We start from the raw sequence: 56957 nt of genomic DNA, 5'->3' as shown, positions 1-56957 counted from the left end.
CTATGCCAGTGCCGGTGCGGTCCTTTGCCTGTTAGTCGGCATCGCGAGCGTGCCTCATCGCCAAACAGCGAGACGAACATCGATGCATCAGCAGATCGCCGAAGGCATCGCTTATCTTTGGCATAACAAGGTGCTGCGCCTAATGGCACTGACACTACCGATCATGTCGGCGAGCTGGGCCGCCTGGTTCGCCCTGATGCCTCTTTATGCAAGCCAAGTCATGGAGATCGATGCCGGCACCTATGGCTTCATGGTCAGCGCCCTGGGCGTGGGCGGCATCATGGGCGCCATACTGGCACGGCCGCTGAATCGATTGCTGGGCCGAAAGCCGGTCATGGTGCTCGATATCGTTGGCACCATTCTTCTCGTCGGGGTTCCAGCGCTCACCTCCGAGCTTTGGCTGATTTCCCTGGGCGCGTTCCTTGGCGGCCTTGGCGGCACTTTATGGGCCGTTAACTCTCGGACGATCAGCCAGCAACTGGTCCCGTCCCACCTCCTGGGCCGTTACAGCTCGGCGGCACGAATGCTTCAGTGGGGCGCCATGCCGCTGGGCTCTCTACTCGCCGGCGGGCTGGCCGAATATTTCTCTATCGAGTTTGCCCTGGGCGTGTTCTCGGTCGCGTCATTCTTGCTGATTCTTCCCTTCTGGACACTCTTTAGCTACCGGGAATAGTTTAAAGTCACTTCCTACCCACCCCGGGTTCGACCCTGCCAGCGCTCTCGCTCTACCAGCCAAGCGTAAGGATGTATGAAGTGCTGGACAAAGTGCCAGCAGGGAGTCGCACCCCAAGCGCCGTGGAGCTCACAGGGGAGCCTGCAGGACGTTCGAATGTGGGGGGAAGTCGTCCAAACAAAAAAGCCCGCTGATCGAAATCAGCGGGCTTTTTAAATTCTTTGGCGGAGGGGGAGGGATTCGAACCCTCGAAGCCTTGCGGCTTACACACTTTCCAGGCGTGCTCCTTCGACCACTCGGACACCCCTCCGCATTTTCGCTCTTGGGTAAGGCGTTGCCTTTCCCTATAGAACGGCGCGTATTCTATGCGGTAAGACGTTAAATGGCAAGTCTTTTCCGCAATCAAGCCAGAACCGCGTAGGTGCCGGTGGCTTGAAAGCAGAGAACGTCGTGGCAATAAAGCTCTTGCGCCAGCGCGATGCGGCCCTTGCCGCGGGTACTAAGGCGCTCGGCAAGCTCCTCTGCCCCTTCCGGTTTGGCGGGTTTGCAAATGAGGCGATAGTCGTCGGTCACCGGGGCTAAAAACTTCTGGCTGGCATCGGCCACCACGACGTCGCGAGATAGGCCCTGCTGGCGAAGCCAGAGTGTGGCCCAGCACCATCCCTGCAGCGTGGCCTGCGCGGTTAATGCCCCGCCAAAGCCGGTGCCCTTATCGTTGAGCGAAGGCGTTAGCGCAAGCTCCCAAAGCAGATGGCCGTTACTTTGGCTCATCTGCTTGAGGCCGAGGGATTCGACCATGGGAATCGCCTCGGTCAGCCACTGCTGAAAGGCGCCAAGGTCTTCTCTGCCCTGCTCGGGAAGCGCTAACCGAGGGTAAGGTAGCCCGGGCTTACGTGATTTGCTCATGCGCCCGGCTCCCTAGCTCCAGCGCTCGACGAAGTTAGCGGTGTCGTGCTGCGCCAGCGGCTTGTGACGGCCACCGAGGGTGCCCAGGTAGATAAATGCCACGACCTCGTCGTCTTCCGCTAGGCTCAACCCTTTACGCACGACCGGATCAAACGCGTACTTACCGCTACGCCACATCGCCCCCAACCCCAGGGCATGAGCGGCCAGCAAGATGCCGTGGGCGGCGCAGCCCGCGGAAATCACCTGCTCCATTTTGGGCACTTTGGCAATATCCGGCGTGACGCTTGCGATGACCGCGATGATCATCGGTGCGCGCAGCGGCTTTTGGCGGGCGGCGCTCAGGGTGTCGTCCGTAGCGCTGGGGTCTTCCTGGAACTCCGCCTCGGCAAATAGCTCGCCCAAACGCTCGCGCCCTTCTCCACTGAACTCGATGAATCGCCAGGGGCGAAGCTCCTGATGGTCAGGCGCGCGCAGCGCCGCCTGATAAAGTGCCTCGAGCTGCTCAAAGCTTGGCGCGGGCTCGGTGAGCTTACCCATAGAGCTTCGCTCGTGAAGAAGCGTCAATGCATCCATACTACGGTCCTTGGGTTGGGCCTTGAGGGGGCGTTAGCGCTCTACTCTAGCGCAATGCCTTACTGCCTTGCCAGACGCAGCGACCCGGGCGGCGCCATTCCCGGCGTTGCCCGCCAGGGGCTGATATCCAGCCCGCCGCGGCGTACGTAGCGTGCCAGTACCAAAAGCTCGGAAGGCCCTGTACGCTGCTTAAGGTCGGTGAAGATATGCTCTACGCAGTGCTCGTGGAAATCCTGATGCTGACGAAAGCCGATCAAGTAGCGCAAAAGCCCTTCGCGATCGATTTTGGGGCCCTTGTAGCGAATCATGACGCTACCCCAGTCCGGCTGGCCGGTAACCGGGCAGTTGGATTTTAGAAGATGCGAGTAAAGCGTTTCTTCGACCACCTCGGTGCCCGCGCTTAAATGCTCGGCGCTCGGCGTGTAATTATCGACGGCGATATCCAGGTCGTCGAGGCACTCGCCGGGCAAGCGTGAAGGCGTGAGTGCCTGATCATCTACCTCGAAAAGCTCAACGCCAACGGCTGCCCCGGCCACGCGGGAAAGATCGCTGGTCAGCACCTCGATGACCGCCTCGCGGCTCTCGAAACGGGTCTGGTTGAAGCTATTGAGGTAAAGCTTCCAGGACTTGGATTCGATCAGGTTGGGCGAGCTTGCAGGCAGCGTAAACCTGGCCACGGCGACCACGGGCTTGCCCCGCGCATTGAGCCAGGAGACCTCGAAGGCGTACCACTCGTCTGCCCCAGTAAAAGGCAGCGCGGCGTCATCGATGCCTAGCGGCGCGCGATTGGCGGCGCGGGCAATGGCAAAGAGCAGACCCGCATCGTACTGCTGCGGGTAGGCAGAATCGCGCCCCAGGGGCGCGTGTTCCAACGTATCCGGGCGATGTGCCATGAAATACTCCTTCGATTAGCTGCGAATACCATGACCGCGCTCGAGCATGGTCAGCGCAACGCCAAACAGCACGACGATGAACGCAAAAATCGCCGCCAGCGCCCAAACGACCGGGATGTCCGACACGCCCAGAAAGCCATAGCGGAAGACGTTCACCATGTAGAGAATCGGATTCAGCATGGAGATACTTTGCCAGATATCCGGCAGCATCGAGATGGAGTAGAACACCCCGCCAAGATAGGTCAGCGGCGTGAGAATGAAGGTCGGCACGATCGAGATATCATCGAACTTGTTGGCCAGTAGCGCGTTGATGAACCCGCCAATGGAAAATAGCGCCGAGGTCAGCACGACGACCAGCACAGTCAAAAGAGGATGCTCGACGCTCAGCCGGGTAAAGAACAGCGAGACCACGGTGACGATCAGCCCCACGCCCAGGCCCCGGGCCATGCCGCCCAAAATGAAGCCGGAGAGAATCACCCAATTGGGCATCGGTGAGACCATCATCTCCTCGATCGAGCGCTGAAACTTGTTGGAGAAGAAGCTCGAGGCAACGTTGGAGTAGCTGTTGGTGATCACCGACATCATGATCAGCCCAGGGACGATGAAATCCATGTAGCTAAAGCCGTCCATCGCGCCAATACGCGAGCCGATCAGGTTACCGAAGATGATGAAGTACATCGCCATGGTAATGGACGGCGGCAAGAGCGTTTGTGGCCAGATGCGTGTAAAGCGCTTGATCTCCTTGACCACCAGCGTCCAAAGCGCGATCAGGGTTTGGGTCGCATTCATGATGTCGCCTCCGGGCTGCGCTTTTCATCGATCGGGTTTTGGCTGCCTTCCACCATCGACACGAACATCTCCTCCAGGCGGTTGGCGCGGTTACGCATCGAAATCACGCTGATGCCCTGGGCGCTTAGCGCATCGAATACCGTATTGAGCGACTGGCCGCGCTGAATGGCCAACGAAAGCTGAGAAGGCTCTACTTGCTGGATCTCGAAGCCGTCTATTTCGGGTATGTACTCGATAGGCGCGGCCAAATCGAGCAGGAAGGTTTCGGTATCGAGCTCGCCCAGCAGCTCACGGACGCTGGTGTCGCGCACTATTGCACCGTCATTGATGATGGCGATGTTACGACAAAGGCTCTCCGCCTCTTCCAGGTAGTGCGTGGTGAGAATGATCGTGGTGCCCTCGTCGCGATTGAGGCGACGCATGTATTCCCACATGCTGCGGCGAAGCTCGATATCAACGCCGGCGGTCGGCTCATCGAGAATCAATAGTTTGGGCCGGTGCATCAAGGCGCGGGCGATCATCAGGCGCCGCTTCATGCCGCCGGAGAGCATCCGCGCGCTGCCGTTGCGCTTGTCCCAAAGCCCCAGATCGGTCAGAAGCTGCTCGGCGCGGGGCAGCGCTTTGCTGCGCTTCATGCCGTAGTAGCCCGCCTGGGCCATCACGATATCCAGCACCTTCTCGAACTGGCTAAAGTTGAACTCCTGGGGCACGACGCCAAGCTGATATTTCGCCTTGGCAAAGTCCTTATCGATGTCGATACCAAAAATGGACACCTTGCCTTCGGACTTTTGCACCAGCGAGCACACCACGCCCAGCGTGGTCGACTTGCCGGCGCCGTTCGGCCCCAGAAGCGCAAAAAAATCGCCCTGTTGGACGTCAAGATCGATGCCTTTGAGGGCGTGGAAGCCGTTGCCATACACCTTGGTAAGGCCACGGATAGACAATGCCGGTTCGGCCATGGAATGTCCTGTCAGCAAAAGAGGGGGCACAAAAAACGCTAGAGGCAACCATATCGGGGCACGAGGTGCTTTTTTCAAGCCACTGTTTCAACCACTGTGCTCTGCGCGGCGCTATTAAGCGACAGGCGGGCAGAAACGTAATTTTTTGTGATAACCCACAAACTTATAAGCAAGTCGAACTAATACTTTAGTATTATGCCTATACCCAAGCGTTATAAAGATTAGCGCGCAAGGGAATAAGCAACCATAAACGAGAAAGCCACATAATGAGCACCATGACTGCCCAGCCTCCTGTTACCACCCAAGACTCAACGACCCACCGGAGCCCTCACGATACCCAACGCGGCCTGGCCGCCATTTCGCTGCGTCGGCAGCGGTTGATCGGCATAGGCGTACTATGGCTGATACTCGCCATCATGATTACGGTCAACGCCTTACAAAGCCGAGCGCTGCTTTATCACGAGCGTGAAGAGCGCATGGTCACCGCAGTGGATATCGCCATGTCGACCCTGGAACACTTCGACGAAATGGCCCAGCAGGGGTTGATGACCCAGGAAGAGGCTAAAACCCTGGCCTTTGAAAACATCCGCGATGTGCGCTTTGGTGATGATGACAACTATCTGTTCGTGCTGTCCGGGGATTTGCACATGATGGCGCATCCCAAGCGCCCAAGGGGCCAGGACCTTTCTCAGGTCACCGATGCGCAAGGCACGCTGCTTTTTCAAGCGATTCTGGACAATACCCGCGGCACCGGCAGCGGCTTTACCGACTACTACTCCAACTTCGCCCGCGGCAGTGATACCACGCCCCTGGTGCACACCTACGCCGAAGCCTACACCCCCTGGGACGTTTACGTAGCCAGCGGCGTTTTCATGGGTGACATTAGCCAGACCATCATGGCGCAGCTGCTCAAGACCATTCTGGTCGGTCTGGTGGCCGGCGCGCTGGTCACGATTGCTTTCTGGGCCATGATCTCACTGATTCTACGCCGCCTGGGCGGCGAGCCGGACTACGCGGCCAACGTGGTCTCGCGTATCGCCCAGGGCGATTTGACCGCCCGGGTCGAGCTGAACGCCAATGACACCAGCAGCCTGCTGCACGATATTCAGCAAATGCGCGACAAGCTTCACACCACCATGCAAGAAATCCATGCCACCAGCGCCGCGGTGGATAGCAATTCCGGTAATATCGCGGACAGCAATCAGGAACTCTCCTCGCGCACCGACCAGCAGGCCGCGGCCATTCAGCAAACCTCCGCCAGCATGGAAGAAGTCACTGCCACCGTGCGTTTGAATGCCGATAACGTAGAGCAGGCCAAGGAGCTGGTACGAAGCGCTGGCGAAACCTCCCAGGCCGGACAAGAAGCCGTGGGTGACGCCGAGACCTCCATGCAGGCCATCATTAGCGAGGCGGCCAAAATTTCTGATATCGTCACGCTGATCGATAGCATCGCGTTCCAGACCAACATTTTGGCGCTTAACGCCTCGGTAGAAGCAGCGCGGGCCGGCGAGCATGGCCGCGGTTTTGCGGTCGTCGCCAGCGAAGTGCGCCAGCTAGCCAACCGCTCAGCCGATGCAGCCAGCGAGATCAAGACATTGATCACTACGTCCAACGCTCAGGTCGACCACGGCGCCTCGAAGGTGACGACCGCCCGGGAGCGCATGGAGCATATCGACCAGCAGATTCAGCGCATCAACGGCCTGTTTGCAGATATTACCGCGGCCACTCACGAACAGACCCAAGGCATCGAGCAGATCAACGTGGCCATCGCCCAGCTTGACCAGTCCACCCAGGACAATGCCTACATGGTTCAGCAAACGGCAACCTCCGCACAGGATCTAAAACAGCGCTCCCAGTCGCTCAACGGCGTCGTCAACTTCTTCCATCTGGGCTAATTCAGCCCCCGCCAAGCGTTAGCGAAGCTACCCGCGTCCGGGCCGGTCAACGGCCCGGACGCGGCGCACAGGGTAAAGAGGTAGCCGGGTACGATTGTATAAACCGCGCGCACAGCAAAACGCCGCCGATGGGCGGTAGATAAAATCTTTGGATTAAAACGACGTAGAAGGGATCGAAGGATCTAAATTGGAGCGGGAAAAGAGATTCGAACTCTCGACCCTCGCCTTGGCAAGGCGATGCTCTACCACTGAGCTATTCCCGCTTAATACTGGCAAGTTGCAGCGAAATGGCGTCCCATAGGGGGTTCGAACCCCTGTTACCGCCGTGAAAGGGCGGTGTCCTGGACCACTAGACGAATGGGACACATCAACGTCGTGAGACGTTTGGAGCGGGAAAAGAGATTCGAACTCTCGACCCTCGCCTTGGCAAGGCGATGCTCTACCACTGAGCTATTCCCGCTTCACATATTTTCGCAATCGAAGTGGCGTCCCATAGGGGGTTCGAACCCCTGTTACCGCCGTGAAAGGGCGGTGTCCTGGACCACTAGACGAATGGGACACGTCTTGGAGCGGGAAAAGAGATTCGACCGGGCTGGCGTTCCAGCTCTCGACCGGCACTTGCTTGACCACACTACCAAATTGGAGCGGGAAAAGAGATTCGAACTCTCGACCCTCGCCTTGGCAAGGCGATGCTCTACCACTGAGCTATTCCCGCACTCCGATACCTGACGATGAAGTGGCGTCCCATAGGGGGTTCGAACCCCTGTTACCGCCGTGAAAGGGCGGTGTCCTGGACCACTAGACGAATGGGACGTTTCATTGCCTCGTCGAGGTGGCGCGTATATTACTCAGAGGAGGTTTTCATGTCAAGCCACTCATCCTCAATTTGACCTTTTCCTTTTCAGCACAGCGCTTTGGGCTCCGAACAGTCGTGCAACCAGTCGGGGAAAAGTCGGTATCGAGCGCACTTGGCAAGAAGCAACCTCCGCCTTTACTTCTTACTCTACTCTTGCGCTTTCTCTACACGCTTCTTTACCCAACACAAATCGGCTACTTCAAACAACGACGCGTGCTGTGCTCGCCCCCTCTGTTTGGGTAAGCGCCGCTTATAGCCTAAACTGAACCTCATACCGCCGTTGGTGGTCTGATATAAGCCGTCGATCCATTCCTATTGGTCGACGGGCAAGAATTTTTCACAGCTGTACGTCATACATAAAGGGAGGCGCCCATGGCCAAAATCGATAAATCGCCGGAGCAGTGGCGCAGCGAGCTAAGCGCCGAGCAGTACCGGGTGGCGCGGGAGAAAGGCACAGAGCGCCCGTTCACCGGTGACTACCAGGTCAGCGACGAACAAGGCATCTATCACTGCACCTGCTGCCATGCGCCGCTTTTCGAAAACGAGCACAAGTTCGATGCGGGTTGCGGCTGGCCAAGCTTCGACCGCCCGCTGGGTAGTCACAGCGTAGAAGAGCACAGCGACACGAGTCACGGCATGACCCGCACCGAGGTCGTCTGCTCCCACTGTGACGCCCACCTGGGTCACGTCTTTCCGGATGGCCCGCCGGAGTCCACGGGGCTTCGTTACTGCATCAACTCGGTATCGCTTGAGTTTCATCCCAACGAGTAAGCGCGCCTGAGCTTCCCGGCACGCCCCGACGGGCTGGCATTCTGATAGAATGGCAGCCCGTTTTTTTGCCTCACGTTTGAGCTCGTAGGAGATACCCATGCTCGGCTGGTTTCCCGGACACATGAACAAGGCCCGCCGCCAGATAAAGGAAGCGCTGCCGGAAATTGACGTGGTCATCGAGGTTCTCGATGCGCGTCTGCCCTACTCCAGCGCCAACCCGATGCTGGCCGAGCTAACACGCCACAAGCCGGTGCTGAAGATTCTCACCCGAGCGGACCTGGCCGACCCCGCGCGCACCCAGGAGTGGGTCGACTACTTCGATGCCCAGGCAGATACCCGGGCGCTGGCGGTGACCACCACGCAAGGCCGCGAGCTCAAGCAGATCCCCGCGCTTTGCCATACCCTGGCCGGCGCCGTACGCGCCGACCGCGACGTGCGCGTGATGGTGATGGGCATTCCCAACGTCGGGAAATCCACGTTGATCAACGGCCTGGCCGGGCGCAAGATCGCCAAGACCGGCAACGAGCCCGCGGTGACCAAGCGCCAGCAGAAGGTGCGTATCGACGGACGCGTAGCGCTGATCGACACCCCCGGGGTGCTGTGGCCCAAGATCGAAGACCAGGCAAGCGCCTACCGCTTGGCCGCCAGCGGCGCGATCCGCGATACCGCCATCGAGTATACCGATGTCGGTATCGTCGCCAGCGCCGAGCTTGCCAAGCGCTACCCCGAGGCGCTCACCGCACGCTACAAGCTCAAGGACCTGCCCGTTTTCGAGGCGCCGGAAAAACCCCAGGACGTGGACGCCGACGGCCCGGCGCGGCCGGACTTTCTCGCCCTGGCAGGCTTTGACGGCCACGCGATTTTAAAAGAAATTGCCGCCAAACGCGGCGGGCTGCGCGCCGGTGGTGTGGTCGATCTGCACCGCGGTGCCGAGGTGCTGCTACACGAGCTGCGCGACGGCAAGCTTGGCCGTATTACGCTGGAAACGCCAGACGACATTCCCGCCACGCCTTTGCACGATGACGCCGAGATTGACGCAGACAGCGAAAGCCCCTCAGCGCATAATGGCGAACGACCTATTGACCGCTAACCCTACTGATCAAGGTAGTTTGGGACACTTCATGGATACGCCGCAGCCTGTAGAATCGCAGCCCTCAGAGCCCCAGCCGCTCAAGAAATCCCACAAATTGTATAATGTCTGCTACGACATCCGCGGGCCCGTTCTCGACCACGCCAAGCGCCTGGAAGACGAAGGGCAACGGATTTTGAAGCTCAATATCGGCAACCCCGCCCCCTTTGGGTTCGAAGCGCCGGAAGAGATTTTGCAAGACGTGATGCGCAACCTGCCCACGGCGCAAGGCTACTGCGATTCCAAGGGGCTCTATTCGGCGCGCAAGGCGATCATGCAGGAGTGTCAGCGCAAAAACATTCCGGGCGTGGGGATCGAGGACATCTACATCGGCAACGGCGTTTCCGAGCTGATCGTGATGTGCATGCAAGCGCTTTTAAACGATGGCGACGAAGTCCTGATCCCCGCGCCGGACTACCCGCTTTGGACCGCCTCGGCCCACCTTTCCGGCGGCCACGGCGTTCATTACCGCTGCGATGAGCAGGCCGACTGGACGCCGGACATCGCCGATATTCGCGCCAAGGTCACCAGCCGTACCCGGGCGATCGTACTGATCAACCCCAACAACCCGACCGGCGCGGTCTATCCTCCGGAAGTCGTCAAGGAAGTCTTGAAAGTCGCCCAGGAGCATCACCTGGTGGTTTTCTCGGATGAAATCTACGACAAGATTCTGTATGACGGCGTCGAGCATACGGCGACCGGGGCGTTGGCCGACGACGACCAGCTCGTGATCACCATGAACGGGCTTTCCAAAAGCTACCGCTGCGCCGGGTTTCGCTCGGGCTGGATGACCATTTCCGGAACGCTTGCCAAGCAGCGCGCCCGGGATTTCATTCAGGGGCTGACCATGCTCGCCTCGATGCGTCTGTGCGCCAACGTACCGGCCCAGCACGCCATTCAAACCGCGCTGGGCGGCTACCAGTCGATCAACGACCTGGTACTGCCCGGCGGGCGGCTGCTGGCCCAGCGCGATATTACCGTCGAGAAGCTCAGCGCGATCCCAGGCGTCTCCTGCGTGACGCCCAAGGGCGCGCTCTATGCCTTTCCCCGCCTCGACCCGGCGATTTTCAACATCAAGGATGACCAGCAGCTGGTCCTGGATTTGCTACTTCAGGAGAAAATTTTGCTGGTCCAGGGCAGCGCCTTCAATGCGCCGGATACCGATCACGTGCGTATCGTCACCCTGCCCTGGGCGGACCAGCTCGGCGACGCTCTGGACCGTTTCGCCAACTTTTTATCCCGCTACCGCCAGTAAGGCCATGAAACTGCCGGGCAGCAAACGACTCTAACAGCACGGTTTTAGGCATCGCCTGAAACCGTATCGAAAAACCGTTTTAAAGACTTGATTCGACAAGCCTAAAGGGAGAGAACGACGATGATGCGTATCATGCTGTTTCTGGCCACCAACCTGGCGGTGGTGCTGGTTGCAAGCTTTACGCTGCGCCTGTTTGGCGTGGAAGGCTACTTACGTGGCCAGGGGATCAACTTTACAAGCCTCTTGCTGTTTTGTTTCATCATCGGCATGGCGGGTTCGCTGATCTCGCTTTTGATGTCGAAGTGGCTAGCCAAACGCTCGACCGGCACCGTATTGATCGAATCGCCTTCTAATTCGACCGAGCAGTGGCTGGTGGACACCGTCGCCGAGCTTTCCCGCGAAGCGGGCATCAAAACCCCGGAAGTGGGCATTTTTCCCGCCCAGCAGTCCAACGCCTTCGCCACCGGCTGGAAAAAAGACGATGCGCTGGTCGCCGTTTCGGCGGGGCTTTTGAACCGTATGCGTCCGGACGAGGTACGTGCGGTACTAGCCCACGAAATCGGCCACGTGGCTAACGGTGACATGGTGACGCTTGCGCTGATTCAGGGCGTGGTCAACACCTTCGTGATGTTCTTTGCTCGCGCCGTGGCGCACCTGCTCGATGGCTTTTTGAAAAGCCGCGGTAGCGAAGGCGGCCTCGGCTTTATTGGCTACTTCGCGGTGGTCATGGTGGCAGAAGTCGTATTTGGTCTGATCGCCTCGGCGATCGTTGCCTGGTTTTCGCGCTTTCGCGAATACCGTGCCGATGAAGCCGGGGCGCGACTGGCCGGCGCCAGCGCGATGGTCAACGCGCTAACGCGCCTGAAAGCCGAAACCGAAATGCCCGACCAGATGCCGGACACCATGCGCGCCATGGCCATTACCAAGGGCCAGACCCGTTCGATGATGGAGAAACTCTTCGCCAGCCACCCGCCTCTGGACGAACGCATTCGCGCGCTCAAAGAAGCCGCCTACCGTCAGTAGCGCGGTCAAACGAAGGGGGTGTAAAGCGCTGAGCGTGCACATCCCCGGCCGGCGGCCTTGGCATCGTAAAGCAGTTGGTCGGCGGCTCTTATCAGTAAAGACGCTTCGCCTCCCTCCATGTGCCGCGCAGTGGCCACGCCCAGGCTGATGGTCACGATCGGCGCTACCTCCGAGCCTATATGAGGAAGGGCCATCGCTCGAATGGCCTTCTCGAGTTCTATTGCCTTGCGCGTAGCATCGGCCAGGTCGGTGGCCGGCAAAAGACAGGTAAACTCCTCGCCCCCGTAGCGCGAGACCAAATCTCTGGGGCGATTCAAATGCGCTTTTATGGTCGAAGCGATGGTTTTGAGACACTCGTCGCCGGAGGGATGACCGTAAATGTCGTTATAGCGCTTGAAGAAATCGATATCGATAAAGAATACCGACAACGGCAGTTCATCCTTTTGACAACGCTGCCACTCGATATTGAGCAGTTCATCGAAATAGCGCCGGTTGGCAACGAGCGTCAACCCGTCCTGAAGCGCAAGCTCCAGCAGCCGGTGGTTCTCCTGTTCACGCCGCTTGAGTACGGCGGCGGAAATCTGCAATACCGTCGACCTCAAAAGCTCCGTGCTTTCGTCTTCCATGGCCGGGTGTAGCGGTGGCGTGATCCGATTGCATTGGGCGATACGAAAAACGTGGCCGTTAGCCCCCGGGTGCTGGGTGACCCGTATCGATCGGCGGCTATTGATATATTCAAACGCCGGGGGCGCCTCCCCGTCCAGACTCCAGGACAGGTCCAGCGCCCGCTCGGGAAGCAGGCAGGCGGCACTAATGGCGCGCGCGTTGACCCCGTGGTCAAGCAGAGTAGCGGCATCGGCAAACTCTTCCGTAAATCCCGAGTTCCAATCGACCAGCCCGCCCCGGTCATCGAAAACCGCGACGCTTTGATTAAAAGCCCCGGGTTTACTCATGCAGTTCGCCGCGCTGCAGTCCTAGCCGCCTGGCTGCCAGCGCCGTTCCCTCCACGCGCGCGCGAATCTTGGCAAAGGCGGTTTCCCGCGGTGTCGAGACATCGTCGCAAAACGGGGAAAAACCGCAGTCGTCGGTGGTACCCAGCTGCGCCAGGGGGATGAAACGGGCCGCTTGCAGCACGCGCTCGCACACCTCTTCAGCGGTTTCGATGCGCGGGTCGTTGACATCGATCACCCCGATAAAGGCGCGCTGCCAGGGCTTCAAATAGCGCGCGATGATTTTCAAGCCGCGTTCCGGGTCTTTTTCCGAGGCCATCGCGATATAGAAGTTACCGACCTTGAGTTCGAAAAGGCTCGGCAAAAGCTCGGCGTAATCCACGTCAGCGCTGTGGGTGGCGTCGTGATCGGCCCCGGGGCAGGTATGCACGCCAAGGCACTGGCGCTCTTCATCGCTAAGGCGCGCCAGCACCCGGTTATTGAGCTCGATAAAACTATTGAGCACGCTGCCGCTGGGATCGAGCTTGAGCGACAACCGCCCTTCGGTAAAATCGATCTGTACCTTTTGGGCACCCGCGGCGAAGCAGCCGCGTATCTCCTTTTCCTGCTCATCGATCAGGTCGTCGAGGAATGCTTCGCGGCTGTAGCCCTCGATCCCATCGGCAGGATAGAAAAGACTCAACGCCGATACCGAAATAATCGCCTGCTTCATGGGCAGCTCGGTATGGGGCCTGGCCATCGCCAGGGAATCGGCGGCGGAGAAGGTGTAGCGAAACGGGCCACGGGTCAAACGCGGCAAGCGGCGGACATGGCCATCGCTAAAGGGAATCTCGAGGCCATCGGAGGCAAAATTATCGCCCCCTTCCACGGAATAAGTCGCAAAGCTATGGGTCTTGCGCTGCTCGCCGTCGGTAATCATGGGCGAGCCCGTGGCCTCGAGCTCGCGCATCGTTTGTTGAACGGCTTCGTCGTATAGGGCATCCATGTCCGCTGCGCCGATTTCGCCGGCATCGAAGCGGTGCTGGGCCTGAATCAACTTATCCAAACGCGGTATGCTGCCAATGGGTTCTGTCGGTAACGTCGTCATTGATTGTCCACCACCTGGTTGTACTCAGTTTAATTTTTAGTCGATTTCAAGTACGTTGCCCAGTCGGTTGGCAGGCTTTTGCCCGTTTGATGTTTTAACGTTACAGCGCATCATACCGGGAGTACGTTGAAACCTGCCCCGCGCAGCATGCCCTCGAGCGCTAACGCCTCGCCGGATAGCCTCACTTGCAGCGTGGCAAATTCGCGGCGTAGCGGATAGTTCGCCCGGCAGGCGTCGAACCCTTTTGCCACACCCTCCTTTCGTATCGCGTAGGCCAGCGCCTCATGATCGCGGCGAACATCGTATACGGCCCGTATACACAACCGTAGCGCATCTTCTGCGGATAGCGCACCTTGCAGCGTTATCGCCGCCAAAGCCGGTGGCGGGCAGATCTCACTGAACGCCGGGCCCTCGGCGCTCTTGAGATACTGCGAAAGCGCCCGCTCGATCATCCAGGTGCCGCGCAGCTTCCCATCCAGACTATGCCCGGCAATGTGCGGCGTTGCCAGCGACACCTGCGCGCAAAGGTCCGTGTCGATGGCGGGTTCGTTCTCCCAGACGTCGAGCACCGCGGTCATATCGCCACGCTCGACAAGCCGTTTGGCGAGCGCTTTACCGTCCAGGCAGTCGCCCCGGCCGGCGTTGATCAGCACCGTACCCGGGTTGAGCGCGCCGAGTCGTTCGCCACCCAGCAGGTGATGGGTGGCGTGCTCGCCCTGGCGGACAAGCGGCGTGTGCAGGCAGATCACATCGCTTTGCTCGATCAGCGTATCGAGATCCACGAAACCACCGCCGCCCTCCTGCTTTGCCCGCGGTGGGTCGCACACTAGCGGCGCAAGCCCCAGCGCTTTCAGGCGCTCGACCAGTCGCCCGCCTACGTTGCCCGCCCCCACTACGCCTACGCGGCGCTCTAAAAACGGCCAGCCTTCGCGCTCGGCCAGGGTCACCAGGCTGCTCAATACGTAGTCCACTACCGCCTCGGCGTTGCAGCCCGGGGCGCTCGAAAAGCCGATGCTGCGCTTGCGCAAATAATCGAGATCGATATGGTCCACGCCGATGGTGCAACTGCCCACAAAGCAAAGCGGGCTATCCTGGAGGAGCGCTGCGTCGACCCGGGTGATCGAGCGCACGATCAGCGCATCCGCATCGGCCAGGTCCTGGGATGTAATATCGCGACCGGGCCGGCGTGTAATCGTGCCCAAATGGCCAAAGCAGGCCTCGGCAGCGGGAATGTTGGCGTCAATGACAAGTTTCATAGGCGTTTGCGCGTCCGGCCTTTACAATATGCGGGAAAAAAGCGTTGTGGTTCAAAGGAGAGTGTTGTGATCGTACGCTGGGAAACCGACCATGACTATGTCCTGGTGCATATTCATCAGGACATGTTCGGCGACTGGATTTTTAGCCGCGCCTGGGGGCAGATCGGCACCCAGTTTGGCGGGTTGAAGCATCAGTTGGCCGACACCCGCGAACAGGCGCAGATGTGGCTCGATGACGAGGCCACCATTCAGGCCTCGCGGGGGTTCGATAAAGTGCTGGAGGCCGCCGACGATACGCCGGAGGCCCAGGATGCCATGCGCCAGCTTTCGCTACTGGATGCGCTTTAAGCCTTGTGGCTAAGCGTGAACACGTGGTGAAGGTTCGTACGCCGGGCAAAATCCGGGTCGAAGGTTTTGCTGGTGATCTCTTCCACCTGGTAGCGCTCGCTGACCGCCTCATCGAGCTTGAAGCGGCGCTGATTGTTGGAAAATACTAATGTGCCGCCGGGCGCCAGCCGCGCCATGGCAAGCTCGATCAACCGCGGATGGTCGCGCTGAATATCCAAAGTGTCGCGCATCTTCTTCGAGTTGGAGAAGGTCGGCGGATCCATAAAAATCAGATCGAAGCGGGTATCCGCGCTTTCCAGCCAACGAAAACAGTCTTCGCGCACCACCTTGTGGCGGCGCAGGTCGAGATCGTTCAATACGAAGTTGTCTTTCGCCCACTCGAGATAGGTGTTGGACATATCCACGCTAACGCTGTCGCTGGCGCCGCCGAGCGCAGCCTGCACCGTCGCCGTAGCGGTATAGCAGAACAGATTCAAAAAGCGTTTACCCGAGGCCATTTCACCGAGCATCCGCCTTACCGGGCGGTGGTCGAGGAAAAGCCCGGTATCCAGGTAGTCGCGCAGGTTCACCCATAGCCGGGCACTGCCCTCTCGAACCTCGAAACGCTCGTTGCTGGCATCGCGCTTTTGGTACTGAGCGCTGCCGCTTTGGCGCTCGCGGCGCTTGATATAGATATCGGACGGGCGAACACCCAGCGCTTCGGGCAGCACCTCCAGCGCATCGAAAAGCCGCTTCTGGGCCTGGGCGGCGTTGACCGTTTTCGGTGCGGCGTACTCCTGCACGTGCACTTTGCCAGCGTAGCGGTCCACCGCTAGCGCGAACTCCGGCATATCGGCGTCGTACACGCGATAGCAGGTTTCACCGCTTTGCTTGAGCCACTTCTTCAAACGCTTTTGGTTCTTGGCCAGCCGGTTGGCAAACATCCGGGCGTTTTCGGAAACGTGCCTTTCGGTTGCGGCTTCAGTGGCCTTGTTGGACGCGTCCTCAGGAGCACGGCCCTCGCTCGCCCTGCTCTCTTCGCTACCCTGCGGGCCGGGCTCGCTCTCGCTTCCCGATTGAGCGCTGCGCGGGGGTGCTTTGCCTTCGCCAATGGCCATCAGCAGCAGCTTGGCATCCAGCGCGCCGTTTTTCAGCGCGTACTGCTTGTGGGCGCGAAGCCCCAGCCGGTGACCAAGATCCGGATTACCGGTAAACAGCGCAAGCGTCCAGCCCGGGAACAGCGCCTTGGCTTTATCGCCAAGCGTGGCGTAAAGGCCTACCAGCTCGGGTAGCTCGCCAAGCCGCTCGCCGTAAGGCGGGTTGGTGATGAGTAGCCCGCTTTGACCCGTTAACGCTTCGGGGCGGCTCAATTTATTCAAACTCTGCCCGTCGAGCTCGATCAGTGCGGGCACGCCGGCGCGCATGGCGTTGGCCCGGGCCGCGGAGAGCGCCGCCGGGCTCTGGTCGAAGCCGTAAAGCGTCGTTTTGCAGCGCTTACGCCCAATCGAGGCACGCGCCTCGGCTTCGCGCTTGAGCTCCTGCCAAATAGCCGCGTCGTGGCCCGCCCAGCCCTGAAACCCGAAGCGCTGACGGTGAAGGTTCGGCGCCTGGTCGGCCGCCATTAGCGCAGCCTCGATCAAAAGTGTCCCCGAGCCACAAAGCGGGTCGACCAGTGCTTCGCCCTGTTTGGCGCGCTCGGGCCAGCCTGCGCGCACCAAAAGCGCGGCGGCCAGGTTTTCCTTGAGCGGCGCGTGGCCGACCTCCTTGCGGTAGCCCCGGCGGTGCAGGCTGTCGCCGGAAAGATCGATACCCAGCGTCAAATTCGCCCGGTGCAGGTGGGCGTAAAGACGCAAATCCGGCGCTTTGGTGTCCACGTTGGGGCGCGCAAGCCCGGCCAGCGCCAGCGAATCCACCACCGCGTCCTTGACCGTTTGCGCCCCAAACCGGGTGTGGCGAATCTGCTCGCTGCGCCCGTGAAAATCGACCGCCAGGGTTTTACCCGACGCGATATGCGACGGCCAGCTCACGGCAAGCGCCCCGTCGTACAGCTCGGCGGCGCTTTCCACCAGCGGTGTGCGGCCAAGGATCAAAACGATCCGATTGGCAAGCCGGGACCAGAGGCAGGCGCGGTAGGCGCAGGCCAGGTCGGCGCTGAAATAGACGCCAGCGACCGTGGCCTTGCAGGCACCCCCTCCCAGGGCTGCGAGCTCCTCCATGAGCAGGCTTTCGATGCCCTTGGGGCAGGTCGCTAAAAAATCCAACGGGGCGTTTTGGCTGGGCTCGGTCATAAGTCTGGCCGCGCGTAACCGCGCGAAATTCCTATATATGGCAAATGTATTTACATTAAATGACAATTTTGGGTCGACAGCGGCCCCAATCATGGGCTAACAATAAGACAGTAGCTACTGAAAACGCATGCGTAATCTGTCAGGGTTTATAGCCGGGCAAATTATTGCCTCAAAGGTTTCACTTTAAACCCATGGCTTGTCGGGATTGAATGGCCGCCGTTTCGCACGTGAGTGCCAAGCGCTTGGCAGCTGATCAAACTCGCTCTTGAAGTAAGCTCCGAAACGGCAGCCGGCCACTTTTCTCACTCCGGCATACCGTTTCATACCCAAGGCTTTCATAAAAGAGGTCAGCCAATGAAACGACAAAAACGTGATCGCTTCCAGCGGGCGTATGTTCATGGTTACAAAGCGGGGGTTTCGGGTCGCTCCCGGGACGATTGCCCCAGTCAAGAGGTCAATTTACGCGAGTACTGGATGAGCGGTTGGCGTGAAGGTCGCGGCGACCAGTGGGACGGCATGACCGGCGTTTCCGGTATCCACAAAAACCCCATGGTCACCACCTGACGATTCCCCCTTCAAAAGCTAATTGAACCGATCGAGCCCGCTCATTTTTAAGCGGGCTTTTTCATGCCTTGCGCTTACTCACAAGCGCCGCTCTCCCCTTCGGCGATTGCCTTGGCACAGCGGCGTACCAGGCCCGGGCCTTCGTAGATGAGCCCGGAATAGAGCTGTACCAGGTCCGCCCCGGCGGCAAGCTTTTCTCTGGCCTTTTTCGGGCTATCGATACCGCCGACCCCGATGATCGGCAGCGACGGCAGATGCTCCCGGAATGTGCGAATGACGGCGTTGGAGGGCTCGAACACCGGACGGCCGGATAGCCCGCCGGCCTCTGCGGCGTGGGCGTGGCCTTCGACCGCCGCGCGCTCCACGGTGGTGTTGGTGGCAATCACGCCGTCAAAACCATTGTCCGTGATACTTTGCGCCACCAGGGCGATTTCATCGCTGCTCATATCCGGGGCGATCTTGATCAAAAGCGGCACCTTGCGCCCGGCCTCCAAATCCAGCACGTTGCAGCGTTCGCGAATGGGTCCGAGCAGCGCATCGAGCTGGGCACCGAACTGTAGCGTACGAAGCCCCGGCGTATTGGGCGATGAAACGTTCACGGTGACGTAGTCCGCCACGCCGTGCACCGCGTCCAAGCAGACGAGATAGTCCTCCAGCGCCCCATCCACCGAGGTGGTGAGATTCTTGCCGATGTTGACCCCCACCAGCCCCGCATAGCGGCGCTTTTTGACCTGCTCGACCAGGTGAACCACCCCTTTGTTGTTGAAACCGAAGCGATTGATGAGCGCGCCGTGCTTGGGCAGGCGAAAAAGCCGCGGCTTGTCGTTGCCCGGCTGGGGCCTGGGGGTGACCGTGCCGACTTCGACAAAACCAAACCCAAGTGCGCCCAGCGCATCCAGATGGTCGGCGTTTTTATCGAGCCCGGCGGCCAGCCCTACCCGGTTGGCAAAGCGCAGGCCCATCAGCTCGACCGGGTCACTTACCGTGCTGCCGTACAATTTTTCCACTCCGCCGGCCTTGTGGAGCGCATCCAATGCGCGAAGCGTGAGGCCGTGGGCCTTTTCAGGGTCCAGGCGGAACAGCAGCGAACGGGTAAGCTGATACATCAAGGGCTCCAGGCGGGTGTGGGCGGTAAGCATCAAGGGCGGGCGGCGATTATAACGTAAAGCGCCAGCGGGCGCAGGGTCGTGCCCCGGCGCTTTTACAAGAGCTCACACAGCACAAAAAAACGCGCCCCGCTGAGCGGGGCGCGTTCGAGCTTGAAAGCCTTTTCTAGCCTTCGCTGCCGCTTTCGGCCAGATCCACCAACTCGCGAACGGCGACGGCGAAGAGCGCAAAGCCGCCCTCGGTGCCGCCGTGCACCTCCTCGACCAGGCTGCGCCAACGGCTGTGCAGGTCCTTGTGCTGCTCGAGCCACTGGTCGACCAGCTCCTGGGTATCGCGACTACCGGCGTCCATTTTCAGCACGCTGATGGTCAGCGCCAGCTGCTGACGGTCGATGTCGTCGCGGAAGGTTTCCCGCGCCTGGGCCTGCCAGGCATCGCGCACCTCGAGCTGGGTGACCTGACGCGTCATCCAGGGAAGCTCCAGGCGGCTGCCGATCTCATAGAAGACCTCGGCCACGCGCTGGGGTTTTTCGTTGGTGGTACGCGCGGCATAGATGATGCCGAGCCCGGCGTAGAGGCTCGGCGCGCCGGCAACGGTGGAGGCCAGCGTTTCGGGTACGCCCTCTTCCTGCAGCTGATCGCGGCGCTGTTGCCACTCCTCTTGCTCATCGCCGCTTAAAAGCTCGCCAATCCCTTCCTGAAGCTGGGTCAAGCGCGGGGCGAAGTACTCGATGGTGTCCTGGGTGGAAAGGCCCAAGTGCAGGCGCACGAACCAGCGGGTGGCACGGCGGATCAGACGCATCAAATCGAGCATCATGGCGTACTGCACGCGGTTGGGCACCTGGTTGTCCAGCGCCTCGATCTGCTCCCAAAGCGCCTTGAAGTTGAACGCGTCGCGAGCGATGACGTAGGCGCGGGCGATGTCCGCCCGGCCGGCGCCGGTGGAGTCGATCAGCCGGCGCATGAAGACGATGCCCATGTGATCGACCAGGTCGTTGGCCACCTGAGTGGCGACGATCTCACGCTTCAAGCGGTGCTCGTACATCTCGTCCTGGTAGCGCTCGACCAGTATGGAGGGGAACAGGTGCTCCAGGTAGCGGTGGACATAGGGGTCATCGGGGACGCTGGACTGCACCAGATCGCCCTTCAGCGTGCTTTTCGCGTAGGAGATCAGCACGGAGAGCTCGGGCAGGGTCATGCCTTCGTTGTTGCTTGCGCGCTCTTTGAGAATCTCGTCCGAGGGCAAGAACTCGAGTTCACGGTCGATCTGACCGGCGCTTTCGAGCTCGCTGATAAAGCGCCGATACGGGCCGGACCCCTGACGCGACAGCCGCTCGGACAGATCGATCGCCTGGGTTTGCCGGTAGTTATCCAGAATGACCAGCTCGCCCACTTCGTCGGTCATTTCCGCGAGCAGTTCGTTGCGCTGCTTGTCGGTCATGTCACCACGCTTGACGATCTCGTCGATCAATATCTTGATATTGACCTCGTGATCCGAGCAGTTCACGCCGCCGGCGTTATCGATGAAGTCGGTATAGACACGCACGCCTTTACGCGCGGCTTCCATCCGTCCGCGCTGGGTCAGGCCGAGGTTACCGCCCTCGCCGACCACGCGGCAGTTGAGCTCGTTGCCATTGATGCGCAGGCCATCGTTGGCCTTGTCACCGACATCGGCGTCCGTTTCGCTGGAGCCCTTCACGTAGGTGCCGATACCGCCGTTCCAGACCAGATCCACTTTCGCCTTGAGCATCGCGTTGATCAGATCCACAGGCGAGAGCTTCTCGGCCTCGATGCCGAAGACCTGGGCCATCTCCTCGGTAATCGTGATCGACTTCGCGCTGCGGCTGAAGACACCGCCCCCTTTGGAGATCAGTTCCTGGCTATAGTCTTCCCAGCTCGAGCGCGCCATGTCGAACATCCGCTTACGCTCGGCGAAGGCCGCCTCGGCGTCCGGGTTGGGGTCGACGAAGATATGCAGGTGATTGAACGCGCCGACCAGCTGGATCTTGTCGGAGAGCAGCATGCCGTTACCGAACACGTCGCCGGCCATATCGCCGATGCCGACCACGGTAAAGAGGTCTTTTTGGGTATCCAGATCCAGGTTCTTGAAGTGGCGTTTGACCGACTCCCAGGCGCCCTTGGCGGTAATCGCCATCTTCTTGTGGTCGTAGCCGTTCTCACCGCCGGAGGCGAAGGCATCGCCCAGCCAGTGGCCGTACTCCAGCGAAATAGCGTTGGCGATATCGGAAAACGACGCCGTGCCCTTGTCTGCCGCGACCACCATGTAGGTGTCGTCATCGTCGTGGCGCACCACGTTTTGCGGCGGCACGACGGTGGTGCCGTCGAGATTGTCGGTCACGTCCAAAAGCGCACGGATGAACGTCTGGTAACAGGCGATCCCCTCTTTTTGCTGGGTTTCGCGGTCAGCGTCTTCCGGCATGCGTTTGCACACGAAACCGCCCTTGGCGCCGACCGGTACGATGACCGAGTTCTTGACCTGCTGCGCCTTGACCAGGCCCAGTATTTCGGTGCGGTAATCCTCGAGACGCTCGGACCAGCGCAGCCCGCCCCGGGCGACCTTGCCGTTGCGCAGGTGCACGCCCTCGACCCGCGGCGAGCACATGAAAATCTCGTAGACCGGGCGCGGCTTGGGCATCCCGGTGACTTTAGTGGGCTCGAGCTTGTAGGCGATATAGTCCTTGAAGCCGCCCTCCGGGGTTTTCTGGTAGTAGTTGGTGCGCAGGGTCGCGTTGATCAGCTCCATCATGCGGCGCAGCAACTGGTCATCGCTGAGACTCGCCACGCCTTCGAGGTGCTCGATCAGCCGCGCTTCGCAATCCGCTGTATCGTGAGACTCGGCCTCGGGGTCGAAGCGCTGCTTGAAAAGCGCGACCAGGGTCTGGGTAATCTCGGGATAGCTTGCCAGGGTCGTCGCGATATAGGCCTGAGACATGCCGAAGCGAATCTGCTTGAGATAGCGGGCGTAGCCGCGCAGCATCGCCACTTCGCGCCAGTCCAGCCCCGCGCCGAGCACCAGTCGGTTAAAGGTGTCGTTGTCCGCTTCGCCCGCCCAGATACGCTGAAACGCTTCGCTGAAGACATCGCGCATTTGGCTCATGTCGACGCCGCTGCGGGTGTGCTCGAGCTCGAAGTCGTGAATCCAGTAGCGCTGTTTGGGGCCGTTGATGTCGTAGGGGCGCTCGCCCAGCACGCGAAGGCCGAGGTTTTCCATCATCGGCAGCACGTCGGACAGCGGTATCTGATCATCCCGATGGTAGAGCTTGAGGTTCATGCCGCCGGCCTGCTCTTCCATCGGCCGGTAAAGCGACAGCGAGAGCTTCCTGTCGCCTTCGAGCGCTAGCAGGTGCTGGATGTCGAACACCGCCGTGCGCGCGTTGAAATCCTCCCGGTAGCTTGCCGAGAAAGCCTGTTGGAACTCCCCCATCAAGCTATTGGTGCGCTCTTCGCCAAAGCCTTCGGTCATGGCTTCGAAGAGCTCGTCGCGCCAGCTGCGCGCCAAGCGGGCGACCTTTTTCTCCAGCCGCTTCAGGTCGTACTCGCTGGGCGCGTCGCCCTTGAAGCGCAGGATCAGCTGGATACGCGCCAGTACCGACTCCGAAAGGTAGGTATTGAAGTCGCCAAAGCGCGCGTCGAGCTCGTCGCAGAGCATGGTTTGAATGCGCTGGCGCAGGTCGGTGGAGAACACGTCCCGCGGTACGAACACCAAACACGAGTAAAACTTGCCACTCACGTCGGTGCGAATGAACAAACGCACCTGGCGACGCTCGCGAATATTCAGGATACCCAGCGCGGTTTCGGCCAGCGCCTCGGTACTGATCTGGAACAAATCATCCCGCGGGAAGACTTCCAGCACCTGCAAAAGCTGTTTGCCGTTGTGGCCCTGGGGATTGAAGCCCGCAATGTCCATCACCGCCTTGAGCTTACGGCGCAAAAGCGGAATGTTGCGTGGCGATTCGTTGTACACCGTAGCGGTGAACAAACCGAAAAAGCGCCGTTCGCCGATCACGTTACCGTCATCGTCGTAGCGGTCGACGGTAATGTAGTCCGGGTAGGTCGGCCGGTGAACGCGGCTGTGGTGCGCGCTCTTGGCAAACGACAGAAGCTGCGGCACCAACACAAAGCTGTGGCCGTCTTCGTCCACGCCCTCTTCGGTGCGAATGCGCTCGCGATAGCGCGCCTGGTTGAGGCGGAAAACCCCCAGCACGCTCTCGGGGTCGCGTTGGAGCTCGCCGTCGCGCAGGTGGTACTCGTCGTAGCCCAGGAAGGTGAAGTTGTCCTTCAACAGCCACTCCAGAAACGCGATTGCCTCTTCGTGGTCGTCCGGGTCGACCTGGGGCGGGCAGTTCTTCTCGAGCTCCTGGATCGCCGAGGTGATCTGGTTACACATGGGATCGAAATCATCAACGGCGGTGCGCACGTCGCGCAGCACGTTGTTGAGCTTCTCTTCCATGCTCGAAAGCGCCTGGCGGTCGGTGTGGCGGTCCACCTCGATGACGATCAGCGACTCCTTCGCTTCCGGCGCGTCGACCTCGCGGGGCGAGGTGAGCGTCTCGAGTTGATCGCTCGTGTCGCGGGCGACGGCGAACACCGCGTTTTGAATCGCGTGGACGGTCAAGCCCCGGCGGTTGAGCTCGATACGCACCGAATCGACGAGAAACGGCATGTCCTCGTGCAGCACCGCCACGAAGGTGTGGTTGGACTGCCAGCCGTGCTCTTCGAAATCCGGGTTGAAGATACGCACTTTCGGGCTATCCGGGTCGTGGTACTGCAAAAACTGCCAAATCGAAAGCGTGGCGCCGTAGAGGTCGTCCAGTCGGCGGTTAACGAAATCTTCCACCGGCACGGTCGCGTAAAAGTGCCGCGCGAAGGTTTCTACCTGGGCCGCCCGGTCGGGTTCCAAGCGCGCCTCCAGGCGCTCTTGCAACTGCTTTAAAAGATCTTGCCGACTCTCTTCACTCGCAACGTAGTGCATCCATCACCTCGATTGCTGGGCCCTTGGGCCGAAAAACGAACAGTTACAGGCCGTAAGGCCACGATACCGGTTAGCTTACGCGAATAGGCCGCGCCGCCCTACTGCTGTATCAATTTGCTTATAGAGTATGTCGCTTTCGCATTACGTACGCCTAACGGCGCTTCAAGATCACCCCACACTCGCAGTGGTGGGTGAACGGAAACTGATCGAACAGGGCAAAGCGCTCGATCGCGTGCGTTTTGGTAAGCGTTGTCAGATTATCGGCAAGCGTTGCCGGGTTGCATGAAATATAGACGATCTGATCGTACTCGCTGATCTGCTCGCAGCTTTGCTGATCGAGCCCCGCGCGCGGCGGGTCGACCAGCACGGTCGAGAAGTCGTAGGCATCCAGATCCATCTCGGCCACCCGCCGCCCGGTCTTCTCGCCTTTCAGCGCCAGCGAAAACTCCTCCGCCGACATGCGCGCAACGAACGCATTGTCGATGCGATTAGCCTCGATATTAACGTTAGCACTTGCCACCGACGTGCGAGAGATTTCCGTGGCCAGCACGCGGCGGAAATTCTGCGCCAGCGCGATGGTGAAATTGCCGTTACCACAGTAAAGCTCGACCAGGTCGCGCTCGTTCTGCCCGGTGGTGGCCTCCATCGCCCAGCCAAGCATCGTTTGGCAAATATGCGCATTGGGCTGGGTGAAGCTGTTTTCCACCTGCTGGTAGTCGAACGTGCGCCCGTTGACGTTCAGGCGCTCCCAAACGTGGTCGCGGGTCAACACCAGACGCTGCTTGCGCGAGCGCCCAATGATCATGATGCCAAGCGCGGCCTCGAGTGCCCGGGCCTCGGCCTCCCAGGCCTCGTCCAGCGGGCGGTGGTAAATCAGCGTGACCAGCGCCTCGCCGCTTAGTGTGGTGAGAAACTCCACCTGAAAAAGGCGTTTTCGCAGCGTGTCGCTTTGCAAAAACGCCTCTCTGAGCCTGGGCATCAGCTCATTGATGCGCTCGCTTGCCACCAAAAACTGATCCAGGCGCACGACCTTCTTGTCCTTGGGGTCCTCGGGATTGACCTCGAACATAGCGTAGTAAAGGTCGTCGCCCTCGTGCCAGATACGAAACTCGCAGCGCTGGCGGTAGTGGCTGGGCGGCGACGGGTACACCTCCAGCGCGGGCGGTGAAAACGGTGCGAAAAGCGCCTCGACGGCGACACGTTTGTCTTTGAGCTGCTCGTCATAGCGTTGGGGGTCAACAGCGGGAATAGCCAAAACGGCTCCTTATACATTAATCAGAAACGCCCCGGGCACTCAGGGCAGCCGTAAACGTTGAGGGGGCTTGAAGCCAAACTCGGCAAAACCGGCGGTCAGGTGGCCGGCCGTGGCGGTGGTGAAGCAGCGCCCATCGAGCGGGCCGGTCGAGCGCGGGGCAACGTCGAAGACGCGACGGGCGATCGCGTCGCCGGAATCGACCCAGGTAAGCGCGGTGGGCGCCAGCTCTTCGAGCAGCGGCTTTAAAAGCGGAAAGTGGGTACAGCCGAGCACCACGGTATCCAGCGGTGGAGACGCTTCGAGCGCCTGCCACAAAGGCGCCAGCGCACGCTGGATGCGCGCTCGGTCGACGGGGGTTCCGGCAAGCCAGGCCTCGGCTTCGACCACCAGCGCGTCCGCGGCCACCCTGGTCACCAGGCAGTCGCTGGCAAAGCGCTCGATCAAATCCTGGGTATAGGGGCGATTGACCGTTGCGCTGGTGGCCAACAGGCCAATATGGCGGGTTTGGCTCAAGCGCGCGGCGGGCTTGATCGCCGGCACGGTGCCGATCACCGGAATATTCAGCGCCTCGCGCAGCCCGGCGAGCGCCAGGGTGCTGGCGGTGTTACAAGCGACCACCAGGGTACTCGCCTCACAGGCGCTTACCGCCGCCTGGCAAACATGCAAAATACGCCGGGCCAGGGTGACATCGTCGCGTACCCCGTAAGGCAGCCAGGCGTTGTCGCAGGCGTAGCACATGGCCGTATCGGGTTGGCGTCTGTAGAGCGAGCGAGCCACGGAAAGCCCGCCCACGCCGGAATCAAAAATCAGGATAGGCCCGCTCATTGCGCCCCGCCCGGCCTGAGAGATGGGTTAGCCACAGCGCCCTCGAGTGTTTAAAAAGACGCCAGTTTAACACGCCCGCAAGGCCTGGGCGCGAACGCCGCTATACGTTGGGCACGTCGGCGCCGCGAAGCTCGGCGTAGAGTTCCGGATAGGCATTTTGCAGGCGCTCGAGTTCCTGCTGCGCCGTGCCGGGAAGCGCCTGGCTTAGCTCCTCCAGGTCCTCTTGAGTGAAGTACTTGTCGATCAGCGGAAAAAGCTTTTCGCGCTCGTGGCGAAGGTAGCTGCGGTGGGCGTCCAGGTAGGTATTCAGGTCGTCGCTAAAGCGGTCCATCGGCAGCACGTTATCCATCAAAATCATGTCGATGTCGTCGGAAAGCTGCGCAAGGCTTGGCTTCAACTCGCGGTAGTCGCTGGCCATTTTCTCCATGAAGGGCATCTCTTCCGACGCTTTCTCTTCCAGGCGCTCCACACAGATTTGCTCCAGGGGCGTGGCGAAATCATTCATGTAGGACAAAATGTAGTCGACGACTTCGCGCATCAGGTTGAAGTTGGGCCGTTCGCCCAGCGCCAGCGTTTTCTGCTTGAGCTGAAGCACGTGAAGCATTCGTGCCATATTGGCATGATCCAGACGCAACTGATTTAACATGACGATCTCCTTGAGGTGTGGTCGAGCCTTTTGCTTCAACGCCCTGTAAAAGTCCTAAAAACGCGCTGGGGAGGCAGTTTCTACTACGCTAATGAACACGATAAGATTGAACATGCGCCCGGCCGGGCGGCTTTGCAAATGCGGTGATCAAAGGCATTGCGTTACCAGATTACGTCCTAAAATAGCCTGCCGCAACGCGCTTTGCCATAGCCCCAAGCCTGGGCTCGACTGACACCGGAAGACGGAAGTAGACATGGACCTTTTTGAAAGCGCCTTTGAACCACCTGCCGAGGGCGCTCCGCTCGCCTTTCGTATGCGCCCACGTCACCTGGACGACTACGCGGGTCAACAAGCGCTGGTCGGCCCCGGAAAACCGCTGCGCCAGATGGCCGAATCGCAAACGGTACGCTCGATGATTCTCTGGGGCCCGCCCGGCGTCGGCAAAACGACCCTCGCCGAGCTTCTGGCGCGGGCCTCCAGCGCCGAGCTCGAGCAGCTAAGCGCGGTGATGGCCGGCGTCAAGGAGATTCGCGGCGTCGTCGAGCGCGCCCGACAAACCCGGGCGCAGACGCTGCTCTTTTTGGACGAGATTCACCGGCTCAATAAAAGCCAGCAGGATGCGCTGCTGCCCCACGTCGAATCCGGGCTTTTGACGCTGATCGGCGCGACCACCGAAAACCCCTCCTTCGAGGTGAACTCGGCGCTTTTATCGCGTACCCGGGTATACGTGCTCAAACCGCTCAGCCAGGAGGAGCTGATCGGCGTGATGCGCCAGGCCCTCGAGGATACCGAACGCGGCCTGGGCCGGCGTGCAATCGACCTGGAAGAGGGTGTGCTGGAAGCCCTGGCCCACGCCGCGGCGGGCGACGCGCGCCGGGCGCTGGGGCTTTTGGAAACCGCCTGCGACTTTACCCGGCAAGAGGGCGAGCGCGAAGTGCTGCACAAGCAAGCCCTGGCGGATGTGATCGGCCACCAGTCCAGCGCCTTCGATAAACAGGGCGACGGCTACTATGACTTGCTCTCGGCGATTCATAAATCGATCCGCTCGTCGCGCCCGGACGCCGCGCTTTTATACATGGCGCGCTTTATTCAGGGCGGCGGCGACCCGCTGGACGTGGTGAGACGACTTAGCGCCATCGCCTCGGAAGATGTAGGCAACGCCGACCCAAGGGCGCTTCCGCTGGTAATCGCCGCCTGGGATGCCTATTTGCGGCTGGGCGATTATGAGGGCCAGCGGGCGATTGCTCACGCGGCGATCCACCTGGCGGTAGCGCCCAAGAGCAACCGGATCGACCGCGCCTGGAACGCCGCGCGGCAGTTCGTCAACAACCAGCCCCAAGTGGATGTGCCGAGCTATTTGCGTAACGCTCCGACCAAACTGATGGAGGAACTCGGCCACGGCGAAGGTTACCGCTACGCCCACAGCGAACCAGGCGGCTACCCGGCGGGCAGCGCCCAAGACTGCTGGCCGGACGCGCTACCCAAAACGCGCTTTTTCGAGCCCAGTGATTATGGCCAGGAAAAGCGCTTTGCCGAGATCATGGCCTGGCGCGAAGCCCAGGACGCAGAAGCCGATCAGGCGCCCTGAGGCGCCTGATCGGTGGTTGCTGATATCAAAACAATGAGAGGCGCTGGACGCGTTTCGGGTCAGTAGCTTTCGCGAATCACATCGGTGCCTTCGGGGATCTCGAAATCGAACAAACTGGTGTCGATACGCCCGTTTTGAACCACGTTGTTGAACGCAATCGCGGTACGCTGGCCGGTGCTGTCAGTCATTAGAAGCTCGGTCAGGGTCTCGCCCTCGAACACCATGCTCAGTTCTTCGAACAGCGTATCGTTGGAGGTCGGGATCAGCGTGAAGATATCCTCGCCCCCTTCCTGCTCATAAAATACGTCGTAGCTTTCGGTCAGATCGACGGTACTGCCCGAGAGCAACAGCGCCGGCGTATGCGAGACGCGGTTGTCCATCGCCTGCACGGTCACCTGCTCCAGGTCCGGGTCGTACAGATAAACCTCATCGCCATCGGACACCACGACCTGGGCGTAGGGTGCTTCGACTTCCCAGCGCAACATGCCCGGGCGGGAAAGCCACATCTCACCGCGCGCCTGCTGCAGGCGCTCACCGCCGCTGCCGCTGATTTGTTGCTCGAAAGACGCCTGATAGCTCTCCAGCGGCTCGAGACGCTCGGTGAGGCGCTCGGCGGCGTCGTCGGCAAGCGCCACAGGCGATGCAAAGCCAAGGCCCAGCGCACTGGCGGCCAGCATCAGCGAAGAAGAACGTCGAGTATCTGTGTCGCTCATAACCTTACTCCCTAGGCAGTGTTGCCAAATAGCGGTCATCCTCGAGTGAGTCGATACTCAAACGGGTCAGTACTTAAATTGGTCAGTACTTAAATTGATAAGCACTCAAATCGATAAGTACGCAGTGCCGCGTTAATGCTTGATTGGTAGGACTTTTAACGTCCTTGTCCACACTCAGACGCGTCTTACGCCCCGGGGTTTCATCCGGGGCGCGACTTTCACGCTTGTTGCACGATTGCCCGCGCCGTTACTGGCCAACCGGCGGTGGCGCCAGCACTTCCCGGGCGCCGTTGGAGCCCATCGACGACACCACACCGGCGCCTTCCATCGCCTCGACCAGCCGCGCGGCGCGGTTGTAGCCAATCTTGAAACGGCGCTGCACGGCAGAGATCGAGGCCTTGCGGGTCTCGGTGACGAACTGCACGGCTTCGTCGTAGAGCGCATCCTGTTCGGCGTCGTCGTCGCTGCCCCCCTCGGCCTCGAGCCCGGCCAGGGCGTCCGCCGAGACACCGCCGGAGAGAATCTCGTCGATATACTCGGGCTCGCCGCGACGCTTCCAGTCTTCCACCACCCGGTGTACCTCGTCGTCGTCCACGAAGGCGCCGTGCACGCGGTTGGGCGGCCCGGAGCCCGCGGGCAGGTAGAGCATGTCACCGTGGCCCAGCAGGCTCTCGGCGCCGCCCTGGTCGAGGATGGTGCGCGAATCGATGCGTGACGAGACCTGAAACGCCATGCGGGACGGAATGTTGGCCTTGATCAGACCCGTGACCACGTCCACCGACGGGCGCTGAGTGGCCAGAATCAGGTGGATACCGGCGGCCCGGGCCTTCTGCGCCAGGCGCGCGATCAGCTCTTCCACCTTCTTACCGACGATCATGAACATATCGGCAAATTCGTCGATCACCACCACGATATAGGGCAGCTTCGCGAGAATCGGCGGGGTCTGATGCATCTCCCAGGGCTGGGGTTCCCAAAGCGGGTCCGCGACCTGGGCGCCGGCGCGCTCGGCCTCATCGAGACGGGCGTTGAAGCCGGCGATATTACGCACGCCCATCGCCGCCATCAGCTTATAGCGCCGCTCCATTTCGGCTACGCACCAGCGCAGGCTGTTGGCGGCCTCTTTCATATCGGTGACCACCGGCGCCAGCAAGTGTGGAATGCCGTCGTACACCGAAAGCTCGAGCATTTTTGGGTCGACCATGATCAGCTTGAGCTCATCCGGCGTGGCCTTCATCAGCATCGAAATCAGCATGGCGTTGACGCCCACCGATTTACCCGAGCCCGTAGTACCCGCTACCAACAGGTGGGGCATCTTGCCCAGATTCGCCACGACCGGGCCACCGCCGATATCCTGACCCAGCGCCATGGTGAGCGGCGAGCTCTCCTGCTGGTAGCGCTCGGAGTCGATCACTTCGCGCAGGCGAATCATCGCCCGGTGCGGGTTGGGGATCTCGATACCCACGGTCGGACGGCCTGGAATCACCTCGACCACGCGCACGCTCTTGACCATCAGCGAACGCGCCAGGTCCTTGGCCAGATTGCTGATCTTGGAAACCTTCACCCCCGGTGCGGGTTTGATCTCGAACCGGGTGATGACCGGGCCCGGCCAGGTATCGACGACCTCCGCCTTCACGCCGTAGTCGCGCAGGCGCACTTCCAAAAGCTCCGCCATGTCCGAGAGCTCCTGGTCGGAGTAGTTGGGCTGGTGCGGCTCCGGCGGGGTCAGAAGCTGATAGCTCGGCACATCGCCTTCGGGCTCGTCCTCGGTCTCGAACGCCGGGCGCTGGTTTTGCAGGTGCTCGACGGTCCAGAGCGCTGGCCCGGTATCCGGCTCCTGGGCTACCCGCTCCGAGGCGAAGGTGGGTTCCTGGCGCGCGGGCCGCGGCGCTACCGGCGGCTCCGGGGCGGGCTCAGGCTCTTCGTCATCCTCCCACACGGGTTCCGGGACTACTTCGGGCACTCGTTGAGCGCCGCTGGCCGGTGCGGGCTGTGTTTCGCGCGCGGGCGTGGCATCCGGCGTCTCATCGAACGCTTCATCGTCATACGGCGCGTCGACGTACTCGTCATCGATATAAAACCGTGAATCGCTGGCCGGCGCCGCCTCGAATTTAGAGGCGCGCAGCGGTAGTGGCTCGTCTTCGGTCTCGTCGGCGCTGGGTGGAGCAGCTACTTCGCGCTCGGGCATGGGCGGCTCGAACGGCGGTGCTTGCTCAGCGGATTCGGCGTCGTAAAACGGCGCGGCTTCACTGAACGGTTCAGCGCGGTCCGGTGAGGTGTCATCGGCTGGCGCAGCGTCGGCTGCCGACACTTCGTCGCGGGCGGAGATCGCGAAAGCATTCGAGGGCCGCGGGCTTTCAAACGCCGATACCGGCTCAGAAGCAGCCGGTTCAGAAACGGCCGGCTCGCTCTCTTCTTCATCGAACGCCGCTTCCGGCGGCGGTACAAAGGCGGCCGGGCGTTCGGGCTCGGGCACCTGTGGCGTGGGCGCTTTTTCGGCGACCTCCTCCGGTGCTACGTCGGGCTCTGGCGCCGCGGCGTGCGCCGGTGCGTTCTGCTGCGCCTCGTCGGGGGCCCAGGCGGCGGGGCGCGGCGACTCCTCGAGGGCAGGCTCGGCTTTGGCAGGTGGCGCAGGGGCCGGCTCGGGATCCGCTGGCGCCACGGGGCTTGCTTGCTCACTCGGCGCCGGGGTAGTGCCGGCCGCGACCTCCCAGGGAATCGAGGTGTCGGTGGTCTCTTCGGCCTCAGGTTCCTGGTCGAAGGCCATCATGCTGGGCTCGCGGCGGCTGCCCGCACGTGCGGGTTTGGGCGTTGGCGCCTCGCTGCGCGCCGCCACGGGCGCCTCTTCTTCTTCCTCGTATGCCGGCGCCTGGTCGTCGCGCTCCTTGCGGGTGCGCTCCTTGAACTTGCGCTTGGCTTCTTTGGAGGCGGCCTTGACCGCGGCGCGGTCTTCGCGTTTTTGCTTACCTCGAGCGCGGCGCTCGCGCAGCGAGCCGCCCAAACGACAAAGCCGCTTGCCCAGCTCATCGGCAACGTTGAGCCAGGACATGCCGGTAAACAGCGGGAAGCCGATCAGAATCAGCGCGGCGGCGATGAGCCCTACCCCGCCGCTACCCACGAGCGGGCGGAGCGTGCCGACCAGGCCCTCGCCCAGAATACCGCCAGAGGCGTAGGGCAGAATGCTTTCCGGGTGATAAAAGTGCAGCGCCCCCAGCATGGTGGTGCCGAACATCAAAAGCACCAGCCCCCCGGCGTGCACCGCAATGGCGACCGGGTCGAGCTCGAAGCGCACCTGGCGCGAGCGCATCAGCCACCAGGCGGCAAACCCGAACATGCCGGGCCACCAAAGGGCACTGGCACCCAACAACGAGTAGAGTACGTCGGCAAGCCAGCCACCGACCGGGCCCATCCAGTTGCGCACGTCGGTTTCCGGCCCCTGGTAGGACCAGCCCGGGTCTTCCGGCTGGTAGCTAAATAGCGCAAGCAATAAAAATACGCAGAGCGCGAGCAGGACCACCACCACGCCTTCGCGCATGGACCCTTGCAGGCGTAAGCCAAAACGCCGCGCCTTGTCCTTGGCCGCTTTGACCCGGGCCGATTGAGCCGGCTGGGCCGACGATGAAGGTCGACGCGAACCGCCCTGCGTTCGCTTGTCTACCGTCTTGTTTACTTTCAAGCGATTCTCCCTTTACACCTGGTGGCGTCGTTAATCCACTTGCGAGTTTGCATCATACCGAGCATCCTTTCGCCATCACAGCGCTTGTCGTCAGGCGTTGGTCTCTTTAAAGACGCTACCCGGGCCTTGTTGATTCAAAGGCTCTTTATTTAAAGGCCACTTTTTACAAAGCCATAAGGAGCCCTTTCGATGCTGCCCTGGCTCTCCTCGCCAACGCCTGCCTTCCCGGATACGGCCAAAGCACTCGACGTGCCCGACGGCCTGCTTGCCGCCGGTGGCGAGCTTTCTCCTCTCTGGCTGGTCGAAGCCTACCGCCGGGGTATCTTCCCCTGGTACAGCGATGACGACCCGGTGCTTTGGTGGAGCCCCGACCCGCGCATGGTACTCGAGCCGGCGGCTTTCAAGCTGCGGCGAAGCCTGGCCAAGCGGTTACGCAATGGTGGCTTTAGCGTGACGCTGAATCAACACTTCGAACAGGTAATTAACGCCTGCGCTGCTCCCCGTCAAGGCGAGCCGGGTACCTGGATCAACCCCGATATGCGCCTGGCCTACCAGCGCCTTCACGCCCTCGGCATTGCCCATAGCATCGAAGTTCACCGCGACGGCGAGCTTGCCGGGGGGCTTTATGGGCTGGCCATGGGGCCGGTGTTTTTTGGCGAGTCGATGTTCTCCCGCGCCCCGGACGCCTCCAAGGTGGCGCTCGCCCACCTGGCCCGTGCCATGGTGGAAAACGGCGGCGCGCTGATCGACTGTCAGATGCACACCCCTCACCTGGAACGTTTGGGCGCCGCCCCCATCGCTCGACAGACCTTCGTAGGCTATCTTGAACAGTGGCTGCCGAAAAACGCGTTCAGCCTATCGCCAGGCAGCCACGCAGTACCGAGCGTGCCGGCCTCGCCCTGGCTTGCCGCCGTGGCCACCGCTGAAAGCCGTTAGCCCCTTACAAGGAGACCGCCGTGAGTAGCAGCACTCCCCGCGGCCCGGCCCGCGATCTACGCTTTTTTTTGACCGTGCCCCACGGCTGTAGCTACCTGCCTGATCAAAAGGCGACCACCCTGTTTCTCGACCCCCAGCAAGCCCCGACCGGGAGCGTTTACCAGGCACTATCGCTGCTGGGCTTTCGTCGCAGCGGGCGCCATTTATACCGCCCCCACTGCGAGGATTGCCAGGCGTGCCGGTCGGTGCGCATACCCGTGGCCCATTTCGAGGCCAATCGCACCCAACGCAAGATCCTACGGCGAAACGTCGATATTACCACGCGCGTGGTCCCTGCCCGCTTCGATAACGCCCACTACGCGCTCTACGCCCGCTACATTCGCGAGCGCCACAGCGACGGCGACATGTACCCGCCGAGCCAGGAGCAGTATCGCACCTTTTTAACCCTCGACGAGCCCTACGCGCAGCTTTTAGAGATGTACCTGGACGACACCCTGGTCGGCGTAGCCGCCTTCGATGAACTCGAACACGGCCTTTCGGCCATCTATACCTTCTTTGAAGCCAATGAGGCCCTGGACCGACGCTCTTTGGGAACGCTTGCGATCTTACGTTTGATCGAGCTTTGCCATGAAAAAGGGCTGACCCACCTTTACCTTGGCTACTGGATCGAAGAGTGTCGAAAGATGCGCTACAAGCAGGCTTTTTCACCGCTCGAGGTGCTCGATGGGCGCCAATGGCGCTCGCTCATTCGTTAAAATGGCGTGCTTTTTTGCCTTGACGCCAGGCTTGCGGCACAATATAGCGCTGCTCGCACAGCCCTTGTACACTACGAGCGCTGCTTACCTGCGATTAATGACGTTAAATAAGTGAGGATTTGCCTATATGGCACGCGAAGACCATATTGAAATGGAAGGCGTTATTGTTGATACCCTTCCCAACACCATGTTTCGGGTCGAGCTCGAAAACGGCCACGTGGTGACGGCCCATATCTCGGGCAAGATGCGTAAGAACTACATCCGCATCCTGACCGGCGATAAAGTCAAGGTAGAGCTAACGCCCTACGACCTGTCCAAGGGCCGCATCGTTTACCGTTCGCGCTAAACACCGGCGCTACCTGCTTTGCAACAACGTAAAGCTACCTGCGTAATTCTTAATACGGCGCCTTAACATGACAACGCCCCGTCAATGACAGGGCGCTGTAGGTCGGCTTATCGCTCCGTTGTCCTGCTACGGGGCGTCAGCCATCTCGGACTCGGTCGAAAGCGAAAGCTCGCCCTCTTCCAGGCTTACGTGCACCGTACCGCCGTGCTCGGCCAGCTCGCCGAATAGAATCATTTCGGCCAGCGGCTTTTTCAGCTTTTCCTGGATCAGGCGGGCCATGGGGCGCGCGCCCATATCCGGGTCGTAGCCCTTGTCCGCCAACCAGTCTCTTGCGGTATCGTCCACGTCCAGCTGGACGCGCTTCTCGTCGAGCTGCGCTTGAAGCTCGATCAGGAACTTGTCGACCACATTGCGTACCACCGAAATCGGCAGCGAGCTGAACTGGATGATGCCGTCCAAACGGTTGCGGAATTCCGGCGAGAACGTACGGCGAATGACTTCCATGGCATCCGTGGTGTGATCCTGGGTCTGGAAACCGATCGAGCGGCGCGAAGCCTGTTCGGCACCGGCGTTCGAGGTCATGATCACGATCACGTGGCGGAAGTCCGCTTCGCGGCCGTTGTTATCGGTCAAGCGGCCATGGTCCATGACCTGCAGCAGCAGGTTGAACACTTCCGGGTGGGCTTTTTCGATCTCGTCGAGCAGTAGCACACAGTGCGGCTGCTTGTTGACCGCCTCGGTCAGAAGCCCGCCCTGGTCGTAGCCCACGTAACCCGGCGGCGCACCGATCAAGCGTGAAACGGTGTGGCGCTCCATGTACTCGGACATATCGAAACGCACCAGATCGATGCCCATGATGTGCGAGAGCTGCTTGGCGACTTCGGTTTTACCGACACCGGTGGGGCCTGCAAACAGGAAGCTACCCACCGGCTTGTCCGGTGCCTTGAGGCCGGCACGCGAAAGCTTGATCGCCGCCGAAAGCGAGTCGATCGCCTCGTCCTGACCAAACACCAGCATCTTAAGATCACGGTCGAGCTTTTCGAGCTGCTTACGATCCGAGCTCGACACGCTTTTCGGCGGAATGCGCGCGATGGAGGCGACCACCGCCTCGACCTGATCCACATCGATGGTATCCACACGCATCTCGGAAGGCAGCATGCGCTGGTGCGCACCGGCCTCGTCGATCACGTCGATCGCCTTGTCCGGCAAAAAGCGGTCGTTGATGTAACGATCCGCCAGCCGCGCCGCACTCTCGAGCGCAGCGTCGGTATACTTGAGCTCGTGGTGCTCTTCGAAGCGCGAGCGCAGCCCCTTGAGAATCTTGATGGTGTCATCCACCGAGGGAGCCGGCACGTCGACTTTTTGGAAACGACGGGCAAGCGCGCGGTCTTTCTCGAAAATACCGCGAAACTCCTGGAAGGTGGTCGAACCGATACAGCGAAGCTCACCAGACGAAAGCAGCGGCTTGAGCAGGTTCGAGGCGTCCATGACGCCGCCGGAGGCCGCCCCCGCGCCGATCACCGTGTGAATCTCGTCGATGAAGAGAATCGCGTTGGGCTGCTTTTTGAGCTCGCCCAGAAGACTCTTCAAGCGCTTCTCGAAGTCGCCCCGGTATTTGGTGCCGGCAAGCAACGCGCCCATATCGAGTGAATAGACGACCGCATCGGCGATGACATCCGGCACGTCCTCTTCGACGATGCGCTTGGCAAGGCCTTCGGCGATCGCGGTTTTACCCACGCCCGCTTCACCGACCAGCAAGGGGTTGTTCTTGCGGCGGCGGGCCAGAATCTGCACCACACGCTCGAGCTCATGGTCGCGCCCGATCAGCGGGTCGATCTTGCCAAGTCTGGCCTGCTCGTTGAGGTTGCTGGCGTAGCCGGTAAGCGGGTGTGCGGCGCCTTCGGCGCTGGTTTCTTCCACGTCCTCGCCTTCCTGCTGGGAGGCATTGGGCGCGTTGTGGCCAGAGACCTTGGAAATCCCATGGGCGATATAGTTGACGGCATCGACTCGAGCAACGTTTTGCTGCTTGAGGAAATAAACGGCTTGGCTCTCCTGCTCAGAGAAGATAGCCACCAGCACGTTGGCGCCATTGACTTCGCTTTTTCCCGATGACTGGACATGGAATACCGCGCGCTGAAGCACGCGCTGAAAGCCGAGCGTCGGCTGCGTTTCGCGCTCGCTCTGGCCTTCGGGAATCAAAGGTGTGGTGGAATTAATGAAATCCTGCAGATCGGACCGCAGCTTGTCGAGGTTTGCCCCGCACGCTTTTAGCACGTCCACCGCCGAGGCGTTGTCCAATAGCGCTAAAAGCAGGTGCTCGACGGTCATGAACTCGTGGCGCTTCGAGCGAGCCACGGTAAAGGCCGTGTTCAGGGTCAGTTCAAGTTCTTTGCTCAGCATGGCAGTCCCCTTTTCGCTACTACCCAAGGTGGTTTATACCCGGGACTTGCGTCGGATCGGTGTAATCGACCGGCACTTTCAACATCGGGTACAAATGCCCCGCTTGCAAGCCCCGCTACCACTTTTTTTCAACGCACGGCGCTTTAACGGGCTCGTGGGTCGATCAGTCGGCGGCTTCGATATCGCTCATAAGCGGGTGTTCGCATTCGCGGGCGTATTCATTGACCTGATGGCTTTTCGTCTCCGCGATATCGCGGGTAAAAATGCCGCAGGTGGCTTTGCCTTGGGTATGCACGGCGAGCATGATCTCAACGGCTTTTTCATTGTTCATATTGAAAAAGCCCTGGAGCACTTCGATGACGAACTCCATGGGGGTGTAGTCATCGTTGTGCAGGATCACTTTATATAACGGCGGCTGAGCGACTTCGGGCTCCGAAGTCTGCACATCCAGGTCGTCGTCATACTCGGGTCTATCCGGGCGCGTCATACCCAAAACCAGACTATTTAGACAAGGGCTTTCGAAGTTGGTCATAAAGCTTGGCGTATCGTCTCTGTGCTGACAGGCGGATGGTGCAAGCAGGTTTGCTCTAAGACGCCCAGAGTCAGCAAGGGTTCATGGAAAAGACAAAATTATCACACTGGATAAAACAAAAAACCCCCGCCCGCCGAGCGGACGAGGGTTGTGACCACGAAAGCGTTTAACCCTTGGCGACGATGGCAAGTGCGTCGTTCAGGGTTTTGCTCGGGCGCATGGCCTGGCTTGTAAGCTCGCGGTCCGGGTGGAAGTAGCCTTTGATGTCGACCTTCTTACCCTGGGCGCCGTTGAGCTCGTCCATGATTTTGGTCTCGTTGTCGCGCAGCGTTTTCGCAAGCTTCGCGAACAGCGACTGAAGCTCGGCGTCCTGGTCCTGGGCGGCCAGCGCCTCGGCCCAGTACATGGCCAGGTAGAAGTGGCTGCCGCGGTTGTCGATTTCGCCGGTCTTGCGCGAAGGCGACTTGTTGCTGTCCAGAAACTCACCGTTGGCTTCATCCAGCGCCTTGGCCAGCACCGTGGCGCGCTTGTTGCCGAAGGTGCTGCCCAGGTGCTCGAGCGAGGCGGCCAGGGCCAAAAACTCGCCCAGCGAATCCCAGCGCAGGTGGTTCTCTTCGATGAGCTGCTCGACGTGCTTGGGCGCGCTTCCGCCGGCGCCGGTTTCGAACAGACCGCCGCCGTTCATCAACGGTACGATCGAGAGCATCTTGGCGCTGGTGCCAAGTTCCATGATCGGGAACAGATCGGTCAGATAATCGCGCAGCACGTTACCGGTGACCGAAATGGTGTCCTCGCCCTTACGGATACGCTCCAGCGACAGGTTCATCGCCTCGACCGGCGCGAGGATACGGATATCCAGACCGTCGGTGTCGTGATCGGCAAGATAGGTTTCGACCTTCTCGATCAGCCTGGCATCGTGGGCCCGGTTAGCGTCGAGCCAGAAGATCGTCGGCGAGCCGCTTTCCCGCGCCCGGTTGACGGCAAGCTTCACCCAGTCCTTGATCGGCGCGTCCTTGGTCTGGCACATCCGCCAGATATCGCCGGCTTCCACATCGTGGCTAAACAGCGTCTGGCCGTTTTCGTCGGTGACGACCACGGTGCCATCGGCAGGAATGTGGAAGGTCTTGTCGTGGGAGCCGTACTCTTCGGCTTTTTGGGCCATCAGACCCACGTTGGGAACGCTGCCCATGGTGGTCGGATCGAAGGCGCCATTTTTCTTGCAGTCCTCGATCACGCTCTGGTAGATGGTCGCGTAGCAGCGATCCGGAATCACCGCCTTGGTGTCCTGAAGCTCGTCACCCGCGTTCCACATCTTGCCGGAGTCGCGAATCATGGCCGGCATGGAGGCGTCGATGATCACGTCACTGGGCACGTGCAGGTTAGTGATGCCCTTGTGGGAGTTGACCATTGCCATCGGCGGGCGTTCTTTGTAGAGCGCGTCGATGTCGCTTCTGATCGCCTCAGACTGCTCGGAAGGCAGTTTCTCGATCGAGCTGTAAAGATCGCCCAGGCCCGAGGCCGGGTTGAAGCCGGCCAGCTTCAGCGCACCGGCATGCTTTTCGAGTACGTCTTTATAAAACTCTTCGACCACGATACCGAACATGATCGGGTCGGACACCTTCATCATGGTGGCTTTCAGGTGCAGCGAAAACAGCACGCCCCGCTTTTTGGCGTCCTTGATTTCGCTGTCGATGAAGTTGCGCAGTTTACGGCTGCTCATCGAGGCGGCGTCGACGACTTCGCCTTCGAGCACTTTCAGGCTTTCCTTGAGTACCGTCGCCGTGCCGTCTTTTTGCTTGAGTTCGATCTTGAGCGAGCCCGGCGCCTTGATGACCGCGGACTGCTCGGTGGCGTAGAAGTCGCCCTCGCTCATGTGCGCTACGTGAGAGTCGGAATCCTTGCTCCACTCGCCCATGCGGTGCGGGTACTTGCGCGCGTAGTTCTTGACCGACTTCGGCGCACGACGATCCGAGTTGCCCTCTCTGAGCACCGGGTTCACCGCGCTACCCTTGGCCTTGTCGTAGGCGGCCTTGATGGCTTCTTCGTCGGCGTTTTGCGGCTCGTCAGGGTAGTTCGGAAGATCGAACCCCTGGGATTGCAGCTCTTTGATGGTCGCCTTCAGCTGCGGGCCCGAGGCGCTGATGTTGGGCAGCTTGATGATGTTGGCTTCTGGCGTGGTGGCAAGCTTGCCAAGCTCGGCGAGGTCGTCGCTGACGCGCTGCTCGCTGCTCAAACGGTCGGGAAACTGCGCCAGTACGCGGGCGGCCAGGGAAATATCGCGGGTTTCCACTTCCACACCGGCAGGGTCGGTGAACGCATCGATAATCGGTAACAGCGAGTAGGTTGCAAGCGCGGGGGCTTCATCGGTGAGCGTATAAATGATCTTCGGCGTTTCGGACATTTTGCGTTAACCTCGTTTCTGTCGCTGTGACTAAAAAATTCCAGGCGGCTTACTCATCGAGCTGCGCCGCGAAGAGTTTGAGCACGGCGCGTTTGCCACGGCCACCATCGCGGCGTTTTCGATAAAAGCGGCGCGAGGGCGATGATGCCATTCCAACGTTTAGTATTTGTGTATTTCCGCGCTGTACTTTACTCCTTTATGCGATTGTCGACAAATTCACCCCGCCACAAGAGAGCCCGATGAGCACGCTCTATCTTCTGCACAAGCCCTATAAGATGCTGTCCCAGTTTACCGACACCGAAGGCCGCGCGACGCTTTCCGATGTGATCGATGTACCCGGGGTCTACGCGGCGGGCCGGCTCGATTACGACTCTGAAGGGTTATTGCTACTAAGCGATGACGGCGCGCTGATTCACCAGATCGCCCACCCCCGCCACAAGCAGCCCAAGACCTACTGGGCCCAGCTCGAAGGGGTGATCGACGATAAAGCGCTGGCCGCGCTCAGAGCGGGGGTCACGCTCAACGACGGCCCTACCCGCCCGGCCAAGGCGCGGCGCATTAACGCCCCGGCTATTGGCGAGCGCACCCCGCCCCTCGACCCCAAACGCCACCCGAACACCTCGTGGATCGAGCTCACCATTACCGAGGGGCGCAACCGCCAGGTACGCCGTATGACCGCCCACGTGGGCTTTCCTACGCTTCGCCTGGTGCGCGCCGCCATCGGCGCCTGGCGCCTCGATGATTTAGCGCCGGGCCAGTGGCGCAAAGAGACCCTGCACGCCCCGAAGGCGCCCCAAAAGCCCGGCGGACACAAGCGCCCTGGGCAAAAACCGCGGAGCAAAAAAACGTCATGAAACGCATCCACGCCACCGCCGCCTGCGTGATCGAGCAAGAGGGGCGCTACCTGATGGTCGAGGAGGAGCGCGGCGGCCCGGCCACGCTTTTCAACCAGCCTGCGGGCCACATCGAACCCGGTGAGGGGCCGATGGCGGCGGCGCTGCGCGAAGTCGAAGAAGAAACCGCCTGGCGGGTACGCCTGACCCATTACCTGGGGCTTTGGGTCTTTCACACTGCGGATAAAACCTTTCATAGCCACGGCTTTATCGCCACGCCGGACACCCACCTGGCAACGCCGCTGGACGCCGATATTCACGCCACGCACTGGCTGGCGCTTCACGAAATCAAAACCCTCGAGCGCGCGGGAAGGCTTCGAAGCCCGCTGGTGGTCAGGCGGATCGAGGCCGCCCGCGCCGGGCATCACTATCCGCTAAGCGTGATCAGCGAGTGAAGCACTCGAAGCGCCAGGCCCGCATCGTGTATAATCGCGGCCAATTGCATACCACTTTACGAGGATGGCCATGACATCCACTCACAGCACGCCCCTGACACCGGCCGCCGGCAAGGTGATCGTCGGCATGTCCGGCGGCGTCGACTCGTCGGTTTCCGCGCTTTTGCTCCTGCAACAAGGCTATGAAGTCGAAGGCCTGTTCATGAAGAACTGGGACGAGGACGACGGCACCGAATACTGCACCGCCAAGGAAGACCTGGCCGACGCCGAAGCCGTGTGCCAAAAGCTTGGTATCAAGCTGCACACCGCCAACTTCGCCGCGGAGTATTGGGATAACGTTTTCGAGCACTTTCTGGCCGAATACAAGGCCGGGCGCACCCCGAACCCGGACATCCTGTGCAACCGGGAAATCAAGTTCAAGGTGTTCCTCGACTACGCCGAGATGCTCGGCGCCGACAAGATCGCCACCGGCCACTACGTACGCCGCGGCGAATACGATGGCCGCCCGCGGCTACTGAAGGGCCTGGATCGCAACAAGGACCAGAGCTACTTTCTGCACGCGGTGCCCGAAGCCGCCATCGCCAAGACCCTCTTCCCGGTGGGTGAGCTCGAAAAGCCCGCAGTGCGGGCGCTGGCCGAAGAGCATGACCTGGTGACGGCGAAGAAAAAGGACTCCACCGGCATCTGCTTTATCGGTGAGCGCCGCTTCAAGGACTTTTTGCAGCAGTACCTGCCCGCCAAGCCTGGCAAGATCGAAACCGCGGAAGGTGATGTGATCGGCGATCACATGGGCCTGATGTACTACACCCTGGGCCAGCGCCAGGGCCTTGGCATCGGGGGCCTGGCCAACTACTCCGAGGAACCCTGGTACGTAGTGGACAAGGATCTCGAGCGCAACGTGTTAAGGGTCGTGCAGGGCAAGGCCCATACGCGCCTATACACCGATTCGCTGGCCACCGAGGCGATGGACTGGGTGGCAGGCGTGGCACCGGTTTCCGAGGGCCGCTTCACGGCCAAGACCCGCTACCGCCAGAGCGACTGCCCTTGCTTTGTACGCACGCGCAGCGACAACGGCGTCGACGTCATCTTCGACGACCCGCAGTGGGCGGTCACACCTGGCCAGTCGCTGGTGCTCTACGATGGCGACATCTGCCTGGGGGGCGGGGTGATCGACACCACCTGGAACGCCGCCGAGGCCGCCGCATGAGCGCGACCACGCCGATTCATCGCGCCCCGGACTCCCCTTCCGCCCGCCAGGCACTAGCGCTGGCCGGGGTGTTTCAGGCCGCAAGCCTGGTCGATGAGCTGGCGCGCACCGGCCAGGTCGAGCCCCGCGCCTGGGAGACGTTGATCAACGCGACCCTTGACACCAACCCGGCAAGCTTCGAGGCGATCTACGGCGGCCACCCCAACAACCTGCGCCGCGGGCTCGATACGTTGGAGGCGCTGGTGGGACGCAAGCAGGCCGACCCGGTGGTGCTGCGCTACGGGTTTTCGATGCTGATGCTGATGAACAAGCTGCGCAGCGATACCGGCATGCTCGACGCCCTGGGCCAGAAGCTCGACCACGTTCAGGGCCAGGCGGAGCACTTCGGCCCGGTGCATGAAAACGTGATCGCAAGCCTGGGCGAAACCTATCAGGAGACGATCTCGACGTTCAAAACGCGCATCGTCGTCCAGGGCGACCCGTCGCTTTTACAGACGCGCATGATGCCCGAGCGAGTGCGCGCCTGTTTGCTGAGCGGTATCCGCTTTGCCCTTTTGTGGCATCAGCAGGGCGGGCGGCGCTGGAAACTGATGTTTCAGCGCAAGGCGCTGCGCCGCGCCCTCGATAGCCTCAACTAGGCCTTATTCAAGACACCGACTTTTTATACCTGGAAACCTTGCCATGCAACTCACCGCTTTGACCGCCCTCTCTCCCGTCGACGGCCGCTACGCCGATAAAGCCGCCGCGCTCAGAGAACACTTCAGCGAATTTGGCCTGATCCGCGCTCGCGTCATCGTCGAAGTGCGCTGGCTGCAGCGCCTGGCCGAGCACGAGGGCATCACCGAGGTCAGCGCGCTCTCTCAAGACGCCACGGCGTTTTTGGAAACGCTAATCGACGAGTTCTCGGTAACCGACGCCGAGCGCATCAAGGAGATCGAGCGCACCACCAACCACGACGTCAAAGCGGTGGAGTACTTTCTCAAGGAGAAGATCGAGGGCCAGGCGGAGCTTCACGCGGTCACCGAGTTCATTCACTTCGCCTGCACCAGTGAGGATATCAACAACCTCTCTTATGGGGTGATGCTGGCCGATGGCCTGAAGGCCGTGTTGCCCACTCTGCACAAGGTGGCCGACGACATCGCCGAGCTTGCCGTGGCCCACGCAGCGCAGCCGATGCTCTCGCGCACCCACGGTCAGACCGCAAGCCCGACCACGCTTGGCAAGGAGATGGCCAACACCGCTTACCGCTTGAAGCGCCAGCTCAAGCAGATCGAAAGCGTCGAGGTATTGGGCAAGATCAACGGCGCGGTGGGCAACTACAACGCTCACCTGGCGACCTACCCGGAGATCGACTGGGAAGCCAACGCACGTACCTTCGTGCAGGGGCTAGGCCTTTGCTTCAATCCTTACACCACCCAGATCGAACCCCACGACTACATTGCCGAACTGTTCGATGCGATCGCCCGTTTCAACACCATTTTGATCGACTTCGACCGCGACGTGTGGGGCTACATCTCGCTTGGCTACTTCAAGCAGCGCACCGTGGAAGGCGAAATCGGCTCTTCCACCATGCCGCACAAGGTCAACCCGATCGACTTCGAGAACTCCGAGGGCAATCTAGGGCTTGCCAATGCGGTGCTCAATCACCTGGCGCAGAAGCTGCCGATTTCCCGCTGGCAGCGCGATCTGACCGACTCCACCGTGCTTCGAAACCTGGGCGTGGGCCTGGCCTACGCGCTGATCGGCTACCACGCGAGCCTCAAGGGCATCAGCAAGCTCGAAGCCAACCCGACGCGCCTGAATGAAGACCTGGACAACAGCTGGGAAGTACTTGCCGAGCCGATCCAGACCGTGATGCGCCGTTTTGGCATCGAAAAGCCCTACGAGAAGCTCAAGGAACTGACCCGCGGCAAGCGTATCGACCAGGCAGGCTTCTCCGCCTTCATCGATTCCCTCGAGCTTCCCGATGAGGTCAAACAAGAGCTGAAAGCCCTTTCGCCGGCCAGCTACATCGGTAACGCCGAAGCCCAGGCTAGAGCACTACCCAAGCGCCTCGATGCGCTATAACCCGCGCCGACTCACCAGGAATTCGCCATGAGCCAACACAACGAGCCGCTGACCCTGCTGGGCGATCTAACGCCCGAGGAATTTCTGAAAAGCTACTGGCAGCAAAAACCGCTGCTGATTCGTGGCGCCATGCCGGATTTCGTCAGCCCCCTGGACCCGGACGAGCTAGCCGGGCTTGCCTGCGAACCCGGCGTCGAGGCGCGACTGGTCGAAGAACAGGGCCCGGAAGGCCCCTGGCAGGTCTCCCAAGGCCCCTTCGACGACGCCACCTTCGAACGCCTGCCCCAGAGTAACTGGAGCCTGCTCGTTCAAGCGGTGGACCATTACGTACCCGACGTCGCCGCGCTGATGAAAGCGTTCAGCTTTCTACCCAACTGGCGCCTCGACGACATCATGGTGAGCTACGCCCCGCCCGGCGGAAGCGTTGGCCCCCACGTGGACCAGTACGACGTGTTTTTGCTGCAGGGCCGGGGTCAGCGGCGCTGGCAACTGGGCGGCAAGCAATCCGATGACGCGCCGATCATCCAGGGCATCGACTTAAAGATTTTGGAAACCTTCGAGATCGAACCCGACTCCGACTGGACGCTGGGCCCGGGCGACATGCTCTACTTGCCACCTGGCTGGGCGCACCACGGCGTGAGCCAAACCGAGGACTGCATGACCTTCTCGGTGGGCTTTCGCGCGCCCTCCGCCGACGAGGCGATCACCTCGTTTGCCGACTATCTCGGCGAGCAGTTGCCAGGCTCGAAGCGCTACAGCGATGCCAGCATGGCGCCGGCCGAGAATACCGGGGAGCTCGACGACGCTTCGCTCGAGCGGATGCGTCACTTCATCCTCGAAACGCTGGACCAGCCCAAAGAGCTTGCCCAGTGGTTTGGCCGAGCCATGACCCAACCAAAGTATATGGACCAGGTCATGCCGCTGGAGGAGCCGCTGGCCGAAGAGGCCCTTGTCGCGCAACTACACGCGGGTGAGCCGCTCTTTCACATGCCCGGCTCGCGCATCGCCTGGCGCTCGGAGCTTGGCACCACCACGCTGTTCTTCGATGGCGACGGCCTGGCCTGCAGCGAGGCGCTGGCCCGCCGCATTGCCGATACCACGCCCATGTACGACGACGTTCTGGAGCTCGAAGACGCTCAACGCGTGCTCACGCATCTGGTCAACGCGGGCAGTCTGGGCTTTATGGACGAAGAAGAAGACGAGTAGCGCTGAATACGCGTTACCTCGCAAGCGCCGCTTTCAAGCGGCGCTTTTTTTATGCCCGAGCCCTGGCGGGCGTAAAACGACGACGTAATCGCGCCGTTTGAATAAGCCCGTGTCGTTTAACTACGACCCCGCCTGCCCCGAAGTGTCAATTGCTGCACCGCACCAAGGCAGCGATAGTGAGAGCACGCCCGCCGCACAGCAGCGGGGAGACGCCACCCAAGCGGGTGCAGACCGCGAACACTACCGGAGGATGCAACATGACAGGACTGCTCGACGACATCAAAGCCATGGCGCAGCTACGCGAGGCCCAGGGCGGCAAGTGGGAGGCCATCAAACCCGAGTACGCCGCGCGTATGCGCTCTCAAAACCGTTTTCATACCGGCCTCGACATCGCCCGCTACACCGCCGGCATCATGCGTGCGGACATGGCCGCCTATGATGGCGATCACGCTCAGTACACCCAGTCATTGGGCTGCTGGCACGGTTTTATTGGCCAACAGAAGATGATCGCCATCAAGAAGCACTTCGGCACCACGAAACGAAGCTACCTTTACCTGTCCGGCTGGATGGTCGCCGCCCTGCGCTCGGAATTCGGCCCCCTGCCCGACCAGTCCATGCACGAAAAAACCTCCGTGGCGGCACTGATAGAAGAGCTCTACACGTTTTTGAAACAGGCCGATGCCTGGGAGCTCAACCATCTGTTTCGTAAGCTCGACGACGCCCAACAGGCCGGTGATCAACGCCTTGCGCAAGAGCTGACGCAAAAAATCGACTGCTTCGAGACACACATCGTGCCGATTATTGCCGATATCGATGCGGGCTTTGGCAACGCCGAGGCCACCTATCTACTCGCGAAGAAGTTCATTTTGGCCGGGGCGTGCTGCATCCAGCTCGAGAACCAGGTCTCCGACGAGAAGCAGTGCGGCCATCAGGACGGCAAGGTCACCGTGCCTCACGAGGACTTTTTGGCCAAGATCAACGCCGTTCGCTACGCGTTTTTGGAACTCGGCGTGGACGACGGCGTGATCGTTGCGCGCACCGACTCCCTTGGCGCCGGGCTTACCCAGAAGATTGCCGTGACGCACACCCCGGGGGACCTGGGTGATCAGTACAACAGCTTTTTGGATGGCGAGCCGGTCGAAAGCGCCGACGATATCCACAATGGAGACGTGGTCATCAAGCAAAACGGCAAGCTGGTCCGGCCCAAGCGCCTCGCTTCCGGCCTCTACCAGTTCAAGCCTGGAAGCGGCGAGGAGCGCGTCATACTCGACTGCATCACCAGTTTGCAAAACGGCGCCGATCTTCTCTGGATCGAAACCGAAAAACCCCACGTGGGCCAGATCGCCAGCATGGTCAACCGCATTCGCGAGGTGGTGCCGGATGCCAAGCTCGTTTACAACAACTCGCCGTCGTTCAACTGGACACTCAACTTCCGCCAGCAGGTCTTCGATGCCTGGGAAAAAGAGGGCAAGGATGTTTCGGCGTACGTGCGCGACCAGCTGATGAACGCCGAATTTGATGCCACCGAATTGGGCCAGCTTGCCGACGAATGGACGCGCAACTTCCAGCGCGACGCCGCCAGGGAAGCGCACGTCTTCCACCACCTGATCACCCTGCCTACCTACCACACGGCGGCCCTTTCCACCGACAACCTGGCAAAAGGCTACTTTGGCGAGGAAGGCATGCTCGCCTACGTGGCCGGCGTTCAGCGCCAGGAAATCCGCCAGGGTATTGCCACCGTCAGGCATCAGGACATGGCCGGCTCCAACATCGGCGACGACCACAAGGAGTTCTTCCACGGCGATGCCGCGCTAAAAGCCGGCGGGAAGGACAACACCATGAACCAGTTCTAGCCACTGGCTAGCATCGACCATGAAGAACCCGCGCCGAGGCCCCGCCTCGGCGCACCTGTATGGACCAGCCAAGTGTTAGCCCCTTATATATCTCTTGTACAAAAAGCGTACTTTCACTACATTCTGAGCGGGCCAACTTGCTTCATAAAGCCTGCTTACCGGTAGAAAGCATATAAAGCGAGCGCGCGGTACTTATTTGCTGCACATTGCTTACTCGATACACCTTTCTGCCTAATAAAAGTGATCTTTTTTAAGCGAGACTGGTCAAACCCCTTAACTTTGTTTATCTTTTAAAAAACACTGTTTGATAACCGTGACGCACCTGACAGCCGTCTTGAACGCTAGACCCGTGCTGACAGACCCGCGCCAATAGATTTGGAGGTTTTATGAAACGCATTTTACCCGTTGCTCTTCTTGGTCTCGTAACACTTGCAGGTTGCGCCAATACGGCCCCCTATTCCGGAAACGTTTACCGTGGAAGCCAAGCACAAACCGCTCAAAGTGTCACCTACGGAACCATCACTTCGATCCAGCCGGCCAAAATTCAGGCTGAAAGCCGCGCTGGGGGCTTGTTAGGTACTGCCGGGGGCGCCGTTGTCGGCGGCTTACTAGGAAGCCAGGTAGGTGGCGGTGGCGGACGCCGCTTGGCAACCGCTGCAGGTGCCATAGGTGGTTCGGTTGCAGGCAGCAAGATCGAGGAAGGGTCGAACCTCATCAATGCTTATGAAATAGAAGTTCAGACTGACAGTGGCGATATCAGGTCTGTCGTTCAAAGCGCAGATCAACAATTTCAAGCTGGTCAGCGCGTTCGCCTTCTCGGCAATGGGGGTAATTTGAGAGTAGCGCCCTACTAAATCATCTTCCAAGCCCCTGCCATAAAAAATGCCCGGCCAATTGGCCGGGCATTTTTGCGTTTGGCAAAGCGTCGAACGCCTTTAGTGCGAAAGGCTGCTTGCCCAGTTGGCCAGCTTGACGACGACCAGCCCGATCAGCGCCAGCAAAATGGCGACCAGCAGGATTTCGACCGGGTTCACCAGCGCCGTGGCACCCAGCACCGCCAGCGCCACAATCCACACGTAGCGGCTTTCACCGCGGCTTTTCAGGGCGCTGGGCAAGAGCTTATCGAGCCCTTCGCTAACGCCGCTTTCCCAACGCTGGTGAGCGAAGTAAGCGATTAAAACAAAAGCGATAATCCACAAAAACAGAATGGTCATGACGGCTCCGGTAAGCGATAGGAGAATGGACGAGTGGAAAAAAGGTGAGCTTAGAGTATCGCTCGGCCCTTTTTCACGCAACATCCCGCAGGGCCCATAACCGTGAAAAACCCGTTGTAGCCCCCTGACAAGCAGGCTCACACACGTTACCATTATAGGTACATGCACTCACCGAAAGGTTTTCAAATGCAAATTGCGCAGAACTCGGTTGTCGCGTTTCACTACACCCTGACCAACGATGCAGGTGAAGTGCTAGACAGTTCAGAAGGCCGCGAGCCGCTTACCTATCTGCACGGCGCTGGCAACATCATCCCGGGCCTGGAAAAAGAGCTCGAAGGCCGTAACGAAGGCGAAAAGCTGAACGTCAAGGTAACCCCGGAAGAAGGTTACGGTGAAGTTCAGGACCAGCTGATGCAGGAAGTGCCGCGGGATGCGTTCCAGGGCGTTGAAAGCGTCGAGCCCGGCATGCAGTTCCAGGCACAGACCGAAGGCGGCCCGCTGATGGTCACCGTCAAGCAGGTCGAAGGCGATACGGTCGTTGTCGATGGCAACCATCCGCTGGCCGGCCAGCACCTGAACTTCGACGTTGAAATCTCCAGCGTTCGTGAAGCAAGCGCAGAAGAAGCCGAGCACGGCCACGTGCACGGCGAAGGCGGCGTAGAGCACTAAACACGCTCTGCTTGCACGCTATCGAAAAGGGCGGCCCACGGGCCGCCCTTTTTTACGTTGGTACATGCAGGCGCTGGCAAGTGATCGGTTTTAGGTCTCCGGGATCAGTACCAGCTGGCCATGGCGCACGCTGCGTGAAGAAGTCACCTCGTCGGCAAAGTGCTGCAGGGCTTGGCCCTCGCCTTTCAAAAGAGCCACTTCCAGGCAGCTCTCTGCATTGATGTGCACGTGCAGGGTAGAGAGCGTCAAATCGTGATGATCGTGCGAGTGGCGGGTCAGCCGCCGGGAGAGCTCGCGGGCGCCGTGATCAAAGACGTAAACGAGTGCCCCCATACATACTTTATCGAGCTCGGTGGGGGTCTGCGCTTGGTTGAGCCCGCTACGCGTTAAATCACGTATTGCCTCGGAGCGGTTTTGGTAGCCGCGGGCACGCATCAGCGCGTCCACTTCCTTGATCAGCTCATCGTCCAGGGTCACCGTTACCCGCTGCATAATCGCCTCTTTATGAATCGCCCGCGCGCCGCTCGAACCGCCAAAGGCCTAGCGCGATGAAAAACGTAACCCCGAGCAGCAGCCACGACCCCACCGCGACCCCTTGCCACTGCGACCAGCGCCAAAAAGGCTCGAGCCAGAACCCGCCGACGCTGGCGCCCAGATAGTAGAACACCAGATAAAGCGCCGAGGCGCTGCCCCGCGCCCCTTGAGCGTAGCGCCCTACCCAGCTCGAGGCGAGGGAATGACAGAGAAAAAAACCGAAGGCGTTGATCGCAAGGCCCAGAATGATCAGCGAAAGCGAGCTTGCCAGGGTGACGCCGGTGCCCAGCGCCAAAATGACGATACCCGCGCACATACAGCGCGCAGGCGAGAAGCGCTGCGCCAACCCTCCGGACACCGTCGAGCCCAGCGTGCCACCCAGGTAGGTCAAAAAGATCAGCCCGAGTGCCCCGGCGGCGAGCTGGTACGGCGTGGCCGCCAGGCGAAAGGTGATATAGCTGTACTGGTTGATGAAGACCAGAAAATTGATGCCGCCCAGGCAGTACGCTCCCAAAAGCGCCGGTGTCTTGAGGTGACCTTTAAGGTCGCGCACCGCCTGGCGCAGCCGAAACGCCTTGGGCACGAACGCCTGGCTTTGCGGCAATAGCCGCCAGAAGAGCACACAGCCCAGAAGCGTTATCATCCCCACGACCAAAAACGCCGCCGAGGGCCCGCCCAGGGAGGCGGCAAAGCCGCCCACCACGCGCCCACTGATTCCGCCCAGCGAGTTGGCGCCAATATAGAGCCCCACGGCGCTTAAAAGCGCGGGCTTGTCGAACTCGTCGCCCATCCAGGCGATCGCCACGGCGGGCAGCCCGCCCAGCACGAAGCCCTGCAAGAGCCGCAGCAGCAATAGCGATTCGAAATTAGGGGCAATGGCCAATGAAACGGTCAGCACCCCGGCGATCACCAGCGTAATACGCATGATCGCCTCGCGGCCGATCGCATCCGACAACGGGCCGAATACCAGAAGCGAAAAGGCGAGCGACATGGTCGCGAAGGACATCAAAAGGCTCACGCCCAGGGTGGAAACCCCGTAGGCGTCTCTTAACCCCGGCAAAAGCGGCTGGGGAACGTAGAGATTGATAAAGACGAGAAACGAGCCCAAACAGAGTGCGGCGGTAGCGCGCCACCAGGCGCGGGTTTTGGCCTCGATCATGGCGCATCCATTGGTAAGCGGCGCTCGCGCCCGGGCCAGGCCTCGCTAAGCCGGCCGGCCCAAAGAGCGGTTAAAAACGACCGAGCTGAGCAACGTGAGTGGGTTCCAGCGCCCGGCGCGACTGCCAATAGTGGCGCTGCCAGTAGCGGTTGCTCATGCTCGAAATAATGACCCCTTGCGAGGAAGAGGCGTGCATGAAGTAGCCATCACCCATGTAGATGCCCACATGGTTGTAGGGGCCCGGGGGCCGGAAGAAGACCAGATCGCCCGCCTGTAGTTCCTGGCGGTCGATCAAGCGTCCCTCGTGTACTTGATCGGTGGTGGAGCGGGGAAGCTCCAGATTGAACGTGTCGCGGAAGATGTTTCGAACGAACCCGGAGCAGTCCACCCCTCGCTGCGTCGTGCCGCCAATCCGGTAGGGGGTGCCGGACCACCGCTGATGCTGGGCGAGCAGTGCCTCCTTGATCATCATAGGTGGCGGGGTCTGAAAACTGCGCATTTGGGTAAGGGTATTATCGACCGGGGACATTTGCGGGCTAACGCCCTTTTTCAATCCCGGTAGCGTCATTGCGAAATAATCTTCGGGGGGCTCCATATTCTGGGAACTTGCACACCCGGCCAAAAAGGAAAAAATCACGCAAACGCCCATGACTCGGGCAGCTGTCACAGCCAAGTGTGGCACCGAAACCATGCAAACAACCCCTTAATGTTATTAACCGAAACCAGGCTTTTTTTCTAGCCGACGACTATAAGCTAATTACCCTGGGTTTGGCGAGCCTCAATGCAATATCTAATGATCTACCGCAAGGCAGACGCCGCCGCTCTCGCGAACGCAGTAAAAACTGCAAATATTGAAAAGAAAGCGCTTCCTCTATTTAGGAGATCGGTCTGTAAGTAGAGCGAAAGCCCCATCATACGAGCCGGTGATCGAGGCTTTTGAGCGCGTGCTGGAGAACCCGGCAACCGTTTGCCGCTTGGGTCGGGGTAATGCTTTCTTCCGGGCAGTGGCTTCTTCCTTCAAGGCAAGGAACGAACATCATGCCCATGGGGGCAATGCTTGCCATATAGGCCGCATCGTGCCCTGCGCCGCTGGTCACGCTCATAGAGGTTAAGCCAACCGCTTGGACGGCCTCCTGAATACTCGCGCGAACGAAATCGCTACAGGGTGTGGGCAGGCCCTCACTCAGCGGGGTTGCGATAATTTCTAGTCCTCGCGTTTGGGCCTCGCCCCGGGCTTTCTCGAGAACCGGCGCGAAGAAGTTTCCGAGCAGGTGCGCATCGTTGCTCCGTACTTCCAATACCATCTCGGCGCGTTCGGCAATCGCGTTAGCCGCATTGGGAAAGACCTCGAGGCGCCCAACCGTCGCCACGAGATAGTGCTCGCCGCCACTTTCGTCAAACGCCGCCGTCTGGATCGCCTTGATCAACCCCGCGGCCTCGGCCAGCGCGTCCCGGCGCAGCGCCATCGGCGTAGTGCCAGCATGATCGGCTTGGCCCAACACCTGGATATCGAAACGCTGAATACCGACGATATCGCTGACCACGCCAATCGGCACCTCGCTCTCTTCCAGCACGCGGCCCTGCTCGATATGAAGCTCTAAAAAAGCGGCGATATCCCCTTGCCGGCGTAAAGGCGTATTTAGGGCCTCCGGGGCACCCCCTACCCGACGAATGGCGTCGCCCAGACGCTCGCCGCCGGGCTCGCTAAAATCGAGCATATCAGCCGTCAATGCGCCGGTCATTGCGCGGCTACCGACACAGGAGATACCGTATTCGCTCGGCTCTTCGGAGAGAAAGTCGATGACCTCGACATCGCGGCGTAGCCGAGTGCCGGCCTCGGTCAGGCTCTGCATCGCCTCGAGCCCCGCCAGAACGCCCAGGATGCCATCATAACGCCCCCCGCCCGGTACCGTATCGGTATGACTTCCAATCACCAGCGGGGCGAGCGACGGGTCGCGTCCGGCCAGTCGACCGATCAGGTTACCCGCTTCGTCCAGCCGCGTTATAAGCCCGGCGTCGCGCATCCTGGCGTCGAGCCACTCGCGCCCGGCTTGGTAACGGCTGGTAAAGGCGCGTCGGGTCCAGGGGCGGGCCGGGTCGGTGATCGTCGATAAGCTTTCGAGGTTGTGCCAAAGGCGATCTGCGTTGATGCTCATACGGCTCCTTTTTCATCCGCCATCCACGCGCCCAGCGCATCGAAAAAGTACAGACACTCGCTTAGCTGACTGATCTCGACGTACTCGTCGGGCTTGTGGGCCTGTTGAATAGAGCCCGGACCGATAATGACCGAAGGAATACCGCCGTCGATTTCGAATACACCGCCTTCGGAGCCGTAGGACACCTTGCCACCGCACGGCGGCACAATCGCCTCCAGTCTCTTGAAGAGCTCACTTTCGGTGGCGTCTCCCATGGCCGGGTACGAGAACCGCTCCTGCCACTCGATAGTGGCCGAAGGCGCAATACGGTGCATGTCGGGAAGCAGCGTGCTTTCCACGTCGTCGATTAGCGCCTGTAGATCACCCCAAGCCGCTTGCTGGTCGATACTGCGCAGTTCGAAAACGAACTCGCAGGTATCCGGTGTTACGTTCGTGGCCACGCCGCCGCTTACCAGAGTGGCCAGAGTCGTTGCGTGGGGGACACTAAAGTCATGATCGAACGGGCCTTCCCGCTCGTAGCGCCGCGAGCGCTCGCCGATCATGGCGATAATGCGCGCAGCAACTTCCACGGCGTTGACATGCTGCGGCGCGAAGGAGGAGTGACCGCCCTCCCCGCGCACAGTGACCTGCATGGCAATCTTGCCTTTCTGCCCGTTGATCAGTCGCATTTCGCTGGGCTCGCCAATAATCGCCAGGCCCGGCGGAACCTCTAGCGCGGCCAGGTGTTTGGCAATCGCCGGCGCGCCCAGACAGCCCACCTCCTCGTCGTAGGAGAAACAGAAGTAAAAAGGTCGTGTGAGCGGGCCTTTCAAAAGCGTGGAAGCGGCGGCCATCACGCAGGCCGCAAAGCCTTTCATGTCGCAGCTGCCACGCCCGTAAAGGCGATCGCCGCGCTGCTCCAGGTTAAACGGCGCGCTCGTCCAGCGCTCGGCTGCGGCGGGTACGACGTCGGTGTGGCCGGAAAGCACGATGCCCGGCACGTCCCTGGGGCCGATCGAGGCGACCAGGTTCGCTTTTTCGCCGCTTGCGTCATGCAGCACCGTGGTTTCCATGCCCAACTCGTCGAAATAGCGCTTCATGTGCTCAATGATGGCGAGATTGGAGTGGGCACTGGTCGTGTCAAAGCCAATCAGGTCCTCGAGATGACCGATAGCGCAGGCAAGGCCTGGATGGTTCTGACGCTGGTCACAGGCAGACATAGCACCGAATCCTTGATGGTTGATAGAGGCCACGATTAAGTCCTGGCTTTTTTGAACTGCTGACGGATCGTGATCACGACGACGAAAACCGATAGCGCCGCGAACAGCCAAGTGATGGGCGACGACAACAGCACGCTCGGGTCACCACGGGAGATAGCAAGGGCGCGGCGCAAGTTCTCCTCAAGCATCGGCCCCAGAATAAAGGCGATGAGAAACGGTGCGGCAGGAATGGCCAGCAGATACATGAAGAAGCCGAAAATACCCATGGCCAGCAGCACGATGACATCGTACATATTATTGGAGATCGAGAAGATCCCGAACAGGCAAAGTGTCAAAACGATCGGTGTCATCAAGCCCGGCGGAATACGCGAGATATGCGAGAAAAAGCGCATGGTCGCCTTGCCCGCGCCAAACAGCAAAAACGACGAGAACAGCATACCAATGAACAGCATGTAGACTTCGTTGAGATTGTTCTCGAAAAGCATCGGCCCAGGTGTCATACCGTGGATCATGAACGCCCCCAACATGACGCCGGTAATGACATCGCCGGGTACACCGAGGGCCAGCAGCGGAATCATCGTCGAGCCGCAGCAGCCGTTATTGGCGGATTCCGAGGCGGCGATACCTTCGACTTCGCCCTTGCCAAAGTTTTCCCGGTTTTTAGAGCTACGCTGGGCCTCGCCGTAGGATGAGAACGCCGCCGCGGAAGGTCCAATACCGGGAATTGCCCCCATCACGACGCCGATCATGCTGCCCTTTAGCATGGCCTTGAGTGAACGGCGAAGCTCGGCCCGCGTTACTCGGTTATCGCCCAGCTGCATCGGCTTGTGCGTTTCGGTATTATGAAACACCACCAGCTTCAAAAGCTCCGGAATCGCAAACAGCCCGATAAGCACCGGCGCTACGGCCAAACCGCCCTGCATATCGACGGTCATTGCAAAACGAAAGGAGCCGTACATATCTTCGCCTACGGTGGCGAGCAAAAGCCCCAAACAAGCCGAAACGAGCCCAAGCAGCAGCGAGCGCCCCGATACCCCGGCCACGGTGGTCAGAGCAAACACCATCAGCATGGCGTACTCGGGCGGGCCGATGCGCAGCGCCAGCAAAGCCAACGGCGCGGCAATGAAAATCAGCGAAATATTTGAGATAAAATCGCCTACGCAGGATGAGTAGAGCGCCATGTTAAGCGCTTTACCCGCCTTCCCTTGGCGCGCCAGCGGATAGCCATCCAGCGTCGTGCAGGCGGCGGAGGCCGTCCCCGGGGTTTTAATCAGAATCGCCGACACCGACCCGCCGTAGGTCGAGCCCTTGTAAAGCGCTACCAGCAGTAAAATGCTGGGAATGGGCTGCATATAAAACGTGAAGGGTAGCGCCAGCGTTACTGCCATCGTCCCGGTCATTCCCGGAATCGCGCCGATGATGACACCGCCCCAGATACCGGCGGCCATGATCAGAAAATTCTCGAGCGTTGCAACTGCCTGGAAAGCAATCAGCAGGTCATTAAGCATACCAGGGTCCCCTAATGCGCGGTGCTCACAAGCCGAGCGATCTGAGCAGAGAGCCAGCAGGAAAGCGCGTGTTGAGCGCGCTGGAGAAGAACAGATAAAGCAGCAGTGGCAGCACCACGGCAACGCCAAGCGAGATCCAGGCGCGCCGCCAGTAGCCGGTCAAAACGAGCATCGCCGCCAACAATAAAATACTGGCGATCAAAAAGCCCACCAACCCAACGGCGAGAACGAAGAGCGTAAAAGCCACCAGTACACAGGCGAAGCGCAGCAAAAGCGTGCCAAGCGGCGCGCCCTGGCGAATCTCGCTGGCCCCCTCCGGGTCAGGGTCGGCTATCGCCTCGGTTTTACGCGAGAGCGAAAACCCCAGTAACAGCAACCCAAAAATAGCGCCAAGGGTCGCGACCGTTCGCGGCCACATATCCGGCGGCGGTGCAAACCCGGGTATGAAATTGGGACGGGGTACGTAGGCCGGTATCAAGACCAATACCACGACTGCAAACAGCGCTGTAATCGCTACACCACGCGCAATACCCA

48 protein-coding genes and 7 tRNA genes (2 of these 55 cut by a window edge) are annotated in these 56957 nt (G+C 60.5%); 21 read left to right on the top strand and 34 right to left on the bottom strand.

Annotation, left to right across the window (positions count from 1 at the left end; genetic code table 11):
- Positions 1–673, top strand: partial view of an MFS transporter gene (locus tag ACWHXT_RS05370; protein WP_447957526.1) — the 3' portion only. It extends 536 nt beyond the left edge of the window; only the last 673 of its 1209 coding nucleotides appear in the window; the start codon falls outside the window, past its left edge; it ends in the stop codon at positions 671–673.
- A gap of 222 nt (positions 674–895) precedes the next feature.
- Here the strand turns inward: ACWHXT_RS05370 and ACWHXT_RS05365 are convergent.
- From ACWHXT_RS05365 to ACWHXT_RS05340, 6 genes are all read right to left on the bottom strand, one after another.
- A tRNA-Ser gene (locus ACWHXT_RS05365) sits at positions 896–983 on the bottom strand.
- Positions 984–1075: 92 nt separating this feature from the next.
- Positions 1076–1579, bottom strand: coding sequence for a YiiD C-terminal domain-containing protein (locus ACWHXT_RS05360; RefSeq protein ID WP_447957525.1), 504 nt, complete (start codon positions 1577–1579; stop codon positions 1076–1078).
- A gap of 12 nt (positions 1580–1591) precedes the next feature.
- Positions 1592–2152, bottom strand: a complete 561-nt coding sequence (locus ACWHXT_RS05355; RefSeq protein WP_447957524.1) for a nitroreductase family protein — start codon at positions 2150–2152, stop codon at positions 1592–1594.
- A gap of 59 nt (positions 2153–2211) precedes the next feature.
- Positions 2212–3045 (bottom strand): NADPH-dependent 7-cyano-7-deazaguanine reductase QueF, encoded by an 834-nt coding sequence (gene queF / locus ACWHXT_RS05350; protein WP_447957523.1) that lies wholly within the window; start codon positions 3043–3045, stop codon positions 2212–2214.
- Between the two features lie 15 nt (positions 3046–3060).
- Entirely contained in the window at positions 3061–3834 is a 774-nt protein-coding gene (locus ACWHXT_RS05345; RefSeq protein WP_447528192.1) for an ABC transporter permease, read from the bottom strand.
- Positions 3831–4793, bottom strand: a complete 963-nt coding sequence (locus ACWHXT_RS05340; protein WP_447957522.1) for an ABC transporter ATP-binding protein — start codon at positions 4791–4793, stop codon at positions 3831–3833. The genes ACWHXT_RS05345 and ACWHXT_RS05340 overlap by 4 nt, the downstream gene beginning before the upstream one ends.
- A 266-nt stretch (positions 4794–5059) precedes the next feature.
- Here ACWHXT_RS05340 and ACWHXT_RS05335 point away from each other — a divergent pair, with 266 nt between their 5' ends.
- Entirely contained in the window at positions 5060–6688 is a 1629-nt protein-coding gene (locus ACWHXT_RS05335; RefSeq protein WP_447957521.1) for a methyl-accepting chemotaxis protein, read from the top strand.
- Positions 6689–6876: 188 nt separating this feature from the next.
- On the opposite strand, the gene ACWHXT_RS05330 is transcribed toward ACWHXT_RS05335, so the two are convergent.
- The 6 genes from ACWHXT_RS05330 to ACWHXT_RS05305 form a co-directional block, all read right to left on the bottom strand.
- Positions 6877–6951 (bottom strand) — tRNA-Gly (locus ACWHXT_RS05330).
- Positions 6952–6976: 25 nt separating this feature from the next.
- A tRNA-Glu gene (locus ACWHXT_RS05325) sits at positions 6977–7052 on the bottom strand.
- A gap of 21 nt (positions 7053–7073) precedes the next feature.
- Positions 7074–7148 (bottom strand) — tRNA-Gly (locus ACWHXT_RS05320).
- A 23-nt stretch (positions 7149–7171) separates the two neighbouring features.
- A tRNA-Glu gene (locus ACWHXT_RS05315) sits at positions 7172–7247 on the bottom strand.
- Between the two features lie 81 nt (positions 7248–7328).
- Positions 7329–7403 (bottom strand) — tRNA-Gly (locus tag ACWHXT_RS05310).
- 22 nt (positions 7404–7425) lie between these two features.
- Positions 7426–7501: transfer RNA gene (locus ACWHXT_RS05305), tRNA-Glu, on the bottom strand.
- Between the two features lie 415 nt (positions 7502–7916).
- Here ACWHXT_RS05305 and msrB point away from each other — a divergent pair.
- The 4 genes from msrB to htpX all read left to right on the top strand — a co-directional run bounded on the left by msrB (position 7917) and on the right by htpX (position 11722).
- The gene (gene msrB, locus ACWHXT_RS05300; protein WP_447928472.1) at positions 7917–8315 is read left to right on the top strand and encodes a peptide-methionine (R)-S-oxide reductase MsrB; all 399 of its coding nucleotides are present in this window, start codon (positions 7917–7919) and stop codon (positions 8313–8315) included.
- A gap of 97 nt (positions 8316–8412) precedes the next feature.
- Positions 8413–9405: a ribosome biogenesis GTPase YlqF gene (gene ylqF, locus ACWHXT_RS05295; RefSeq protein ID WP_447957520.1), complete on the top strand. Its 993-nt coding sequence runs from the start codon at positions 8413–8415 to the stop codon at positions 9403–9405.
- A gap of 31 nt (positions 9406–9436) precedes the next feature.
- Positions 9437–10699, top strand: coding sequence for a pyridoxal phosphate-dependent aminotransferase (locus tag ACWHXT_RS05290; RefSeq protein ID WP_447957519.1), 1263 nt, complete (start codon positions 9437–9439; stop codon positions 10697–10699).
- 120 nt (positions 10700–10819) lie between these two features.
- Positions 10820–11722, top strand: a complete 903-nt coding sequence (gene htpX, locus ACWHXT_RS05285) for a protease HtpX (RefSeq protein ID WP_447528187.1) — start codon at positions 10820–10822, stop codon at positions 11720–11722.
- Positions 11723–11727: 5 nt separating this feature from the next.
- Here htpX and ACWHXT_RS05280 read toward each other — a convergent pair whose 3' ends face one another.
- The 3 genes from ACWHXT_RS05280 to pdxB all read right to left on the bottom strand — a co-directional run bounded on the left by ACWHXT_RS05280 (position 11728) and on the right by pdxB (position 15015).
- Complete coding sequence (locus ACWHXT_RS05280) at positions 11728–12675, bottom strand: diguanylate cyclase (RefSeq protein ID WP_447957518.1); 948 nt, start codon at positions 12673–12675, stop codon at positions 11728–11730.
- On the bottom strand, positions 12668–13759 hold the full coding sequence (locus tag ACWHXT_RS05275; protein WP_447957517.1) for a cobalamin-independent methionine synthase II family protein: 1092 nt from the start codon (positions 13757–13759) through the stop codon (positions 12668–12670). Before ACWHXT_RS05275 ends, ACWHXT_RS05280 begins: the two co-directional genes overlap by 8 nt.
- A 110-nt stretch (positions 13760–13869) precedes the next feature.
- Positions 13870–15015, bottom strand: a complete 1146-nt coding sequence (gene pdxB, locus ACWHXT_RS05270; protein WP_447957516.1) for a 4-phosphoerythronate dehydrogenase PdxB — start codon at positions 15013–15015, stop codon at positions 13870–13872.
- Positions 15016–15081: 66 nt separating this feature from the next.
- Here pdxB and ACWHXT_RS05265 point away from each other — a divergent pair, with 66 nt between their 5' ends.
- Complete coding sequence (locus ACWHXT_RS05265; RefSeq protein WP_447528183.1) at positions 15082–15363, top strand: hypothetical protein; 282 nt, start codon at positions 15082–15084, stop codon at positions 15361–15363.
- On the opposite strand, the gene rlmKL is transcribed toward ACWHXT_RS05265, so the two are convergent.
- Complete coding sequence (rlmKL, locus tag ACWHXT_RS05260; RefSeq protein WP_447957515.1) at positions 15360–17630, bottom strand: bifunctional 23S rRNA (guanine(2069)-N(7))-methyltransferase RlmK/23S rRNA (guanine(2445)-N(2))-methyltransferase RlmL; 2271 nt, start codon at positions 17628–17630, stop codon at positions 15360–15362. The genes ACWHXT_RS05265 and rlmKL overlap by 4 nt on opposite strands.
- 354 nt (positions 17631–17984) lie before the next feature.
- Between rlmKL and rmf the strand changes: the two genes are divergently transcribed.
- Entirely contained in the window at positions 17985–18194 is a 210-nt protein-coding gene (gene rmf, locus ACWHXT_RS05255; RefSeq protein WP_447528181.1) for a ribosome modulation factor, read from the top strand.
- 74 nt (positions 18195–18268) lie between these two features.
- Here the strand turns inward: rmf and ACWHXT_RS05250 are convergent, their stop codons facing one another.
- The 5 genes from ACWHXT_RS05250 to ACWHXT_RS05230 all read right to left on the bottom strand — a co-directional run bounded on the left by ACWHXT_RS05250 (position 18269) and on the right by ACWHXT_RS05230 (position 27019).
- Complete coding sequence (locus ACWHXT_RS05250; protein WP_447957514.1) at positions 18269–19300, bottom strand: quinone-dependent dihydroorotate dehydrogenase; 1032 nt, start codon at positions 19298–19300, stop codon at positions 18269–18271.
- A 166-nt stretch (positions 19301–19466) separates the two neighbouring features.
- Positions 19467–24293 carry an NAD-glutamate dehydrogenase gene (locus tag ACWHXT_RS05245; RefSeq protein WP_447957513.1) on the bottom strand — a complete coding sequence of 1609 codons (4827 nt, stop codon included), beginning with the start codon at positions 24291–24293 and terminating at the stop codon, positions 19467–19469.
- 151 nt (positions 24294–24444) lie between these two features.
- Positions 24445–25548, bottom strand: coding sequence for a tRNA (uridine(54)-C5)-methyltransferase TrmA (gene trmA, locus ACWHXT_RS05240; RefSeq protein WP_447928464.1), 1104 nt, complete (start codon positions 25546–25548; stop codon positions 24445–24447).
- Positions 25549–25587: 39 nt separating this feature from the next.
- Entirely contained in the window at positions 25588–26373 is a 786-nt protein-coding gene (murI, locus tag ACWHXT_RS05235; RefSeq protein WP_447957512.1) for a glutamate racemase, read from the bottom strand.
- Between the two features lie 100 nt (positions 26374–26473).
- Positions 26474–27019, bottom strand: a complete 546-nt coding sequence (locus ACWHXT_RS05230) for a hemerythrin domain-containing protein (protein ID WP_447928462.1) — start codon at positions 27017–27019, stop codon at positions 26474–26476.
- Positions 27020–27272: 253 nt separating this feature from the next.
- On the opposite strand from ACWHXT_RS05230, the gene ACWHXT_RS05225 reads away from it, so the two are divergent.
- Positions 27273–28607: a replication-associated recombination protein A gene (locus ACWHXT_RS05225; protein ID WP_447957511.1), complete on the top strand. Its 1335-nt coding sequence runs from the start codon at positions 27273–27275 to the stop codon at positions 28605–28607.
- A 59-nt stretch (positions 28608–28666) separates the two neighbouring features.
- Here the strand turns inward: ACWHXT_RS05225 and lolA are convergent, their stop codons facing one another.
- The gene (gene lolA, locus ACWHXT_RS05220) at positions 28667–29320 is read right to left on the bottom strand and encodes an outer membrane lipoprotein chaperone LolA (protein ID WP_447957510.1); all 654 of its coding nucleotides are present in this window, start codon (positions 29318–29320) and stop codon (positions 28667–28669) included.
- Between the two features lie 247 nt (positions 29321–29567).
- Entirely contained in the window at positions 29568–32993 is a 3426-nt protein-coding gene (locus ACWHXT_RS05215; RefSeq protein ID WP_447957509.1) for a DNA translocase FtsK, read from the bottom strand.
- 189 nt (positions 32994–33182) lie between these two features.
- Between ACWHXT_RS05215 and aat the strand changes: the two genes are divergently transcribed.
- The 3 genes from aat (at position 33183) to infA (ending at position 35030) form a co-directional block, all read left to right on the top strand.
- Positions 33183–33929: a leucyl/phenylalanyl-tRNA--protein transferase gene (gene aat / locus ACWHXT_RS05210; protein WP_447957508.1), complete on the top strand. Its 747-nt coding sequence runs from the start codon at positions 33183–33185 to the stop codon at positions 33927–33929.
- A 20-nt stretch (positions 33930–33949) separates the two neighbouring features.
- Positions 33950–34684 carry an arginyltransferase gene (locus ACWHXT_RS05205; RefSeq protein ID WP_447957507.1) on the top strand — a complete coding sequence of 245 codons (735 nt, stop codon included), beginning with the start codon at positions 33950–33952 and terminating at the stop codon, positions 34682–34684.
- A 127-nt stretch (positions 34685–34811) separates the two neighbouring features.
- Positions 34812–35030: a translation initiation factor IF-1 gene (gene infA, locus ACWHXT_RS05200; RefSeq protein ID WP_007111068.1), complete on the top strand. Its 219-nt coding sequence runs from the start codon at positions 34812–34814 to the stop codon at positions 35028–35030.
- Positions 35031–35156: 126 nt separating this feature from the next.
- Here infA and clpA read toward each other — a convergent pair whose 3' ends face one another.
- From clpA to ACWHXT_RS05185, 3 genes are all read right to left on the bottom strand, one after another.
- A complete protein-coding gene (gene clpA / locus ACWHXT_RS05195; RefSeq protein WP_447928456.1) occupies positions 35157–37430 on the bottom strand; it encodes an ATP-dependent Clp protease ATP-binding subunit ClpA in 2274 nt (757 codons plus the stop codon).
- Positions 37431–37593: 163 nt separating this feature from the next.
- The gene (gene clpS, locus ACWHXT_RS05190) at positions 37594–37917 is read right to left on the bottom strand and encodes an ATP-dependent Clp protease adapter ClpS (RefSeq protein WP_447928455.1); all 324 of its coding nucleotides are present in this window, start codon (positions 37915–37917) and stop codon (positions 37594–37596) included.
- A gap of 211 nt (positions 37918–38128) precedes the next feature.
- A complete protein-coding gene (locus tag ACWHXT_RS05185; RefSeq protein WP_447957506.1) occupies positions 38129–40363 on the bottom strand; it encodes an NADP-dependent isocitrate dehydrogenase in 2235 nt (744 codons plus the stop codon).
- Positions 40364–40602: 239 nt separating this feature from the next.
- Here ACWHXT_RS05185 and ACWHXT_RS05180 point away from each other — a divergent pair, with 239 nt between their 5' ends.
- The 8 genes from ACWHXT_RS05180 to ACWHXT_RS05145 all read left to right on the top strand — a co-directional run bounded on the left by ACWHXT_RS05180 (position 40603) and on the right by ACWHXT_RS05145 (position 48838).
- A complete protein-coding gene (locus ACWHXT_RS05180; protein ID WP_447957505.1) occupies positions 40603–41217 on the top strand; it encodes a pseudouridine synthase in 615 nt (204 codons plus the stop codon).
- Positions 41214–41651, top strand: a complete 438-nt coding sequence (locus ACWHXT_RS05175; RefSeq protein ID WP_447957504.1) for an NUDIX domain-containing protein — start codon at positions 41214–41216, stop codon at positions 41649–41651. The genes ACWHXT_RS05180 and ACWHXT_RS05175 overlap by 4 nt, the downstream gene beginning before the upstream one ends.
- Positions 41652–41721: 70 nt before the next feature.
- A complete protein-coding gene (gene mnmA / locus ACWHXT_RS05170) occupies positions 41722–42858 on the top strand; it encodes a tRNA 2-thiouridine(34) synthase MnmA (protein ID WP_447957503.1) in 1137 nt (378 codons plus the stop codon).
- The gene (gene hflD, locus ACWHXT_RS05165) at positions 42855–43496 is read left to right on the top strand and encodes a high frequency lysogenization protein HflD (protein ID WP_447957502.1); all 642 of its coding nucleotides are present in this window, start codon (positions 42855–42857) and stop codon (positions 43494–43496) included. The genes mnmA and hflD overlap by 4 nt, the downstream gene beginning before the upstream one ends.
- 43 nt (positions 43497–43539) lie before the next feature.
- Entirely contained in the window at positions 43540–44925 is a 1386-nt protein-coding gene (purB, locus tag ACWHXT_RS05160) for an adenylosuccinate lyase (protein WP_447928449.1), read from the top strand.
- A gap of 27 nt (positions 44926–44952) precedes the next feature.
- Positions 44953–46131 carry a JmjC domain-containing protein gene (locus ACWHXT_RS05155; RefSeq protein ID WP_447957501.1) on the top strand — a complete coding sequence of 393 codons (1179 nt, stop codon included), beginning with the start codon at positions 44953–44955 and terminating at the stop codon, positions 46129–46131.
- A 257-nt stretch (positions 46132–46388) separates the two neighbouring features.
- Complete coding sequence (locus ACWHXT_RS05150) at positions 46389–47984, top strand: isocitrate lyase (protein WP_447957500.1); 1596 nt, start codon at positions 46389–46391, stop codon at positions 47982–47984.
- Positions 47985–48370: 386 nt separating this feature from the next.
- Positions 48371–48838 carry a glycine zipper 2TM domain-containing protein gene (locus tag ACWHXT_RS05145; RefSeq protein WP_447928446.1) on the top strand — a complete coding sequence of 156 codons (468 nt, stop codon included), beginning with the start codon at positions 48371–48373 and terminating at the stop codon, positions 48836–48838.
- Between the two features lie 81 nt (positions 48839–48919).
- Here the strand turns inward: ACWHXT_RS05145 and ACWHXT_RS05140 are convergent, their stop codons facing one another.
- Positions 48920–49198 (bottom strand): hypothetical protein, encoded by a 279-nt coding sequence (locus tag ACWHXT_RS05140; protein WP_447928445.1) that lies wholly within the window; start codon positions 49196–49198, stop codon positions 48920–48922.
- Between the two features lie 186 nt (positions 49199–49384).
- Between ACWHXT_RS05140 and ACWHXT_RS05135 the strand changes: the two genes are divergently transcribed.
- Positions 49385–49867 carry an FKBP-type peptidyl-prolyl cis-trans isomerase gene (locus ACWHXT_RS05135; protein WP_447528158.1) on the top strand — a complete coding sequence of 161 codons (483 nt, stop codon included), beginning with the start codon at positions 49385–49387 and terminating at the stop codon, positions 49865–49867.
- 90 nt (positions 49868–49957) lie between these two features.
- Here the strand turns inward: ACWHXT_RS05135 and nikR are convergent, their stop codons facing one another.
- The 7 genes from nikR to ACWHXT_RS05100 all read right to left on the bottom strand — a co-directional run.
- Positions 49958–50359 carry a nickel-responsive transcriptional regulator NikR gene (gene nikR / locus ACWHXT_RS05130; RefSeq protein ID WP_447957499.1) on the bottom strand — a complete coding sequence of 134 codons (402 nt, stop codon included), beginning with the start codon at positions 50357–50359 and terminating at the stop codon, positions 49958–49960.
- A 10-nt stretch (positions 50360–50369) separates the two neighbouring features.
- Positions 50370–51560, bottom strand: coding sequence for an MFS transporter (locus ACWHXT_RS05125; protein ID WP_447957498.1), 1191 nt, complete (start codon positions 51558–51560; stop codon positions 50370–50372).
- A gap of 70 nt (positions 51561–51630) precedes the next feature.
- Positions 51631–52155 (bottom strand): C40 family peptidase, encoded by a 525-nt coding sequence (locus ACWHXT_RS05120; protein ID WP_447895483.1) that lies wholly within the window; start codon positions 52153–52155, stop codon positions 51631–51633.
- A gap of 316 nt (positions 52156–52471) precedes the next feature.
- Positions 52472–53716: a hydantoinase/carbamoylase family amidase gene (locus tag ACWHXT_RS05115; protein ID WP_447957497.1), complete on the bottom strand. Its 1245-nt coding sequence runs from the start codon at positions 53714–53716 to the stop codon at positions 52472–52474.
- A complete protein-coding gene (argE, locus tag ACWHXT_RS05110; RefSeq protein ID WP_447957496.1) occupies positions 53713–54915 on the bottom strand; it encodes an acetylornithine deacetylase in 1203 nt (400 codons plus the stop codon). The genes ACWHXT_RS05115 and argE overlap by 4 nt, the downstream gene beginning before the upstream one ends.
- Positions 54916–54950: 35 nt before the next feature.
- Positions 54951–56423 carry a tripartite tricarboxylate transporter permease gene (locus tag ACWHXT_RS05105; RefSeq protein ID WP_447957495.1) on the bottom strand — a complete coding sequence of 491 codons (1473 nt, stop codon included), beginning with the start codon at positions 56421–56423 and terminating at the stop codon, positions 54951–54953.
- Positions 56424–56448: 25 nt separating this feature from the next.
- Positions 56449–56957, bottom strand: partial view of a tripartite tricarboxylate transporter TctB family protein gene (locus ACWHXT_RS05100; protein ID WP_447928439.1) — the 3' portion only. Its footprint extends 1 nt past the window's final position; only the last 509 of its 510 coding nucleotides appear in the window; its start codon straddles the right edge of the window (only 2 of its three bases are visible, at positions 56956–56957); the stop codon is at positions 56449–56451.

The sequence above is a fragment of the Vreelandella halophytica genome, assembly GCF_968193635.1.
Note: the sequence above shows the minus strand (reverse complement) of the source record. Positions and strands in the feature narration are given on the sequence as shown.

Excerpts from the sequence above, each read along its gene's own strand:
- ACWHXT_RS05360 (WP_447957525.1), bottom strand. The coding sequence starts at position 1,579 with ATGAGCAAATCACGTAAGCCCGGGCTACCTTACCCTCGGTTAGCGCTT.
- ACWHXT_RS05355 (WP_447957524.1), bottom strand. The coding sequence starts at position 2,152 with ATGGATGCATTGACGCTTCTTCACGAGCGAAGCTCTATGGGTAAGCTC.
- queF (WP_447957523.1), bottom strand. The coding sequence starts at position 3,045 with ATGGCACATCGCCCGGATACGTTGGAACACGCGCCCCTGGGGCGCGAT.
- ACWHXT_RS05345 (WP_447528192.1), bottom strand. The coding sequence starts at position 3,834 with ATGAATGCGACCCAAACCCTGATCGCGCTTTGGACGCTGGTGGTCAAG.
- ACWHXT_RS05340 (WP_447957522.1), bottom strand. The coding sequence starts at position 4,793 with ATGGCCGAACCGGCATTGTCTATCCGTGGCCTTACCAAGGTGTATGGC.
- ACWHXT_RS05335 (WP_447957521.1), top strand. The coding sequence starts at position 5,060 with ATGAGCACCATGACTGCCCAGCCTCCTGTTACCACCCAAGACTCAACG.
- msrB (WP_447928472.1), top strand. The coding sequence starts at position 7,917 with ATGGCCAAAATCGATAAATCGCCGGAGCAGTGGCGCAGCGAGCTAAGC.
- ylqF (WP_447957520.1), top strand. The coding sequence starts at position 8,413 with ATGCTCGGCTGGTTTCCCGGACACATGAACAAGGCCCGCCGCCAGATA.
- ACWHXT_RS05290 (WP_447957519.1), top strand. The coding sequence starts at position 9,437 with ATGGATACGCCGCAGCCTGTAGAATCGCAGCCCTCAGAGCCCCAGCCG.
- htpX (WP_447528187.1), top strand. The coding sequence starts at position 10,820 with ATGATGCGTATCATGCTGTTTCTGGCCACCAACCTGGCGGTGGTGCTG.
- ACWHXT_RS05280 (WP_447957518.1), bottom strand. The coding sequence starts at position 12,675 with ATGAGTAAACCCGGGGCTTTTAATCAAAGCGTCGCGGTTTTCGATGAC.
- ACWHXT_RS05275 (WP_447957517.1), bottom strand. The coding sequence starts at position 13,759 with ATGACGACGTTACCGACAGAACCCATTGGCAGCATACCGCGTTTGGAT.
- pdxB (WP_447957516.1), bottom strand. The coding sequence starts at position 15,015 with ATGAAACTTGTCATTGACGCCAACATTCCCGCTGCCGAGGCCTGCTTT.
- rlmKL (WP_447957515.1), bottom strand. The coding sequence starts at position 17,630 with ATGACCGAGCCCAGCCAAAACGCCCCGTTGGATTTTTTAGCGACCTGC.
- rmf (WP_447528181.1), top strand. The coding sequence starts at position 17,985 with ATGAAACGACAAAAACGTGATCGCTTCCAGCGGGCGTATGTTCATGGT.
- ACWHXT_RS05250 (WP_447957514.1), bottom strand. The coding sequence starts at position 19,300 with ATGTATCAGCTTACCCGTTCGCTGCTGTTCCGCCTGGACCCTGAAAAG.
- ACWHXT_RS05245 (WP_447957513.1), bottom strand. The coding sequence starts at position 24,293 with ATGCACTACGTTGCGAGTGAAGAGAGTCGGCAAGATCTTTTAAAGCAG.
- murI (WP_447957512.1), bottom strand. The coding sequence starts at position 26,373 with ATGAGCGGGCCTATCCTGATTTTTGATTCCGGCGTGGGCGGGCTTTCC.
- ACWHXT_RS05230 (WP_447928462.1), bottom strand. The coding sequence starts at position 27,019 with ATGTTAAATCAGTTGCGTCTGGATCATGCCAATATGGCACGAATGCTT.
- ACWHXT_RS05225 (WP_447957511.1), top strand. The coding sequence starts at position 27,273 with ATGGACCTTTTTGAAAGCGCCTTTGAACCACCTGCCGAGGGCGCTCCG.
- lolA (WP_447957510.1), bottom strand. The coding sequence starts at position 29,320 with ATGAGCGACACAGATACTCGACGTTCTTCTTCGCTGATGCTGGCCGCC.
- aat (WP_447957508.1), top strand. The coding sequence starts at position 33,183 with ATGCTGCCCTGGCTCTCCTCGCCAACGCCTGCCTTCCCGGATACGGCC.
- infA (WP_007111068.1), top strand. The coding sequence starts at position 34,812 with ATGGCACGCGAAGACCATATTGAAATGGAAGGCGTTATTGTTGATACC.
- clpA (WP_447928456.1), bottom strand. The coding sequence starts at position 37,430 with ATGCTGAGCAAAGAACTTGAACTGACCCTGAACACGGCCTTTACCGTG.
- clpS (WP_447928455.1), bottom strand. The coding sequence starts at position 37,917 with ATGACGCGCCCGGATAGACCCGAGTATGACGACGACCTGGATGTGCAG.
- ACWHXT_RS05185 (WP_447957506.1), bottom strand. The coding sequence starts at position 40,363 with ATGTCCGAAACGCCGAAGATCATTTATACGCTCACCGATGAAGCCCCC.
- ACWHXT_RS05180 (WP_447957505.1), top strand. The coding sequence starts at position 40,603 with ATGAGCACGCTCTATCTTCTGCACAAGCCCTATAAGATGCTGTCCCAG.
- ACWHXT_RS05175 (WP_447957504.1), top strand. The coding sequence starts at position 41,214 with ATGAAACGCATCCACGCCACCGCCGCCTGCGTGATCGAGCAAGAGGGG.
- mnmA (WP_447957503.1), top strand. The coding sequence starts at position 41,722 with ATGACATCCACTCACAGCACGCCCCTGACACCGGCCGCCGGCAAGGTG.
- hflD (WP_447957502.1), top strand. The coding sequence starts at position 42,855 with ATGAGCGCGACCACGCCGATTCATCGCGCCCCGGACTCCCCTTCCGCC.
- purB (WP_447928449.1), top strand. The coding sequence starts at position 43,540 with ATGCAACTCACCGCTTTGACCGCCCTCTCTCCCGTCGACGGCCGCTAC.
- ACWHXT_RS05155 (WP_447957501.1), top strand. The coding sequence starts at position 44,953 with ATGAGCCAACACAACGAGCCGCTGACCCTGCTGGGCGATCTAACGCCC.
- ACWHXT_RS05150 (WP_447957500.1), top strand. The coding sequence starts at position 46,389 with ATGACAGGACTGCTCGACGACATCAAAGCCATGGCGCAGCTACGCGAG.
- ACWHXT_RS05145 (WP_447928446.1), top strand. The coding sequence starts at position 48,371 with ATGAAACGCATTTTACCCGTTGCTCTTCTTGGTCTCGTAACACTTGCA.
- ACWHXT_RS05140 (WP_447928445.1), bottom strand. The coding sequence starts at position 49,198 with ATGACCATTCTGTTTTTGTGGATTATCGCTTTTGTTTTAATCGCTTAC.
- ACWHXT_RS05135 (WP_447528158.1), top strand. The coding sequence starts at position 49,385 with ATGCAAATTGCGCAGAACTCGGTTGTCGCGTTTCACTACACCCTGACC.
- nikR (WP_447957499.1), bottom strand. The coding sequence starts at position 50,359 with ATGCAGCGGGTAACGGTGACCCTGGACGATGAGCTGATCAAGGAAGTG.
- ACWHXT_RS05125 (WP_447957498.1), bottom strand. The coding sequence starts at position 51,560 with ATGATCGAGGCCAAAACCCGCGCCTGGTGGCGCGCTACCGCCGCACTC.
- ACWHXT_RS05120 (WP_447895483.1), bottom strand. The coding sequence starts at position 52,155 with ATGGAGCCCCCCGAAGATTATTTCGCAATGACGCTACCGGGATTGAAA.
- ACWHXT_RS05115 (WP_447957497.1), bottom strand. The coding sequence starts at position 53,716 with ATGAGCATCAACGCAGATCGCCTTTGGCACAACCTCGAAAGCTTATCG.
- argE (WP_447957496.1), bottom strand. The coding sequence starts at position 54,915 with ATGTCTGCCTGTGACCAGCGTCAGAACCATCCAGGCCTTGCCTGCGCT.
- ACWHXT_RS05105 (WP_447957495.1), bottom strand. The coding sequence starts at position 56,423 with ATGCTTAATGACCTGCTGATTGCTTTCCAGGCAGTTGCAACGCTCGAG.